Annotated in this window: 42 protein-coding genes (2 of these 42 cut by a window edge); 40 read left to right on the forward strand and 2 right to left on the reverse strand. The window is 46.2% G+C overall.

Annotated elements, in window-relative coordinates:
* From rnjB to SB847_RS04225, 31 genes are all read left to right on the forward strand, one after another.
* Positions 1 to 232: the 3' end of a ribonuclease J2 gene (gene rnjB, locus SB847_RS04075; RefSeq protein ID WP_012117573.1), read on the forward strand. It extends 1,436 nt beyond the left edge of the window; the window shows 232 of its 1,668 coding nt (coding positions 1,437–1,668); its start codon lies off the left edge, out of view; it ends in the stop codon at positions 230 to 232.
* 108 nt (positions 233 to 340) lie between these two features.
* Positions 341 to 1,078 (forward strand): ClpP family protease, encoded by a 738-nt coding sequence (locus SB847_RS04080; RefSeq protein ID WP_003154162.1) that lies wholly within the window; start codon positions 341 to 343, stop codon positions 1,076 to 1,078.
* Positions 1,075 to 1,284: a YlzJ-like family protein gene (locus SB847_RS04085; RefSeq protein ID WP_003154161.1), complete on the forward strand. Its 210-nt coding sequence runs from the start codon at positions 1,075 to 1,077 to the stop codon at positions 1,282 to 1,284. The genes SB847_RS04080 and SB847_RS04085 overlap by 4 nt, the downstream gene beginning before the upstream one ends.
* Before the next feature lie 134 nt (positions 1,285 to 1,418).
* A complete protein-coding gene (locus tag SB847_RS04090) occupies positions 1,419 to 3,779 on the forward strand; it encodes an FtsK/SpoIIIE family DNA translocase (RefSeq protein WP_142951217.1) in 2,361 nt (786 codons plus the stop codon).
* Between the two features lie 124 nt (positions 3,780 to 3,903).
* Entirely contained in the window at positions 3,904 to 4,629 is a 726-nt protein-coding gene (locus SB847_RS04095; RefSeq protein WP_007409813.1) for a GntR family transcriptional regulator, read from the forward strand.
* 111 nt (positions 4,630 to 4,740) lie between these two features.
* Positions 4,741 to 5,970, forward strand: coding sequence for a bacillibactin exporter BcbE (gene bcbE / locus SB847_RS04100; RefSeq protein ID WP_017417794.1), 1,230 nt, complete (start codon positions 4,741 to 4,743; stop codon positions 5,968 to 5,970).
* Between the two features lie 106 nt (positions 5,971 to 6,076).
* The gene (locus SB847_RS04105) at positions 6,077 to 6,532 is read left to right on the forward strand and encodes a MarR family winged helix-turn-helix transcriptional regulator (RefSeq protein WP_003154157.1); all 456 of its coding nucleotides are present in this window, start codon (positions 6,077 to 6,079) and stop codon (positions 6,530 to 6,532) included.
* Entirely contained in the window at positions 6,532 to 9,651 is a 3,120-nt protein-coding gene (locus tag SB847_RS04110; protein WP_410577347.1) for an MMPL family transporter, read from the forward strand. The genes SB847_RS04105 and SB847_RS04110 overlap by 1 nt, the downstream gene beginning before the upstream one ends.
* 151 nt (positions 9,652 to 9,802) lie before the next feature.
* Entirely contained in the window at positions 9,803 to 11,083 is a 1,281-nt protein-coding gene (gene yfmF / locus SB847_RS04115) for an EF-P 5-aminopentanol modification-associated protein YfmF (protein WP_410577349.1), read from the forward strand.
* Positions 11,080 to 12,366, forward strand: coding sequence for an EF-P 5-aminopentanol modification-associated protein YfmH (yfmH, locus tag SB847_RS04120; protein ID WP_029973455.1), 1,287 nt, complete (start codon positions 11,080 to 11,082; stop codon positions 12,364 to 12,366). Before yfmF ends, yfmH begins: the two co-directional genes overlap by 4 nt.
* Positions 12,367 to 12,425: 59 nt before the next feature.
* On the forward strand, positions 12,426 to 13,154 hold the full coding sequence (gene ymfI, locus SB847_RS04125) for an elongation factor P 5-aminopentanone reductase (RefSeq protein WP_044801439.1): 729 nt from the start codon (positions 12,426 to 12,428) through the stop codon (positions 13,152 to 13,154).
* 75 nt (positions 13,155 to 13,229) lie between these two features.
* Positions 13,230 to 13,487, forward strand: coding sequence for a DUF3243 domain-containing protein (locus SB847_RS04130; protein ID WP_003154150.1), 258 nt, complete (start codon positions 13,230 to 13,232; stop codon positions 13,485 to 13,487).
* 127 nt (positions 13,488 to 13,614) lie between these two features.
* Positions 13,615 to 14,406, forward strand: coding sequence for a DUF3388 domain-containing protein (locus tag SB847_RS04135; protein WP_003154149.1), 792 nt, complete (start codon positions 13,615 to 13,617; stop codon positions 14,404 to 14,406).
* Positions 14,407 to 14,424: 18 nt separating this feature from the next.
* Entirely contained in the window at positions 14,425 to 15,324 is a 900-nt protein-coding gene (locus SB847_RS04140) for a helix-turn-helix domain-containing protein (RefSeq protein WP_224224272.1), read from the forward strand.
* Positions 15,325 to 15,398: 74 nt separating this feature from the next.
* Positions 15,399 to 15,980 carry a CDP-diacylglycerol--glycerol-3-phosphate 3-phosphatidyltransferase gene (gene pgsA, locus SB847_RS04145; protein ID WP_007611521.1) on the forward strand — a complete coding sequence of 194 codons (582 nt, stop codon included), beginning with the start codon at positions 15,399 to 15,401 and terminating at the stop codon, positions 15,978 to 15,980.
* A 17-nt stretch (positions 15,981 to 15,997) separates the two neighbouring features.
* Positions 15,998 to 17,248 carry a competence/damage-inducible protein A gene (locus SB847_RS04150; protein WP_032874945.1) on the forward strand — a complete coding sequence of 417 codons (1,251 nt, stop codon included), beginning with the start codon at positions 15,998 to 16,000 and terminating at the stop codon, positions 17,246 to 17,248.
* Between the two features lie 170 nt (positions 17,249 to 17,418).
* Positions 17,419 to 18,462, forward strand: coding sequence for a recombinase RecA (gene recA, locus SB847_RS04155; RefSeq protein ID WP_003154145.1), 1,044 nt, complete (start codon positions 17,419 to 17,421; stop codon positions 18,460 to 18,462).
* Positions 18,463 to 18,629: 167 nt separating this feature from the next.
* Positions 18,630 to 19,811: a serine hydrolase domain-containing protein gene (locus SB847_RS04160; protein WP_007611526.1), complete on the forward strand. Its 1,182-nt coding sequence runs from the start codon at positions 18,630 to 18,632 to the stop codon at positions 19,809 to 19,811.
* A 292-nt stretch (positions 19,812 to 20,103) separates the two neighbouring features.
* On the forward strand, positions 20,104 to 21,663 hold the full coding sequence (rny, locus tag SB847_RS04165) for a ribonuclease Y (RefSeq protein WP_003154140.1): 1,560 nt from the start codon (positions 20,104 to 20,106) through the stop codon (positions 21,661 to 21,663).
* A 60-nt stretch (positions 21,664 to 21,723) separates the two neighbouring features.
* Complete coding sequence (locus tag SB847_RS04170; protein WP_003154137.1) at positions 21,724 to 22,518, forward strand: TIGR00282 family metallophosphoesterase; 795 nt, start codon at positions 21,724 to 21,726, stop codon at positions 22,516 to 22,518.
* A 199-nt stretch (positions 22,519 to 22,717) separates the two neighbouring features.
* Positions 22,718 to 22,978 carry a stage V sporulation protein SpoVS gene (spoVS, locus tag SB847_RS04175; RefSeq protein WP_003154135.1) on the forward strand — a complete coding sequence of 87 codons (261 nt, stop codon included), beginning with the start codon at positions 22,718 to 22,720 and terminating at the stop codon, positions 22,976 to 22,978.
* Positions 22,979 to 23,235: 257 nt separating this feature from the next.
* Complete coding sequence (tdh, locus tag SB847_RS04180) at positions 23,236 to 24,282, forward strand: L-threonine 3-dehydrogenase (protein ID WP_007611527.1); 1,047 nt, start codon at positions 23,236 to 23,238, stop codon at positions 24,280 to 24,282.
* A 12-nt stretch (positions 24,283 to 24,294) separates the two neighbouring features.
* Positions 24,295 to 25,473 (forward strand): glycine C-acetyltransferase, encoded by a 1,179-nt coding sequence (locus tag SB847_RS04185; protein ID WP_139790834.1) that lies wholly within the window; start codon positions 24,295 to 24,297, stop codon positions 25,471 to 25,473.
* A gap of 152 nt (positions 25,474 to 25,625) precedes the next feature.
* A complete protein-coding gene (gene miaB / locus SB847_RS04190; protein WP_003154116.1) occupies positions 25,626 to 27,155 on the forward strand; it encodes a tRNA (N6-isopentenyl adenosine(37)-C2)-methylthiotransferase MiaB in 1,530 nt (509 codons plus the stop codon).
* Between the two features lie 2 nt (positions 27,156 to 27,157).
* A complete protein-coding gene (gene ricA, locus SB847_RS04195; protein WP_003154113.1) occupies positions 27,158 to 27,589 on the forward strand; it encodes a regulatory iron-sulfur-containing complex subunit RicA in 432 nt (143 codons plus the stop codon).
* A gap of 252 nt (positions 27,590 to 27,841) precedes the next feature.
* Complete coding sequence (gene cotE / locus SB847_RS04200) at positions 27,842 to 28,387, forward strand: outer spore coat protein CotE (RefSeq protein WP_003154111.1); 546 nt, start codon at positions 27,842 to 27,844, stop codon at positions 28,385 to 28,387.
* Between the two features lie 118 nt (positions 28,388 to 28,505).
* The gene (gene mutS / locus SB847_RS04205; protein ID WP_410562186.1) at positions 28,506 to 31,091 is read left to right on the forward strand and encodes a DNA mismatch repair protein MutS; all 2,586 of its coding nucleotides are present in this window, start codon (positions 28,506 to 28,508) and stop codon (positions 31,089 to 31,091) included.
* Between the two features lie 15 nt (positions 31,092 to 31,106).
* Positions 31,107 to 32,981 carry a DNA mismatch repair endonuclease MutL gene (mutL, locus tag SB847_RS04210; protein ID WP_101669527.1) on the forward strand — a complete coding sequence of 625 codons (1,875 nt, stop codon included), beginning with the start codon at positions 31,107 to 31,109 and terminating at the stop codon, positions 32,979 to 32,981.
* Between the two features lie 569 nt (positions 32,982 to 33,550).
* Positions 33,551 to 34,195: a BA5345 family protein gene (locus SB847_RS04215; RefSeq protein ID WP_101669526.1), complete on the forward strand. Its 645-nt coding sequence runs from the start codon at positions 33,551 to 33,553 to the stop codon at positions 34,193 to 34,195.
* Between the two features lie 191 nt (positions 34,196 to 34,386).
* Positions 34,387 to 34,809 carry a hypothetical protein gene (locus tag SB847_RS04220; RefSeq protein WP_410562182.1) on the forward strand — a complete coding sequence of 141 codons (423 nt, stop codon included), beginning with the start codon at positions 34,387 to 34,389 and terminating at the stop codon, positions 34,807 to 34,809.
* 150 nt (positions 34,810 to 34,959) lie between these two features.
* Positions 34,960 to 35,301, forward strand: coding sequence for an HNH endonuclease (locus tag SB847_RS04225; RefSeq protein ID WP_101670442.1), 342 nt, complete (start codon positions 34,960 to 34,962; stop codon positions 35,299 to 35,301).
* A 216-nt stretch (positions 35,302 to 35,517) separates the two neighbouring features.
* Here SB847_RS04225 and SB847_RS04230 read toward each other — a convergent pair whose 3' ends face one another.
* Together SB847_RS04230 and SB847_RS04235 are read right to left on the reverse strand one after the other, a co-directional pair.
* Positions 35,518 to 36,333, reverse strand: coding sequence for a hypothetical protein (locus SB847_RS04230; RefSeq protein WP_410562179.1), 816 nt, complete (start codon positions 36,331 to 36,333; stop codon positions 35,518 to 35,520).
* A gap of 294 nt (positions 36,334 to 36,627) precedes the next feature.
* A complete protein-coding gene (locus tag SB847_RS04235; RefSeq protein ID WP_326150415.1) occupies positions 36,628 to 36,837 on the reverse strand; it encodes a hypothetical protein in 210 nt (69 codons plus the stop codon).
* 717 nt (positions 36,838 to 37,554) lie between these two features.
* Here SB847_RS04235 and SB847_RS04240 point away from each other — a divergent pair.
* The 9 genes from SB847_RS04240 to SB847_RS04280 form a co-directional block, all read left to right on the forward strand.
* Entirely contained in the window at positions 37,555 to 38,232 is a 678-nt protein-coding gene (locus SB847_RS04240) for an MBL fold metallo-hydrolase (RefSeq protein WP_003154103.1), read from the forward strand.
* Between the two features lie 314 nt (positions 38,233 to 38,546).
* Positions 38,547 to 39,416 (forward strand): ACP S-malonyltransferase, encoded by an 870-nt coding sequence (fabD, locus tag SB847_RS04245; protein ID WP_038458064.1) that lies wholly within the window; start codon positions 38,547 to 38,549, stop codon positions 39,414 to 39,416.
* 136 nt (positions 39,417 to 39,552) lie between these two features.
* Positions 39,553 to 40,527, forward strand: a complete 975-nt coding sequence (locus tag SB847_RS04250; protein ID WP_410562175.1) for an acyltransferase domain-containing protein — start codon at positions 39,553 to 39,555, stop codon at positions 40,525 to 40,527.
* Between the two features lies 1 nt (position 40,528).
* Positions 40,529 to 42,769 carry an ACP S-malonyltransferase gene (fabD, locus tag SB847_RS04255; protein WP_326150926.1) on the forward strand — a complete coding sequence of 747 codons (2,241 nt, stop codon included), beginning with the start codon at positions 40,529 to 40,531 and terminating at the stop codon, positions 42,767 to 42,769.
* A 65-nt stretch (positions 42,770 to 42,834) separates the two neighbouring features.
* On the forward strand, positions 42,835 to 43,083 hold the full coding sequence (locus SB847_RS04260; protein ID WP_007409841.1) for an acyl carrier protein: 249 nt from the start codon (positions 42,835 to 42,837) through the stop codon (positions 43,081 to 43,083).
* Between the two features lie 51 nt (positions 43,084 to 43,134).
* Positions 43,135 to 44,397 (forward strand): hydroxymethylglutaryl-CoA synthase family protein, encoded by a 1,263-nt coding sequence (locus tag SB847_RS04265; RefSeq protein WP_101670445.1) that lies wholly within the window; start codon positions 43,135 to 43,137, stop codon positions 44,395 to 44,397.
* A complete protein-coding gene (locus SB847_RS04270) occupies positions 44,394 to 45,167 on the forward strand; it encodes an enoyl-CoA hydratase/isomerase (RefSeq protein WP_060674185.1) in 774 nt (257 codons plus the stop codon). The genes SB847_RS04265 and SB847_RS04270 overlap by 4 nt, the downstream gene beginning before the upstream one ends.
* A gap of 9 nt (positions 45,168 to 45,176) precedes the next feature.
* Positions 45,177 to 45,926 carry a polyketide synthase gene (locus SB847_RS04275; protein WP_003154094.1) on the forward strand — a complete coding sequence of 250 codons (750 nt, stop codon included), beginning with the start codon at positions 45,177 to 45,179 and terminating at the stop codon, positions 45,924 to 45,926.
* Between the two features lie 39 nt (positions 45,927 to 45,965).
* On the forward strand, positions 45,966 to 57,671 hold the 5' portion of the coding sequence (locus SB847_RS04280) for an amino acid adenylation domain-containing protein (RefSeq protein WP_410577352.1). Its footprint extends 3,243 nt past the window's final position; only the first 11,706 of its 14,949 coding nucleotides appear in the window; it begins with the start codon at positions 45,966 to 45,968; its stop codon lies beyond the right edge, outside the window.

Genomic DNA, 57,671 nt, shown 5'->3' on the forward strand with positions numbered 1-57,671 from the left:
CCTTGTATCAGGTCCTGAGATCATTACGCGCGGTTTCGTATATGTCAGAGAATCAGAAGGTTTAATTGTACAAGCTACTGAGCTCGTTCGCTCTATCGTGACTGAAGCGACGGAAACATCTGCCGTAGAGTGGTCCACGCTGAAACAGGCAATGCGTGATGCGCTGAATCAATTCCTTTATGAAAAAACAAAACGCAAGCCGATGATCATTCCGATCATTATGGAAGTATAATGTATACACAGCCGGAGCGCATGATGCTCCGGCTGTGTTTTTGGCCGGATGGAAATCATCATCTTTGTTCATAATACAAAGAGACATTCGGAAAGGGTGAAAGATAAAATGGATCATCGTATGGAAAACACCGAAGAACAGCAGCCCGAAAAATCAGATGCGAAAGACAGCATTATGAGCAAAATTCAGCAGCTGGGAGAGACATCTCTGCCGCAAATGTCCCAAGATACCAACATTCACTGCCTGACGATCATCGGCCAAATTGAGGGGCACGTCCAGCTCCCGCCGCAAAATAAAACAACCAAATATGAACACGTCATTCCGCAAATCGTCGCGATTGAGCAAAATCCGAAAATCGAAGGACTTCTGATCATCTTAAACACCGTCGGAGGCGATGTGGAAGCGGGGCTTGCGATTGCGGAAATGCTCGCATCCTTATCAAAACCGACCGTTTCAATCGTACTCGGCGGGGGCCACTCGATAGGTGTGCCGATCGCCGTGTCATGTGATCATAGTTTTATCGCGGAAACAGCGACTATGACCATACACCCCGTTCGGCTTACAGGTCTGGTTATCGGGGTTCCGCAAACATTTGAATACCTGGATAAAATGCAGGAGCGGGTCGTCAACTTTGTGACCCATCATTCAAATATTTCTGAAGAAAAATTCAAAGAGCTGATGTTTTCAAAAGGAAACTTAACCAGGGACATCGGAACGAACGTAGTCGGCAAAGATGCGGCTGATTACGGTTTAATTGATGCCGTGGGCGGCGTCGGACAGGCGATAAAAAAGCTGAATCAGCTGATTGAGGAACGAAAGGGCGAGGAAGGAAGGATGATTCAATGATCCTTTATACCGTCATGCCCCAAGAAGTCGTTTACGGTCAGGATATAGAGCAAAGCGTGCATGAACAGGTAGATTACGCCGGCGTGCCGCTGCTAGTTGAGATGAAGGGAAATGAAGCTGAAGTCGTACAGATTTTAAGTACGAACCCGATGGATTTTCTGAATCCGGACATCGCTCCGGGACAAAAAATCAAGCTGAAAATCTAACCGGCATTCAGTCCGTTTCTCGGGGGCAAAATATGCTATAATAGGGGAATCCTACAGAAAAATGCAGCCGGCAAAAGGCTGCTTTTCTTCATGATGTATGATTTTACATTTTTTAACGCAGTAAGGTGATGAGTGTGGCAAAGAAAAAACGGAAATCTAAAAAGAAACAAGAGAGTAAGCTCAATCTAAAATACGAACTAAGCGGACTGCTCTGTGTTGCAATCTCAATTATTGCTGTTTTGCAGCTCGGCGTTGTGGGACAGACATTTGTGTACTTGTTCCGTTTTTTTGCCGGAGAGTGGTTTATTTTATGCTTAATTGCGCTCTTCCTTCTCGGAATTTCGCTGTTTTGGAAAAAGAAGAGTCCAAGCCTTTTAACGAGAAGAAAGGCAGGGTTGTACTGTATTATCGCCAGTATATTGCTGCTGTCTCACGTGCAGCTCTTTAAAAATCTGTCTCATCACGGGTCGATTCGGTCGGCAAGTGTCATCGGCAACACGTGGGAGCTGTTTATGATTGACATGAAACAGCAGGCTGCTTCCCCTGATTTGGGCGGCGGCATGATCGGCGCGGTACTGTTTGCAGCTTCCCACTTTTTATTTGCATCAACGGGTTCACAAATCATGGCGATCGTGCTGATCTTAATGGGGCTGATTCTTGTAACGGGCCGTTCACTGCAGGAAACGCTCAAAAAGTGGACGAGCCCCGTCGGCCGGTTTATCCGCGGCCAGTGGCAGGCATTTCTTAAGGACATGAAGACGGTCAGAACGAATATGTCTTCGCCGAAAACAAAAACAAAATCGGGCAAAAAACAAAAACGGGTTCAAAAGAAAAAAGAAGAGCCTGAACCGGAGGAAGAGGATGGGGAAATTATTTCGCCGATCATCCATTCAGAGCCGATTATTTCAAGCTTTTCAGACCGTCAGGAAGAGCCCGCCGAACCGCTGATTCCGGAAAAAACGCAGGAGACGGCACAAGCGGCAAAAGATGAGCCTTCCGGCGGCGCTCAAGACAGTGGCGAAACGGCTGCGGCTCCGCCGATGACGTTTACAGAGCTTGAAAATAAAGATTATCAAATGCCTTCATTGGACATACTGGCTGACCCGAAACATACCGGCCAGCAGACCGATAAGAAAAACATTTACGAGAATGCAAGAAAACTCGAAAGGACTTTTCAAAGCTTCGGCGTAAAGGCGAAAGTGACCCAGGTTCATCTCGGTCCGGCGGTCACAAAATATGAGGTGTATCCGGACGTCGGGGTCAAAGTCAGTAAAATCGTGAATCTGAGCGATGACCTCGCGCTCGCGCTTGCCGCGAAGGATATCCGGATCGAAGCGCCGATTCCGGGTAAATCAGCAATCGGCATCGAGGTGCCCAATGCTGAAGTTGCGATGGTTTCGTTAAAAGAAGTGCTTGAATCCAAGCTCAATGACAAGCCGGACGCGAAGCTTCTGATCGGCTTGGGACGAAATATTTCCGGGGAAGCCGTGCTTGCCGAACTGAACAAAATGCCCCACCTGCTCGTAGCGGGGGCAACGGGAAGCGGAAAAAGCGTCTGTGTCAACGGTATTATTACGAGCATTCTGATGAGGGCCAAACCGCATGAAGTGAAGATGATGATGATTGACCCGAAAATGGTTGAGCTGAATGTGTATAACGGCATTCCTCATCTGCTTGCGCCGGTCGTGACAGATCCGAAAAAGGCCTCGCAGGCTTTGAAAAAGGTCGTCAATGAGATGGAGCGCCGCTATGAGCTGTTCTCCCATACGGGTACGAGAAATATAGAAGGCTATAACGACCATATCAAGCGGTCAAATGCCGAAGAAGAAGTCAAGCAGCCTGAGCTGCCGTACATCGTCGTCATCGTTGACGAGCTTGCCGACCTGATGATGGTCGCTTCTTCCGACGTGGAAGATTCAATTACGAGACTTTCACAGATGGCGCGGGCGGCGGGAATTCATTTGATTATCGCGACACAGCGGCCTTCAGTTGACGTTATTACCGGTGTTATTAAAGCCAACATTCCATCAAGAATTGCCTTCAGTGTCTCATCTCAGACCGATTCACGGACGATTTTAGACATGGGCGGCGCTGAAAAGCTTCTGGGGCGCGGAGACATGCTGTTTCTGCCTGTAGGCGCAAATAAGCCGGTGCGTGTGCAAGGGGCATTCTTATCCGATGAAGAGGTTGAGCATGTCGTCGATCATGTCATTACGCAGCAAAAAGCGCAGTATCAAGAAGAGATGATTCCGGAAGAAGTTTCGGAAACACACAGTGAAGTAACGGATGATCTCTATGACGAAGCGGTCGATTTGATTATCGGCATGCAGACGGCATCAGTCTCCATGCTTCAAAGGCGGTTCAGAATCGGATATACGAGAGCTGCCCGTCTGATTGACGCAATGGAGGAACGGGGCGTCGTCGGGCCGTATGAAGGAAGCAAACCGAGGGAAGTACTATTATCTAAGGAACAATATGATGAGCTCTCTTCTTAAAAAGGAGAGAGTTTTCACTGAAAATGATATCACCAAAATCATTCCTATTTATTTTTTTATTAAAACATGATATAGTTGTCCCAATTGTTCAATAATTTATGAAAGTGGTTTACGGAGGGGAAACATGTCTACAAAAGCTGACAATCGTCACTTGTATCTAAAAGTGATTGAGCGAATCAAAGAGGATATACAAAACGGAATTTACACCGAAAAGGAAAAGCTTCCTTCTGAATTTGAGCTTTCAAAATCAATGGGTGTCAGCCGGGCAACTCTGCGTGAAGCTTTGCGTATCCTTGAAGAGGAGCATGTGATTATCAGAAGGCACGGTGTGGGCACTTTCGTCCATACAAAACCGCTGTTTCTTTCAGGTATTGAACAGCTCAACAGCGTGACGAAAACGATTCAGCAGGCGAACATGGTGCCGGGTACAATTTTTTTGTCGTCTCAGGTCATCACGCCGTCTGATGAAGATATCGCTAGATTCCGGCTTGAGCCTGAGCAGGAGCTTTTTTATTTGGAACGCGTGAGAACGGCAAGCGGCACTCCGGTCGTTTACTGTTTAGATACGATTCCGATGCACATTCTGCCGAATTCTTTCTGTCATGAACAGGAGTCTATTTTTGATCTTTTGGAAAAAAACTCCGGGTCTGTGATTAGCTATGCCGTTGCTGATATCGAACCGATCGGATATCACGATACGATTTCGCCGGTTTTGGAATGCGAGCCGGAGACGGCGCTTTTATTGCTGAAGCAAACCCACTATAATCAGAATGATGAACCTGTGCTGTATTCATTAAATTATTTCCGGGCTGATAAGTTCAGTTTTCATGTTGTAAGAAAACGTTTTTAAGACAGACGCGTCATGTGTCTGTTTTTTTATTTGCCGTTTCAGTACATACTTTGTTTTCTGCAAGGCACAATAAAACAGGAAACAACCAAGTATAGTGAATGGGTGAATAAGTTGAGTAAGAAGAAAAATGGAACGAAAAATATCATTGCTCTGGCTTCTGTACCGCTCGTGATGACACTCGGGAACTCCATGCTGATTCCTGTGCTTCCGATGATTGAAAAGAAGCTGTCCATATCGTCTTTTCAAGTATCGTTAATTATAACGGTCTATTCGATTGTGGCGATTATTTGTATTCCGATTGCCGGATATCTGTCCGATAAATTCGGAAGAAAAAAGGTTCTTCTGCCTTGTCTTCTCATAGCCGGTGCGGGCGGAGCGCTTGCCGCGATAGCTTCCACCGCGTTCAAGCATCCTTATCCCATTATCTTGGCGGGGCGGGTGCTGCAGGGAATCGGTTCGGCAGGGGCGGCTCCTGTAGTGATGCCGTTTATCGGTGATTTATTCAAAGGGGATGATGAGCGGATTACCGCGGGGCTCGGCGACATTGAGACGTCTAACACTGCCGGGAAAGTAATAAGCCCGATTCTCGGTTCGCTCTTGGCTGCATGGTTTTGGTTTATGCCGTTTTGGTTCATTCCGTTTTTTTCGCTCATCAGTTTTTTTCTCGTATTGTTTTTGGTGGCAAAGCCGGAGGAACAAAAAGAAGCGCCTTCTATTTCCGAATTTGTGAAAAATGTCGGCCGCATATTTAAGCGTGACGGACGCTGGCTCTTTACGGTTTTTATCATCGGCTGCGTGATTATGTTTTTGCTGTTCGGGGTTCTTTTTTATTTATCAGACTCACTCGAGAAGAAATACGGAATTGACGGTGTGGCTAAAGGAGCGCTTTTGGCAATCCCGCTTTTATTTCTATCCGTCAGTTCATATATATCAGGCAGAAAAATCGGAAAAGACCAAGGCAAAATGAAGTTTTGCATCGTTTTCGGAATGAGTGCCGTGACACTGTCGTTTATCGGCCTATGGTGGAATCACAGTTTTTATTTATTATTTATCTTTTTGTGTGTCAGCGGTATCGGTATCGGAATGGCATTGCCGGCTTTAGACGCTGTCATCACAGAAGGCGTAGACAACGAGGAATCGGGAACCATCACCTCATTTTATAACAGCATGCGGTTTATCGGAGTAGCGGCGGGACCGCCGATCTTTGCTGCCCTGATGTCAAATGCAGGCTGGCTGATTTTTATTTTATCCGCTTTTTGCGGCATTGTGTCTGTATTTTTAGCGCTGTTAAATATCTCATCACAAGCAAAAGAAAAAAAGGAATCATTAAAGACGGTGTAATCTGCACTGTCTTTTTTTATTTTATTTTGAAGATTGACATGATACCGTCAAGTCGTTATCCTTTTTAATAGTTAAACATTTTAACTATCGGAAGGAGGGAGAAAAGGTGCATGAAGAAAAAGTAAAGCAGCTGATTCAGCGTTACTCCGATGTATACCTGCACGTCTTAAAAAAAATTGACAGCATTATCGCTGAAAAAGTGAACAAAGAGCTGACATTGGATCAATATTACATCCTCCGCTATATTATGCTCAATCCGGATTGCAAATCAATTGAACTGGCCGCGGTGTGCCACGTCAATAAAAGCGCCATTACATCGATGACGAACCGCCTGTATGAAAAAGGCTACATCAATAGAGAACGCAGCCAAAGCGACCGCCGGAGCATACTTTTAAATGTCACGGAAAAGGGGACAGAAGTATTTCACCGTGTGGAGCGGCGGATTGAGGAACTCGTCCGTTCATATATTATGTATTTTGATGAAGACGAGGCGGAGATGTTCGTTAATACATATGAAAAATTATATCGATTGATGATGACAGAGGAGGATCAGCAGACATAATGAAAAACATTATCCGAGCTCGCTGGATCATCGCCGCGGTATGGGTCGCCGCAACGGTGATATTTATGCTTACAGCGCCTGATATGGCTGAATTGACACGGGAGAAAGGGCAGATTTCCGTACCGGACGGGTATTCCTCTTCTTACGCCCATGAATTGCTTGATGAAATGTCTGATTCAGATGCACCGTCTTCTTCTGCCGTCATCGTATTTCACGAAAAAGGCTTAATGACAGACAAAAAAGATCGTCTGGAAGAAGCCGTCAGCACTTTGTCTGAACAGAAAAAAGCGCTTCAAATTAAAACGGTGACTTCATACTTCGGGGAGAAAAATGACGACATCAAAAAACAGCTGCTGTCAAAAGACAGACAAACGATGCTCGTTCAGCTGCAGCTTGATACATCCAAAAACGATATCCTCGAAATAAAAAATAAAATTGATAAAGAGCTGAAACCGTACGGCGTATCATACGGCATTACAGGCCAGTCGCTGATCGACGAAGATGTGCTGAAAAGCTCGCAGGACGGCTTAAAAAAGACTGAATATATAACGGTTGCCTTTATCCTGATCGTGCTGATTCTTGTATTTCGGTCAGTGGTCGCTCCGTTTGTACCGCTTTTATCAGTATTGATATCTTATTTAGTCAGCCAGTCGATTGTCGCATTTTTAGTCGACCAGCTGAATTTTCCGCTCTCAACTTTTACGCAGATTTTTATGGTTGCGATTATGTTCGGGATCGGCACAGACTACTGCATCCTGCTTCTCAGCAGATTTAAAGAAGAACTGTCGCATGGCGCTGATATAAGAGAAGCGATCGTCGTCACCTACAAAACGGCCGGAAAGACGGTTTTGTACAGTGGCGGTGCGGTGCTGATCGGATTTGCCTGCATCGGATTTGCGACATTTAAGCTGTATCAGTCGGCTGCGGCCGTTGCGGTCGGTGTCGCGGTGCTGCTGCTTGCGCTCATGACGATCGTGCCGTTTTTTATGGCTGTTTTAGGAAAAAGATTGTTTTGGCCTGTGAAGGGCGATATTTCCCATCCTCAAAGCAAAGCATGGGAAACGTCAGGACGGTTTTCATTTAAAAGGCCGCTCATCAGTCTTGCAATCGTTGCGGTATTCACCGTCCCGCCTATCCTTCTTTACAAAGGGTCGCTATCTTACAACAGTCTTGACGAAATCGGGGATAAATATGAATCCGTCCGCGCGTTTAATACGATTTCAGACGCATTCGGCCCGGGAGAACTTCTTCCGGCCACAGTCGCCATCAAAAATGATGAGACATTAAATACCGAAAAACACCTGATTGATATCGAAAAAATCAGCAGAGAACTTGAAAAAACAGAGGGTGTAAAAACGGTCAGAAGCGCCACGCGCCCTGCTGGAAACGGATTGAATCAATTATTTGTCACAAATCAGGCAAAGCAACTTCAGGAAGGACTTGATAAAGGCAATACAGGACTTGAAAAAATCACGGACGGATTAGGGCATGCCGCAAAGTCGTTAGCTGATTCACAGCCGCAGATCGAAGAGTCGGGGAAAAGCGTCAATCAGCTTATTGACGGAACATTGTCTCTGAAATCCGGGCTTTCTGATATAGGAGAAAACCTGAATAAACTGCAGGCTGGCGTGAACGAGAATAAAGCCGGCGTCGCCCAGATGAGAAAGCAGATTGAAGAGCAAAAACAAATGCTGACTTCACAGCTCAAACAAAACAGCGGTCTCGCTTCAGAAACGCAAAACGCTTTAAAATTGGTAAAAACCGTCCTGCCGATGAAAGATAAAGCCAGCAGACAGCTTGCCGATTTGAACAAGCAGCTTGCCCGGCTGCCGTTTGCAAAATTGGAAGCGTCAATACCGTCAGTCAAAACCGATCCCTCTTATCAAGAAATCAAATCGGCCTTTACGGGTGTACAGTCAGCCTTTTCCAAGGCAAACGCGGATGCAGAAGCTTTTTCTAAACAGGTCGACAGTCAAAAGGCCCATCTGCAGCAAGCGGAAAAACAATTTGCCCGACTGGCAGCCGCTCAGAAGAAGATTGACACTCAAATTAACGCAATGATCAACGGTCTGACCAGTATTGAAAACGGTCTGCAGCAAGTGTCAGACGGACAGGGGGCTCTCGCAGGACAAATGCCGCGCCTTGAATCGGCGGCAGGACAGCTCGCGGAGGGCCAGAAAAAAATGAAGAGCGGTCTCGGTGATTTTTCTTCCCGGCTCAGCGATCTTTCTTCAGGCCTTAACGACAGTGTAAAAGGGCTTAAGAAAGTATCAAGCGGCATGATGGGGGCGAATGATTACCTGGGTGAGCTTCACAAGGCGTCAGACAAAGAAATGACAGGCTGGTTTGTGCCGAAAGACGCGTTGACAAACAGTGATTTCACAAGCGTGTTTAATACGTACATGTCAGATGACAGAAAAACGACAGAATTGACCGTCGTTCTTGATAACAATCCTTACTCAAATACGGCCGTTCAAGATATTCAAGCGATCAAAGCGAGCGTAAAAAGGGCCATTCCGAACACGGATCTGAAGAATGCTTCCTTCGGCGTTTCGGGAGTCTCCAGCATGAATGCCGATCTGAAGGAAGTATCGGATTCAGACTTCAAACGGACGGCAATGTTTATGCTGGCGGGAATTTTTCTGATTCTCATCGTGATGCTGCGCTCCCTCATTATGCCTGTTTATTTAGTGGCGTCGCTCGTACTGACGTATTTCGCATCCATCGGCGTGACGGAATACATTTTTACACACTTCTTCGGGTATCCGGGCGTAAACTGGGCCGTGCCGTTCTTCGGCTTTGTCATTTTGATGGCTCTAGGCGTGGATTATTCCATCTTTTTAATGGACCGTTTTAATGAGCTTAAAAAAGAAGGAACGGAACCCGCAATGATCAGCAGTATGAAAAATATGGGTTCCGTCATCATTTCTGCGGCGATTATTTTAGCGGGAACCTTTGCGGCCATGCTGCCGTCAGGCGTTCTTTCCTTATTACAGATTGCAACCGTGGTATTAACAGGCCTTCTCATGTACGCAATTGTCGTCCTTCCGTTTTTTGTACCGGTCATGGTGAAAATATTCGGAAGAGCCAACTGGTGGCCTTTCAATTTGAAAAAATAACGTTCAATACCTCTGCCTGTTTTCGGGCAGAGGTTTTTTGTTTCCTTATAAATCCTCCAGTTGATATAATTACATCTGCGTACTCTTTTTTGCGAATGCTGAAATTTGGTCATAATACATACTATGAAAGAATGAACGAAGGAGGTTTCACATGACTTACGTAAATGAAATGAAGTCAAAGCACGGCGGGATCACCGCCCACATCGTAAAGACCGAGAAATTTAAAACCGTTTCGCTGACGTTTAAAATGCTGGCTCCTTTAACGAAAGAGCTCGTAACAAAAAGAGCGCTGTTTCCGCATGTGCTTCTGCGCGGAACAGAAAGCCGCCCGAAAACCGCTGATCTGCGGTCTTATTTTGATGAGCTGTACGGCACATCCGTTTCAGCTGATCTGACAAAAAAGGGAGAACGTCATGTCATTACGTTCAGGCTTGAGATTCCTAATGAAAAGTATCTGAAGGACCGCACACCGTTATTGGAAAAAGGCCTTCAGCTTTTATCAGAGCTTGTCTTTTCGCCCGCTTTGGAAAACGGCGCCTTCCTGCCCCTTTATGTCACGCAGGAAAAACGGACGCTGAAACAGCGGATTCAAGCCGTATATGATGATAAGATGAGATATTCTAATCTGCGTCTCGTTCAGGAAATGTGCAAAAGCGAACCGTATGCCCTTCACGTCAACGGCGAGTTCGATGATGTTGAACACATTACACCGCAAGATTTGTATGAAGCTTATCAAAAAGCCATACGCGAAGATCAGCTGGACCTGTACGTCATCGGCGATGTTGATACAGATCAGGTGAAAACGGCCGTTGATACGTATTTTAAAACGGAAGAACGGGAGCTGAAGCCTTTTGAAAGAAGCGCGGCGAATGAACAGCCTGATCCGAAGGAAGTCATTGATGAAGAGGACGTCAAGCAGGGCAAGCTGAATATCGGATTCCGGACCAATACGACATATACAGATCCGGATTATCCTGCATTGCAGGTGTTTAACGGGCTGTTCGGAGGTTTCTCTCATTCAAAGCTGTTTATAAATGTCCGTGAAAAAGCGAGCCTCGCCTATTATGCAGCCTCAAGGGTGGAAAGCTTCAAAGGGCTTTTGATGGTCATGTCGGGCATTGAGGTGAAAAATTACAAGCAGGCCGTCACCATCATTGAAGAACAGTTTCAGGCTATGCAAAACGGTGACTTTTCAGAAGATGATATCGCCCAAACGAAAGCCGTTATTAAAAATCAGGTATTAGAAACCATTGATACGGCATACGGTTTAGCGGAATTTCTGTATCAGCAGGCCTCAGCCCAAGTAGAGATACCGATCGAAAGATTCCTTGACAATATCGAGAAAGTGACAAAAGAGGACATTATCAATGTCGGAAAGAACATTAAGATGGATACGACTTATTTCTTAAAAGGGACGGGGGGAGCATCTTGACTAAACCGATAAACTTCGAACAGCTTCAGGAAACGCTGTATCATGAAAAAATGGCAAACGGCCTTGATGTCTATGTGCTGCCGAAACAGGGCTTTAATAAAACATACGCCGTGTTTACGACAAAGTACGGTTCCATTGACAATCAATTCGTTCCTTTAAATAAGGAAGAAATGGTACACGTCCCTGACGGAATCGCGCATTTTCTGGAGCATAAACTGTTTGAAAAAGCGGACGGCGACGTGTTTCAGGACTTCAGTAAGCAGGGGGCGTCGGCAAATGCCTTTACATCATTTACACGAACCGCTTATCTGTTCTCCAGCACTTCTAATGTGGAGAAAAACTTGGAAACACTTGTGGATTTTGTTCAGGACCCGTATTTCACGGAAAAATCAGTTGAAAAAGAAAAAGGCATCATCGGCCAGGAAATCAATATGTATGATGATAATCCTGATTGGCGGCTGTTTTTCGGCCTTATCGAAAATATGTATAAAGACCACCCCGTGAAAATTGACATTGCCGGAACGGTGGAGAGCATCTCACATATTACGAAAGATCTGCTGTATGAGTGCTACGAAACGTTTTATCACCCGAGCAATATGCTGCTCTTTATCGTCGGTCCCGTAGATCCTGAAGCGGTCATCAGCCAGGTGCGGAAAAACCAGGAGAAAAAGCCGTTTACAGACCAGCCTGAAATCAAACGTGAAGAAGTTCAAGAGCAGGAAGCGGTCTTCCGCCGGGAGCAGGAGTTAAAAATGAACGTGCAAGGCTCAAAATGTCTTGTCGGCTTAAAGGCGAAAGACCCTTATAAAACGGGGCAGGAGCTGTTGAAGCACGAGCTCAGCATGAACCTCATGCTTGAATGTCTTTTCGGAAAAAGCTCACCGCATTACGGCGACTTGTACGACAAAGGCTACATTGATGAAACTTTCAGCTTTGATTACACGGCTGAATACGGATTCGGTTTTGCCTCTGTCGGAGGAGATACACCGGAGCCGGATAAGCTCGCTGACGAATTAAAACACATGCTGCTTGATGCGGAATCAGCCGTGACTGCGGAAAAACTTGACCTTGCGAGAAAAAAGAAGATCGGGTCATTCTTAAAAGCGCTCAATTCGCCTGAATATATCGCCAACCAATTCACACGCTACGCCTTTTTAGATATGAGTCTGTTTGATGTCGTAACCGTACTGGAGCAGATTACGCTGGAAGACGTAAAGCGGGTTATTAAAGAAGAAATATCAGAAGACAGGCTGACAGTCTGCAAAGTCGTGCCAAAATCATAACAAAAACATCCCTCACGCGCTGAGGGATGTTTTTCTGGGGAAAGAAGGAGTATTGATTGATGAAACAGACAGCGCTCGTAACCGGAGCAAGCGGCGGAATCGGACAAAGTATAAGTGAAGTCCTCGCAAAAAACGGATATGACGTCCTCTTGCATTATCATTCTAATAAGGAAGCCGCACACAGGCTTGCGGAAAGGCTGGGCGCATCATTCGGCGTAAAAGCCTCCGTTATTCAGGCGGATCTGTCCTCACCGGATGGCGCGGAGACACTCAGCCGTTCCGTTAAGCAGCCTGTGGACGCTCTGATATTAAACAGCGGCAAAAGTCATTTCGGCCTGATTACGGACGTTACGGATGACACGGCGCGGGAGATGGTGCAGCTGCATGTGACGAGTCCGTTTCTTTTGGCGCGTAATCTGGTGCCCGGCATGATCCGGAAAAAAAGCGGGGGCATCGTCGCGATCGGTTCCGTCTGGGGAGAAACAGGCGCATCGTGCGAGGTATTATACAGCATGGTCAAGGGAGCGCAGCATTCGTTCGTTAAAGCGCTTGCCAAAGAGCTTGCTCCGAGCGGCGTCCGGGTGAATGCAGTCTCGCCGGGTGCCGTTGATACAAATATGCTTGATCAGTTCACGTCTAATGAAAAAGAAGCGTTGGCAGAGGAAATTCCCGCGGGCCGGCTGGCAAAGCCGGAGGAAATCGCCGAAGCGGCGGCCTTTTTATTATCGGAAAAGGCTTCCTATATTACGGGGCATATATTATCCGTAAACGGCGGCTGGCACTGCTGAAAAAAATGTGTGTATAGTTTGCATCTGTACGGACAAAATAATTTTGTAACAACAGATGAAATGGAGGAACCCAACATGTCAGTATTAGAAAACTGGGATAATTGGAAGAATTTCCTTGGCGACAGATTGAACTATGCGCAGGAAAAAGGGATGAGTGATGAAACGATCACTGACCTCGCTACAGAAATCGGCGGTTACCTTGCGAACGAAGTCGACTCGAAAAACCATCAGGAAAAAGTGCTTGCTGATCTTTGGAGCGTTGCTTCTGAAGATGAACAGCGCGCCATCGCAAATATGATGGTGAAGCTTGTTGAAAATAACAGCACTCATTAAGAGGGGGGATTTCTCCTCTCTTTTTTTATGTTTTCCTCTATAGAGCAACATTCTTCTTTCTAATTAGAGAAAAATGTTTTATGATAAAGGAAGGTAAAAATTTGCCACAATGGAGGGGGTATATCATTTGGCAAAGCTCGAATGGTATTTTGAATATGAAATTCAAGTGAACCGCCCCGGCCTGCTCGGGGATATTTCATCTCTTCTCGGGATGCTGTCAATTAATATTGTCACAATTAACGGTGTCGACCTTTCCAGAAGGGGAATGCTGCTCAGATGCCGGCATATAGATCAAATTAAACGATTGGAATCAATTTTAAAAACAATGGAGACCATTAAAGTAACGAAGCTGAGAGAACCGAGGCTTCGCGACCGTCTCGCAGTCCGCCACGGGAGATACATTCAGCGTGATGCCGATGACAAAAAAACCTTCCGTTTTGAAAGGGACGAGCTCGGTCTTCTGGTTGACTTTATGGCCGAGCTGTTTAAAAAAGAAGGACACAAACTGATCGGAATCCGGGGAATGCCGAGGGTCGGGAAAACGGAGTCCATCGTCGCGTCAAGCGTTTGTGCCAGCAAAAGATGGCTTTTCGTATCATCAACGCTGCTAAAACAAACGATCCGGAGCCAGCTGGTTGCCGATGAATACAGCACGGAAAACGTGTTTATCCTCGACGGCATCGTTTCGACAAGACGGGGATCTGAGCGCCATCTTCAGCTCGTCAGTGAAATTATGCGGCTTCCGGCGACAAAGGTCGTGGAGCACCCCGATATTTTTGTTCAAAATTCGGAGTATACGCTCGATGATTTCGATTATATTATCGAACTCAGAAATGATCCTGACGAAGTCATTACATATGAACATGCAGAAGAACCGCAAATGTTTGATCAGACCGGTTTTTCAAGCTTTGATTTTTAATATTGGAAGGTGTTTGTTGTGACAGAATTAGCAATCCGGCTTAAAGAAGCCAGAGAGGAAAAAGGGATGTCGTTGGATGAACTTCAGGCGGCGACGAAAATTCAGAAAAGATACTTAACCGCTCTGGAAGAAGGCAATTATGACGTCATTCCCGGCAATTTTTATGTGCGGGCGTTTATCAAGCAATACGCTGAAGCTGTCGGGCTTGATTCAGATCAGTTATTTGAAGAATATAAAAAAGACATCCCTAACACGTACCATGACGATGTGTCGGAAAAAATCTCCGGTCTCGCCATGCAAAGGGAGCTTCCTAAGTCCGCTTCAAAGGCGGCGGAATGGCTTCCGACCGTCCTTGTCGTCATCGGTGTCATTATCGTCATCGCGATCATTTATGCGATTATTCAGCTCGGAATGAGCAAATCCGGGCAGACAGACGGAGATAAGGCCGTCACCCAAAGTGAGAGCAAGTATGAGATTCCTAAGGATTCTGCGCTGAAAAATGACGGCAATACAAATGACGAAGCGCAATCTGACAGCAAAAAAGACAAAAAGGACACAAAAGCGTCAGAGCAGAAAAAGAAAGAAAAAAGCAGTGAAAAGACGGAGATCAAAGCGGCCGGAACGGAAGGCTCAGCTTCTTCATACAACGTCTACGGGGCAGATAAGTATAAGCTCGAACTGATTGCTTCTGACAGCGCATGGATCCGCGTCCGTGATGACAGCGGCGGTTCTTTAAAAGAAGGAACGCTGCAAAAAGGCGAAACTTTTAAAAAAGACGTCACGGATCAAAAGCAGATTGAAATCCGCACGGGCTATGCCCCTAACCTGAAAATTAAAATCAACGGAGAGGTTCTGTCCTATGAACTCAATCCGCATGATGTGATGGCGCAGACCATCACAATCAAGATGAAAAAATAAAAGGGGAAAAAGTCATCTGAAAGATTAAGATGACTTTTTCTTCACGTCCGAGTACATATTATTGGAGGGGCTTTATGTTTAACTTACCGAATAAAATCACACTGGCAAGAATCGCTTTAATTCCTGTATTTATGATTATCATGCTTGTTCCTTTTCAGTGGGGCAGCGTTCATATAGGGGATGAATCGATTCCGGTCGCGCATCTTACGGGAGCTGTTTTATTCATTATCGCATCAACGACTGACTGGGTGGATGGCTACTACGCCAGAAAACTGAACCTCGTGACAAACTTCGGGAAATTTTTAGATCCGCTGGCTGACAAACTGCTGGTATCCGCGGCATTAATTACGCTTGTGCAGTTTGACCTTGCGCCGGCGTGGATGGTCATCATCATCATCAGCCGCGAATTTGCCGTAACGGGATTAAGACTTGTGCTGGCGGGAACGGGGGAAGTTGTAGCCGCCAATATGCTGGGGAAAATTAAAACATGGGCTCAGATCATCGCTGTTGCCGCGCTTTTGCTGCATAATCTTCCGTTTGAGCTCGTTTCTTTCCCGTTCGGCGATATCGCTTTATGGGTGGCCGTGCTCTTCACAGTCATTTCCGGCTGGGAGTATTTTGCGAAGAACTGGGATGCGTTAAAAACATCTAACTAAGAAAGAAGGACTTAAAGATGGAAATAGCAAAAAAAGCAGAAATCATTGCAGTCGGCTCGGAGCTTCTGCTAGGCCAGATCGCCAATACGAACGCGCAGTTTATCAGTAAAGAGCTGGCGGAAATCGGTGTAAACGTGTTTTATCATACCGCTGTCGGTGACAATCCGGAGCGGCTTAAGCAAGTCATCCGCATTGCCGAGGAGCGCTCAGACCTGATTATTTTTTCAGGCGGCCTCGGACCGACCAAGGACGATTTGACGAAAGAAACCATTGCAAACACACTGGGGCGCCCGCTCGTTCTGAATGACGAAGCGTTCCGGTCGATCGAAGAATATTTCGCGAAAACAAAACGGACCATGTCGCCGAATAACCGCAAACAGGCGCTCGTCATTGAGGGCTCAGACGTTTTGGCGAATCATTTCGGCATGGCGCCGGGAATGCTTGCAGAGCACGGCTCAAGGCTTTATATGCTGCTTCCCGGGCCGCCGAGCGAGCTGCGTCCGATGTTTGAAAATGAAGCGAAGCCGCTGCTTCTTAAAAAGCTCGGTTCTAATGAGAAAATCGTTTCAACCGTGCTGCGGTTTTTCGGAATCGGTGAATCCCAGCTTGAAGCTGATTTAGAAGATATCATTGATGCGCAGACGAACCCGACGATTGCGCCGCTCGCTGCTGACGGCGAGGTCACGCTGCGTTTAACGGCGAAACATGCTGACGAAAAAGAAACAGAACGGCTTTTAAAAGAAACGGAAGCCGCCATTTTAGAACGTGTCGGTGAATTTTTCTACGGATATGATGATACGTCTCTGGTGAAGGAGCTTTCAAAAGCATGCAGACAAAACAAAATCACGATTTCTTCTGCCGAAAGCTTTACAGGCGGCCTGTTTTCAGAGTGGGTGACTGATTTAAGCGGTGCGTCTCAACTATTTGCAGGGGGTGTTGTCTGTTATTCCGACAGCGTGAAACAGCATGTGCTCGGCGTGAAAGCTGAGACGCTCGCAGAAAGCGGAGCGGTCAGCAAAGAGTGTGCGAAAGAGCTTGCAGCCGGTGTGAGAAAGCTGACCGGAAGCGATATCGGCATCAGCTTTACCGGGGTTGCGGGTCCCGACCCGCAGGAAGGGCATGCGCCGGGCCGCGTCTTTATCGGCATTTCGGCGGAAGGAAAAGAAGAGGTGCACGAATTTAACTTTGCCGGCTCAAGAACCGGAATCAGAAAGCGCGCCGCTAAATACGGCTGCCATCTCATTTTGAAAATGCTGGATCAAAAATAAAGTTTTAAAGAGGCGATTTCTCTGATTTTTAAGTTTTACAAGGGAAATTATGCTCTTTTGCAGAAAAGCGAACGCGGAAAAAATCCGAATATGCGTTCGCTTTTTTCTTGGCAAATGCCAGTAAACAAGGTATAGTATATGTAGTGGCAAGATAAAGGAGGAAAAAATAAATGAGTGATCGTCAGGCAGCCTTAGATATGGCTCTTAAGCAAATAGAAAAACAATTCGGCAAAGGTTCCATCATGAAGCTCGGAGAAAAAACAGATACAAGAATTTCAACGGTGCCAAGCGGTTCCCTTGCACTTGATACCGCTCTCGGAATAGGCGGATACCCGCGCGGACGGATTATTGAAGTATACGGACCTGAAAGCTCAGGTAAAACGACTGTAGCGCTTCACGCAATCGCTGAGGTTCAGGAAAAAGGCGGACAGGCAGCATTTATTGATGCTGAGCATGCTCTTGATCCTGTTTACGCGCAAAAGCTCGGTGTCAATATCGAAGAGCTTCTGCTTTCTCAGCCGGATACGGGAGAGCAGGCGCTAGAGATTGCTGAAGCGCTGGTGCGAAGCGGAGCTGTTGATATTGTGGTCGTTGACTCTGTTGCGGCGCTTGTTCCAAAAGCTGAAATTGAAGGTGACATGGGTGATTCACACGTCGGTTTACAGGCGCGTCTCATGTCTCAGGCGCTCCGTAAGCTTTCCGGCGCCATCAATAAATCTAAAACAATCGCAATCTTTATTAACCAGATTCGTGAAAAAGTCGGCGTTATGTTCGGAAATCCGGAGACGACACCGGGGGGCCGCGCGCTGAAATTCTATTCTTCCGTGCGCCTTGAAGTGCGCCGTGCCGAGCAATTAAAGCAGGGCAACGACGTCATGGGGAATAAAACGAGAATTAAAGTCGTAAAAAACAAAGTCGCTCCTCCGTTCCGTACGGCTGAAGTGGACATTATGTACGGTGAAGGAATCTCCAAAGAAGGGGAAATCATCGACCTTGGAACTGAACTGGATATCGTGCAAAAAAGCGGTTCGTGGTATTCTTATGAAGAAGAACGCCTCGGTCAGGGTCGTGAAAACGCCAAGCAGTTCTTAAAAGAAAATAAAGACATCATGCTGATGATTCAGGAGCAAATCCGTGAATATTACGGTTTAGACAATAACGGTGTAACGGACAAAGCGGAAGAAGTTCAGGAAGAGATGGAATTAGAAGAATAAAAACACGATCAAAAGAGCGGAATAAGCAATTTCCGCTCTTTTTTTTGTGTGTTTCAAAAAACACTGGCTGTTTCGGAAAATTTTATCTGGAATGTTACAACTTTTTTCACCCTTCACTCGTCTAACATCATGGCGAAAGTTGAAATTATATCTGAGGAGGAAAAAAGATGACGAGCCCCCGCCGCACAAGAATAAATAAAAAAAGAAAGAAGAAGCTGATGAAAACGGGAGGGCTGTTTCTTTTTCTGCTGCTTGTTACTGTTTTTATTATGATCTGGACCGTCACGGCGCATCATCGGGAGAAGGAATCCGTTAAAAGCGCTCCCGCCGCTCAATCTGATACTTCAAAAGACCAGACTCAACAGAAAAAAGAAAAGACGCAAAAAGAGAAAACACCTAAATCAATCGATCACAATAAACAGATCAGCAATTACTTGCAACAGATCGGGTTCAGCGGCACTGCAATGATCGTAAAAGATGGAAAAGTTGTGCTGAAAAAAGGCTTTGGCTATGCGGACCGAAAACAAAAAATTAAAAACAATCCGGAGACATCATATTATATCGGTTCTTCACAAAAAGCGTTAATCGCGACGGCTGTCCTGCAGCTTGAAGAAAAAGGGCTGCTGCAGACGAGTGACCCCGTCAGTACATACTTGCCGAATTTTCCTAACGGTACGCGCATTACATTGAAAAATCTGCTCAATCATACGTCCGGCATAAACGGGCATATTGAGGGTCAGGGACCGATTGCTCCAATTGATTTAATCAAGGATATAGAATACCGCGGAATTAAACGGCAGCCCGGGGTTTGGGATTACAGGGATTCCAACTATTCAGTGCTTGCTTATATCGTATCTCAAGTCAGCGGGGAGTCTTATGAACAATATATAAAAGAGCACGTGTTCAAACCGGCCGGAATGAAGCATGCCGGATTTTACAAAACATTTGCCAAAGCCAAATATCCTGCCGTCGGCTACAAAGTCGATGAGAGCGGCAGTCTTGTAACGCCGCACCTTCTGGACTTATCGCAGCTGTACGGGGCGGGCGACATGTATATGAGCGCTGAAGATCTCTATAAATTTGATAAAGCGATCGTAAACGGCACGCTCCTTTCAAAAGAAAGCTTCACAAAAATGTTTACAGCAGGAAGCAGTGCCGCTTACGGCATGGGGTTTTACATTGATCCGGGAAGCTATTCCAATCACGGTGTTATGCCCGGTTACAACATTTTGAACAGCTTCAGCCATTCAGCAAGCAAATATGTCATATTACTGTCAAACATTCAGAATAATGCCAAATTAGGACAGGTAAACAATAGAATTTACCAATTGCTTAACCAGGCGGACTAACAGAGCCGTCATTCACGAAAAGCGGATGAAGGTATGGTATGATATATACATGGGCGAAGATCCGAGCTGAAGGCGAATCGTTAAGCTGGCAAGCTTGACAAGTATTTCCGACACAATTACAATGAAGTTGTAACATTTGTTTTTTTAACATGATTGTTAAACCATTTAAACTTGACAAGGGCATGAGAGACTCATTCCCTGTGAAGGTTCTGTATGTTGAGAAAATCAGACAATGTACATGCCGGCACTTATTTAAGCAAAAACCAAGTTCATAGCAAGAGGAGGTGAAAGTATGACCCCAATGACGGTTCTCATCTCCATTTTGCTGACTCTGCTCGGTTTAGTTGTTGGCTACTATGTTCGTAAAACCATTGCCGAAGCAAAGATTGCGGGCGCACGCGGTGCTGCCGAGCAAATCCTTGAAGATGCAAAGCGTGATGCTGAAGCACTGAAAAAAGAAGCTCTGCTTGAAGCAAAGGACGAAATCCATACACTTCGAATAGATGCTGAACAGGAAGTTCGTGAAAGACGAAATGAGCTTCAAAAACAAGAAAACCGTTTACTTCAAAAAGAAGAAAATCTTGACCGTAAACATGAAGGAATTGATAAACGGGAAGCGATGTTGGAGAAGAAAGATCATTCTCTGAATGAACGACAACAACATATTGAAGAGATGGAAAGCAAAGTGGATGAGATGATTCGTATGCAGCAGTCAGAACTCGAACGCATTTCGAGCCTGACACGGGATGAAGCGAAACAAATCATTCTTGACCGGGTTGAAAATGAGCTTTCACATGACATCGCCATCATGACAAAAGAAACCGAAAACCGTGCGAAAGAAGAGGCAGATAAAAAGGCGAAAAACATTCTGTCGCTTGCTTTGCAGCGCTGTGCAGCAGATCATGTTGCCGAAACGACGGTATCGGTCGTTAATCTTCCGAATGATGAGATGAAAGGACGTATCATCGGCCGTGAAGGGCGTAACATTCGTACGCTTGAAACGCTTACAGGTATTGACCTGATTATTGATGACACACCTGAAGCAGTCATTCTTTCCGGATTTGATCCGATCAGACGGGAGACGGCAAGAATCGCTCTTGATAAACTCGTTCAGGATGGCCGTATTCACCCGGCGCGCATTGAAGAAATGGTTGAAAAATCCCGCCGTGAGGTTGATGACTATATCCGGGAAATGGGTGAGCAGACGACGTTTGAAGTCGGCGTTCACGGACTCCACCCGGATCTGATCAAGATCCTCGGCCGGTTGAAATTCCGTACAAGCTACGGGCAGAACGTACTGAAACATTCTATGGAAGTTGCGTTTTTAGCCGGTTTAATGGCTTCCGAGCTTGGAGAAGATGCAAAGCTTGCCAAGCGGGCCGGTCTTCTGCATGACATCGGAAAAGCAATTGACCATGAAGTGGAAGGAAGCCACGTGGAAATCGGAGTGGAGCTTGCGACCAAATATAAAGAGCATCCAGTCGTCATTAACAGTATTGCGTCACACCACGGAGACGAAGAGCCGACTTCCATTATCGCCGTTCTGGTCGCTGCCGCTGATGCATTGTCAGCCGCAAGACCGGGCGCGAGAAGTGAAACGCTCGAAAACTATATCCGCAGACTTGAAAAGCTTGAAGAAATCTCCGAGTCTTACGAAGGTGTTGAAAAATCATTTGCGATTCAGGCCGGCCGTGAAGTTCGCATTATGGTCAAGCCGGACTCCATTAATGATTTAGAAGCCCATCGTTTGGCACGTGATATCCGTAAACGAATTGAGGACGAGCTTGATTATCCGGGCCACATTAAAGTGACCGTAATCAGAGAAACTCGAGCCGTAGAGTATGCAAAATAAAGTGATGCTTAGCGCATCACTTTATTTTTTTGAGTCCCTGAAAAGGAAGGAATGGAATGTATGAGAATTTTATTTATCGGAGATGTTGTCGGTTCCCCGGGCCGCGACATGGTAAAAGAATATGTCCCGAAACTGAAAGCGAAACATAAACCGCATTTTACAATTATTAACGGAGAAAATGCAGCACACGGAAAAGGACTGACAGAAAAGATCTACCACAGCCTGATGGAAGCGGGAGCAGATGCCATTACAATGGGAAACCATACGTGGGATAAAAGAGAGATCTTCGACTTTATTGATGATGTGCCGCATCTTGTCCGGCCGGCGAATTTCCCGGAAGGTACGCCGGGCAAAGGCATTACCTATATTAAATCGAACGGAAAAGAGCTTGCCGTCATTAATTTACAGGGACGGACGTTTCTTCCGCCGCTTGATGATCCGTTTGCTAAAGCGGATGAATTAATAGAAGAAGCAAAAAAGCGCACGCCGTACATTTTTATTGATTTTCACGCCGAAGCGACAAGCGAAAAAATTGCGATCGGCTGGTACACAGACGGAAGAGCCTCTGCCGTGGTAGGCACCCATACACACGTGCAAACGGCAGATAACCGCATTTTGCCGAAAGGAACGGCATATATTACTGATGTAGGCATGACGGGTCCGTACGACGGAATTCTCGGTATGGACAGAGAAACGGTCATCAAGCGGTTTAAAACCAATCTCCCTGTCCGGTTTACGGTGGCGGAAGGTAAAACTACGCTGAGCGGAGTGCTCATTGACATCGACGATCAAACGAAAAAGGCCGTAAATATCGAACGGATATTAATCAATGATGACCATATGTTCTTTGAATAGGTGATCATGTGTTTATTTTATAAAAATATTAAAAGGAAAAGCAGGAATATAGCAACTTCTTAGTGAATATAGTAAAAATGGAAGGTAGCCCGCTATTTTTGAAAAGCATTGTGGGGATGGCTTTTTGGATAGCAACATCTAATAATGATTGTTCTAATGAACACTCACTTATCCATTGTAAAACTAAGGGGGAGCAGAAATGGAAATCTTAAAAGTTTCAGCAAAATCAAGTCCAAATTCAGTAGCAGGCGCGCTTGCCGGTGTATTGAGGGAACGCGGAGCCGCCGAAATTCAAGCAATTGGGGCGGGTGCCTTAAATCAGGCTGTTAAAGCGGTTGCGATTGCCAGAGGCTTTGTCGCGCCAAGCGGCGTAGATTTGATTTGTATTCCGGCTTTTACAGATATACAGATTGACGGAGAAGAAAGAACGGCGATTAAGTTAATCGTCGAACCCCGTTAAAAACAAAAACATGACATTCTCAACCTGCTTGCGTAAGGCGAGCGGGTTGTTTTTATTGTTGTCATATTTTCTCACAATATTATATTGATAGTACGAAGAGATGATAAATGGCTTTATTCATATAATATTCAAAAAAAATCACGCCCATTTTTCCGGACGGAAGCAGTTGTTTTCTTGGAGTGGACACTGGTATTTACCTCCTTTTTATCTCATGTTACAATCCAGTTATTACAGTGTTTTTTCGAGGAGGAGTGTACATGTTGGGAGGAAAGATGAAAGCTATCGTCAAAAATGAAAACGCTTTCGGAGCAACTCTGAAAGAAATTCCCATACCTTCCATAAATGAGAATGAAGTTCTCATTAAAGTACAGGCCGCATCTATATGCGGTACAGATGTGCATATTTATAATTGGGATCAATGGGCGCAGAAACGAATCAAAACACCTCAAGTATTCGGACATGAATTCAGCGGTATCGTAGCGGAAACGGGCAAGCACGTCACAAATGTCAAAATAGGTGACTATGTTTCGGCTGAAACCCACTTCGTCTGCGGTACTTGTGTCCCTTGTTTAACAGGAAAACATCATGTGTGCACCCATACAAAGATCCTCGGCGTAGACACAGCCGGTTCCTTCGCTGAATATGTCAAAGTGCCGGCTCGAAATGTTTGGAAAAATCCCGCTGATATGGACCCCGCCGTCGCTTCTGTTCAAGAGCCGCTTGGCAACGCGGTGCATACGGTGCTGGAAAGCAGCCGGCTTGCGGGCGGTTCCGCTGCAATTATCGGCTGCGGACCGATCGGGCTGATGGCGGTGGCAGTGGCTAAAGCGGCCGGTGCATCCCGTATTGCGGCCATTGATAAAAATGATTACAGGCTGGCTCTTGCGAAGAAATTAGGAGCCACGATCACCATTTCAGCTGATAAGGAAGATCCGCTTGAGGTGATCGACACCTTAACAGGCGGAGAAGGGATCGACCTTGTCTGCGAAATGTCAGGCCACCCGGCAGCTATCGCACAAGGATTAAAGATGGCGGCCAACGGGGGAAGGTTCCATATGCTGAGTCTGCCGGAACGTCCGGTGACGGTTGACCTGACAAATGACGTGGTGTTTAAAGGACTTACCGTCCAAGGCATCACAGGCAGAAAAATGTTTGAAACATGGCGGCAGGTATCGCATCTGCTTGAATCCGGCCTTGTTGATCTGACGCCGGTGATCACGCATCAGTTTCCGCTTGAAGACTTTGAAAAAGGGTTTGACCTGATGAGAAAGGGCCAGTGCGGCAAAGTCATTTTGATTCCATAAGGGGAGGGTTCTATAATGAAAGAATTTGAATTTCTAAAAGCCGAGCTTGATAAAATGAAAGAAAATAAAACGTGGCAGCAAATGAAACAAATTGAAACGAAGCAGGGTCCGTCGGTGGAAGTCAAAGGGGAAAACGTGATACAGCTTTCATCGAACAATTATCTCGGTTTGACGTCGCATCCAAGGCTTGTCGAAGCGGCTAAACGCGCCGCGGAAGAATTCGGAGCGGGTACGGGTTCCGTCCGGACAATCGCCGGAACATTCACAATGCACAATGAGCTGGAGAAAAAATTGGCCAACTTTAAAAAAACAGAAGCGGCACTTGTTTTTCAATCGGGGTTCACAACGAATCAGGGCGTCTTATCAAGCATTCTTACAAAAGAAGATATCGTGATCTCTGACGAACTGAACCATGCTTCCATCATTGACGGGATCAGGCTGACGAAAGCAGATAAAAAGGTGTACCGCCATGTTGATATGGACGATTTGGAAAGGGTGCTGAAAAAATCAATGAATTACCGCATGCGCCTGATCGTCACCGACGGCGTATTCTCAATGGACGGCAACATCGCTCCTTTGCCTGACATCGTCAAACTTGCAGAGGCGTACGATGCCTTTGTAATGGTCGACGACGCGCATGCTTCCGGCGTACTCGGAAAAAACGGAAGGGGAACGGTTAATCACTTCGGGCTTGACGGAAGAGTCCACATACAGGTGGGCACATTAAGCAAAGCCATCGGAGTGCTTGGCGGTTACGCCGCAGGGTCGCAGGTTCTGATCGATTACCTGCGCCATAAAGGGCGTCCTTTCTTATTCAGCACTTCTCATCCGCCTGCGGTAACGGCCGCATGCATAGAAGCCATTGACGTCCTGCTGGAAGAGCCGGAGCATATGGAAAAGCTATGGGAGAACACGGCGTATTTCAAAGACAAACTGGTTCAAATGGGGCTGACCCTCACAAAAAGCGAAACACCGATCGTGCCGATATTAATAGGGGAGGAAGAAAAAGCCCAAGCATTATCAGACCTTTTATTGACCCGCGGCGTCTTTGCACAAAGCATCGTGTATCCGACGGTCGCCCAAGGAAAAGCGAGAATCCGCACCATTATTACGGCGGAGCATACAAAAGAGGAGCTTGACCGGGCGCTGGAAGTAATCCATTCAGCCGCAAAAGAGCTGCAGCTTGTGTAAGGGGGAAATGATTCCCTCTTTTTTATTTCTTATTGATTCTTATTGATTCTTATTCTCAATAAGGTGTACAATAATAGGCTGGCGGTTGTGCCAAACGCTTTTAACCAGTATACTTGAGGGTGGAAGTTTCGGTTGAAAGGAGACATTCGAACATGAATGAAAAGCAAAAGCAGGAAAGCGGACAAGTGAATCCGGCGGACAAAAAATCCGAAAAGGATTACAGCAAGTATTTTGAAGCCGTATATATTCCGCCTTCTTTAAAAGATGCGAAAAAACGGGGCAAAGAATCCGTTCAATATCATAACGATTTTAAAATCTCAGAAGAATTTAAAGGCCTCGGTGAAGGCAGGAAATTTTATATCCGCACGTACGGATGCCAAATGAACGAGCATGATACGGAAGTCATGGCGGGTATTTTTATGGCGCTCGGTTATGAAGCGACAAATTCGGTTGATGACGCTAACGTTATTTTATTAAACACTTGCGCTATCCGGGAAAATGCTGAAAACAAAGTGTTCGGAGAGCTCGGCCATTTAAAGGCGCTCAAAAAAAATAACCCGGACCTGATTCTCGGCGTCTGCGGCTGCATGTCACAGGAAGAATCAGTCGTAAACCGCATCCTTAAGAAGCACCCGTTTGTCGATATGATTTTCGGCACGCACAACATTCACCGTCTGCCGGAACTGTTATCAGAGGCATATTTATCAAAAGAGATGGTCATTGAAGTGTGGTCGAAGGAAGGGGATGTCATTGAAAACCTTCCGAAAGTCCGCAACGGAAAAATTAAAGGCTGGGTCAACATTATGTACGGCTGTGACAAGTTCTGCACATACTGCATCGTACCGTATACCCGCGGAAAAGAACGAAGCCGCCGTCCTGAGGAAATTATCCAGGAAGTCAGAAGACTTGCAAGTGAAGGCTATAAAGAAATCACGCTGCTCGGTCAAAACGTGAATGCGTATGGAAAAGATTTTGAGGATATGACGTACGGTCTCGGTGATTTAATGGACGAACTGCGTAAAATTGATATTCCGAGAATCCGATTCACGACGAGTCATCCGCGTGACTTTGATGATCATCTGATCGAAGTGCTCGCCAAAGGCGGCAACCTTCTTGACCATATCCATCTTCCGGTTCAATCAGGAAGCTCAGCGATGTTAAAAATGATGGCGCGCAAATATGACAGAGAACGCTATCTGGAGCTTGTCGGAAAAATTAAAGCGGCGATGCCGAACGCTTCACTGACGACCGATATTATTGTCGGTTTTCCGAATGAAACCGATGAACAATTTGAAGAAACGCTTTCGTTATATCGCGAAGTGGAATTTGACAGCGCATATACGTTTATTTACTCTCCTCGTGAAGGCACGCCGGCAGCGAAGATGAAAGACAATGTTCCGATGAGGGTCAAGAAAGAACGTCTTCAGCGCCTCAATGATTTGGTGAAAGAAATTTCAGCCAAAAAAATGAAGGAATATGAAGGCAGGACTGTCGAAGTATTAGTTGAGGGAGAAAGCAAAAATAACCCTGACATTCTTGCCGGCTATACGGAAAAAAGCAAGCTCGTCAACTTCAAAGGGCCGAAAGACGCCATCGGCAAGATTGTACGCGTCAAAATCGAACAGGCGAAAACATGGTCGCTTGACGGTGTGATGGCAGGAGAAGCAATCGAGGTGAAATAATAATGACGCTTTACTCTAAGAAAGACATTGTACAGCAGGCAAGGAACCTTGCGAAAATGATTTCTGAAACAGAAGAAGTCGATTTTTTCAAACGCGCCGAGGCGCAGATTAACGAAAATGAAAAAGTCTCTGCGATTATTAATCAGATTAAAACCCTGCAAAAGCAAGCCGTTAACCTGAAGCACTACGAAAAGCTTGAAGCGCTGAAACAAGTGGAAAGTAAAATTGACGCCCTGCAGGAAGAGCTTGAAGGGATTCCGATCATTCAGGAATTCAGAGATTCCCAGATTGAGGTCAATGACCTTCTTCAGCTTGTCGCACATACGATCTCAAATCAGGTGACAAACGAAATCATTACATCTACCGGAGGCAACCTGCTGACGGGAGAAACCGGTTCAAAAGTAAAACATTCGAATAACAGCTGTTCTATTTAAACACGTGGCCTTCATCGGCCCGTGTTTTTTTGCTGTTTGAGAACTAATTGTAATATGTACTAAATTTTCATTGGGTCACCGTTTTGTCCCGTTTTACTGGAAAGTTTTATCATACTTAAAAGTAAAGTTTCTGGGCAGGGCTGCATACAATGAAACAGAAACTTTGTATTTTTATATTTTTATTATAAAAATGCACATGAGACAAATGCCCAGCATAAGATAACACGAAGAAGAACAAGGAGGCCTGCCGGAATGTCTGAATACAGGGAAATTATTACGAAAGCGGTAGTTGCGAAAGGAAGAAAATTCACCCAATGCACCAACACGATCTCACCTGGAGAAAAACCGTCAAGTATATTGGGCGGCTGGATTATCAACCACAAGTACGATGCCGAAAAGATCGGGAAGACTGTAGAAATTGAAGGGTATTATGATATAAACGTCTGGTACTCTTACGCCGATAATACAAAAACGGAAGTTGTAACCGAGAGAGTAAAGTATGTCGATGTGATTAAACTCAGATACAGAGACACAAATTACTTAGATGACGAACACGAAGTCATTGCCAAAGTGCTGCAGCAGCCGAACTGTCTTGAAGTCACCATTTCTCCTAACGGAAATAAAATCGTGGTTCAGGCAGAGAGAGAATTTTTAGCAGAAGTGGTCGGTGAAACGAAAGTTGTCGTCGAAGTCAATCCTGACTGGGAAGAAGACGATGATGATGATTGGGAAGACGATCTTGATGAAGAATTAGAGGACATTAACCCTGAATTTTTAGTCGGAGATCCTGAAGAATAAGTTGAGGCTAGGGGAGTTTAACACCCCAAGTCTCTTTTTTATATATAAAGATATCACTCTTTTGTTTATGTTATAATGGGATTCGGATAAGAGAAGATACATAGTGAGGGATTAAATGATGGCTAGTTACACGCCTATGATACAGCAATACTTGAAGATAAAGGCAGAGCACCAAGATGCCTTTTTATTTTTTCGGCTTGGTGACTTTTATGAAATGTTTTTTGAAGATGCAAAAAAAGCGTCACAAGAGCTTGAAATTACACTGACAAGCAGAGACGGAGGTTCGGCTGATAAAATTCCGATGTGCGGCGTGCCGTATCATTCCGCCGCGGCTTATATTGAACAGCTGATTAAAAAGGGCTATAAAGTGGCGATCTGTGAGCAGACGGAAGATCCGAAGGCGGCTAAAGGCGTTGTGAAAAGAGAAGTCGTCCAGCTGATCACACCGGGAACAGTGATGGATGGAAAAGGCATTCATGAATCGGAAAACAACTTTATCGCTTCCGTTTCCGAATTCCGTGACGGATACGGTCTCGCTTTATCAGACTTAACGACCGGAGAAAACCTGGCCGTATTTATTGAGCGGATTGAAGATGTCATGTCAGAAATTTACTCAGTCGGCGCAAAGGAAATTGTCGTATCGAGCAAGTTTAACGAACATACAGCTGCTCAGCTGAAAGAACGGTGCGGCGCCACGATTTCTATCGAAGACAGGGAAATAACAGAACGCATTGAAATCGCAAAGCACTTGCCGGGCGAAGAGCTGACAGAGACGTTTATGCGTTTATATACGTATTTGCAGAAAACGCAAAAACGGAGCCTGGATCACCTGCAGCCGGTTCAAGTATATGAATTGGAAGAAGCGATGAAAATTGACCTGTATTCAAAACGGAATCTTGAGCTGACGGAAACGATCCGTTCGAAAAGCAAAAAAGGGTCATTGCTTTGGCTTTTAGACGAGACGAAAACAGCGATGGGCGGCCGGCTTCTCAAACAATGGATTGACCGCCCGCTGATCAGGGCATCCCAAATCGAAGAACGCCAGGAAATGGTCGAGACGCTGATCAATCATCTGTTTGAGCGTGAAGATCTGCGAGAGCGCCTGAAGGAAGTATACGATTTAGAACGTCTGGCGGGCCGGGTCGCATTCGGAAACGTCAACGCAAGGGATTTAATCCAGCTGAAAGAATCTTTAAAACAAGTGCCGAGCATCAAAGAGCTTGTAGGGTCTCTTAACCATAAAAAAGCAAAAGAACGCGCCGGCTTGATTGATCCGTGCGGAGATTTGCTTGACCTGTTAGAAGAAGCCCTTCATGAAAACCCGCCGTTATCGTTAAAAGAAGGCAATTTAATTAAAGACGGCTATCATCAGAAGCTCGATGAGTACCGTGACGCCAGCAAAAACGGTAAAGACTGGATTGCCAGACTGGAGCAGCAGGAACGCGCTTATACGGGCATCCGTTCATTAAAGGTCGGTTTCAATAAAGTGTTCGGCTATTATATTGAAGTCACAAAAGCAAACCTTCATCTGCTTGAAGACGGACGGTATGAGCGGAAGCAGACCCTCACAAACGCCGAACGGTACATTACGCCAGAATTGAAGGAAAAAGAAGCGCTTATTTTAGAAGCGGAAAACAACATCTGCGAGCTGGAATATGAGCTTTTTGCCGGACTGCGTGAAAAGGTGAAACAATTTATTCCGCGTCTGCAGCGTCTTGCCAAACAAATGAGTGAGCTGGACGCACTGCAATGCTTTGCTACGATCAGTGAAAACAGGCATTACACAAAGCCTGTCTTTTCTGATAATGAAGTAAAAGTCATTGAAGGGAGACACCCCGTCGTTGAAAAGGTGATGGACAGTCAAGAATACGTGCCGAACAACTGCCTGATGGGCGATTCGCGGGAAATGCTCCTGATTACGGGTCCGAATATGTCAGGTAAAAGCACGTACATGAGACAGATCGCACTTCTATCGATCATGGCCCAGATCGGCTGTTTTGTGCCCGCAAAAGAAGCGGTTCTGCCGATTTTTGATCAAATCTTCACGAGAATTGGGGCAGCGGATGATTTGATTTCCGGACAAAGCACCTTTATGGTGGAAATGCTGGAAGCGAAAAACGCGATTGTGAACGCCACAAAAGACAGCCTGATCCTGTTTGATGAAATCGGCCGCGGGACATCAACGTACGACGGAATGGCGCTGGCACAGGCGATTATTGAATATGTCCATGATCATATCGGCGCTAAAACACTGTTCAGCACGCATTATCATGAGCTGACGGTGCTTGAAGATAAGCTTCCTCAGCTGAAAAACGTTCATGTGCGCGCAGAGGAATATAACGGAACGGTCGTGTTTCTCCATCAAATCAAAGAAGGAGCCGCAGATAAAAGTTACGGCATTCATGTCGCCCAGCTTGCAGAGCTCCCGGACGATCTGATCAGCCGCGCGCAGGAGATTTTGAAACAGCTTGAGCAGACGGGAGATAAACCGGAGCTTCCGGCGGTATCTGAGAAAAAGTCCGCCGTCAGAGAAGAACCGGCACAGCTGTCCTTTTTTGCTGACGGTGAAAAAGAACAGAAGGCACCGGCTGTTTCTAATAAAGAAAAACAAGTGCTTGAAGCCTTTAAGTCAATCAATATTCTCGATATGACGCCGCTTGAAGCGATGAATGAAATGTACAAGCTGCAAAAAAAATTAAAATAGAAAGAGGTGACGGACTTGGCAAAAGTCATCCAGCTGTCAGATGAACTTTCAAATAAAATAGCGGCCGGCGAGGTGGTCGAACGGCCTGCCTCAGTCGTTAAAGAATTGGTGGAAAACGCCATCGACGCAAACAGCACAGTCATTGAAATCGACATAGAGGAAGCGGGGCTTTCGTCGATTCGGGTGCTCGATAACGGCGAAGGGATGGAAACCGATGATTGCAAGCGGGCTTTCCGCCGCCACGCGACCAGTAAAATCAAAGATGAAAACGACCTGTTCCGGGTGAGAACCCTCGGTTTCCGCGGAGAAGCTTTGCCAAGTATCGCGTCTGTTTCTCATCTGGAAATCAAAACGAGCATCGGCGAGGGAGCGGGAACCCATCTCATTCTTCAGGGCGGGAATATCATTTCTGAACAGAAATCCTCCAGCAGAAAAGGAACGGAGATTATCGTTACCAACCTGTTTTTCAATACACCCGCCAGATTGAAATATATGAAAACCGTGCATACGGAGCTCGGCAATATTACGGATGTTGTCAACCGGATCGCTCTTGCGCATCCGGAAGTATCGATCCGTCTCCGCCATCAGGGGAAAAATCTGCTGCAGACAAACGGTAACGGGGACGTGCGCCATGTGCTGGCCGCAATTTACGGGACGGCGGTTGCGAAAAAAATGATACCGCTCCATGTCAGCTCGCTTGATTTTGAAGTCAAGGGCTACATTGCGCTTCCGGAAATCACGCGTGCATCCAGAAACTACATGTCATCTGTCATTAACGGAAGATACATTAAGAATTTCCCGCTTGTAAAAGCGGTGCATGAGGGCTATCACACACTTCTGCCGATCGGCCGCCATCCGATTACGTTTATCGAAATTACGATGGACCCGATTTTGGTTGATGTCAATGTCCATCCGTCGAAGCTTGAAGTCCGCCTCAGCAAAGAGACGGAGCTGCATGAGCTAATCCGTGACGGGATAAAGGAAGTGTTTCAAAAGCAGCGGCTTATTCCGAGCGCCCAGCTCCCGAAAAAATCAGCGCCGGCACCGGCCAAAAACGAACAGCAATTTATGACATTTGAGGAAAGCGCGCCTGAGCGGAAACTTCCTGAAAAAACGCCGGAGCCGTCTTACTCACCAATGAAGCTGAGTTCGGTCGTAAAAGAGCCTGAGCCGGTAATAATAGAAGAAGAGATCCTCCCGAATGAAGCGGATCACGGAGTGCCGCCGGAGATCGGTATGCCCGAAACGGCAGCGCCTGTTTCCGATATTCCGGAGCCGGAAGCTGTCTCTGAAGAAATACGTGAAGAAAGAGTTCCGGTGATGTATCCGATCGGACAAATGCACGGGACATATATTTTGGCCCAAAACGAAAACGGCTTGTATATCATTGACCAGCATGCGGCCCAAGAACGGATTAAATACGAATATTTCCGGGAAAAAGTCGGGCAGGTCGAGCCTGAAGTGCAGGATATGATCGTGCCGCTCACTTTTCATTATGCGGCAAATGAAGCGCTGATCATTGACCAGCATCAGCATGAGCTTGAAAGCGTCGGAGTATTTTTAGAAGCATTCGGCACGAACAGCTACATCGTCCGCTGCCATCCGGCCTGGTTTCCAAAAGGGGAAGAAGCTGAACTGATTGAAGAAATCATTCAGCAGGTGCTTGACGCCAAACAGATCGATATTAAAAAACTGCGGGAGGAAGCGGCCATTATGATGAGCTGCAAAGGCTCAATCAAAGCGAACCGCCATTTGCGCAACGACGAAATCAAAGCGCTCTTGGACGACCTGCGCCGAACGACAGACCCGTTCACATGCCCGCACGGCCGGCCGATCATTATCCACCACAGTACGTATGAGATGGAGAAGATGTTTAAGCGTGTGATGTAGAAGGGTTCAGTGTGGGATGTACCCCTCGTGCCCACATTTTGCCCACGGATTTTAGCTGTTTAGGTATTTATCAAACCGATTAATGCTCTTTTGATTGTGGTTCTGCGTGATATGAATATAGACATCAGCGGTCATTTTCACATCGGTATGACCGAGTTGTTCACTTACAAAATTTGTTATCCGAACGAAAGCAAAAGCATTTTATCGGCTGGCCTTTGCTCTTCGCGTGGAAGTCTATAAGGACGGGGGCGCGCCGGAATGAATTTTGTTCAGCCGATAAGGGACCCGGAATGCATTTTCTATATCAAACGGCGGGAGGGACTGCTGCAGAGCAAAAAGGAATGTACTAAAACGATTTTGACAGAAACTTGGCATAATAACGGCATACCATTTTGTTTTACATAAGGTATTATAGTAGTATGCAATAAATTAAAAGAAGCGGGACCGCTGATAAGCGGAGTCGCTTCTTTTATATTCTCTGCAGACAATTTTGGTAAATCGTTCGACAAAATTTGCGAATGGTTCCATTGTTCCTTCTTTTTACCGATAATAGGGTGGGAGGAGATTTCATGAGTTTTGAAACAAAGTATTTAATAAGATGGGGTATACCCGGATGGATGTTGATTTTTTGGATAGGAGCCTATTTTGTACTCACTGAAACCGACTATATATCAGCTCATTTAAAGTTTTCTGGGCTAGAAAAATTAATAGGTGTTTTTATTTCTCTGAGTATATTTGGCGTGGTAGTAGGTTATATAATTCATCATTTATACTTTGTAGCAAATTGGATATTTAATAAAAACCGGATTTTTGATAAAGCAATTAAGCAGGTTGAGAATTTTCCCAAGCCTGACAATTGGGCAGATAACAATAAGAAAGATTATTTTTATTTTGAGGTTTTATGGCATGAAAATTTATTAAAGATTAAAGAAGAAGATAAAAGAAACTATATCGTTGGAAGGTATAGGTACTTGCTATCAACAATTCATGCCTTGGGTACTGTATTTGTAAGTCATTTTTTAGCTGTTTTGTTTACAGTGATAGCAACTCTGTATAAGTATGGCTCTTTTTCTTACCCGCCGATGGTAATAGCTATGTTAATTATACAACTTGTAATATTGTTTATTTCTGTATCAAGTTTCAGATACTACTCTGCAAACTTGAATTATTTTCAAGGAAGTTTTTTAGATAAAATGTTAAAAAATAAGATTTAGCATCCTGTGGGGTGCTTTTTTATATTCTTCGTAAACTGCATCCGTTAGGTGAAACAATTGGCGACTGACACTTTCTAAGCGTAGAATAAACAGATGTAAAAAAGGATATTATGGTGATATTTATAAATTGACTATGCACCTGTCTAGATTCTTGTCATAAAATAAAACGAATTAATTGAGGAGTGATTCTGATGCATTTAAATCAAAATTATAGTACAGGAGCAAATTATGTTCCTAATTATGGGTACCCGGTTTATCAACCACTCATACAGCATAAGCAGAACCGAGAACAAAGGCAAGTTGTAGATGGAGGAACATTATATACATCTGATTACACACGTCATGAAGATCTTGGAGATGGTTTTGACCTTTGGCTATGGCGAGAAAGAACGCAAGTTCCTGGAAATGCGTATCTTGCAATACGTTTAGATGGGTCAGGTAGCAGAGCTATAAGCGCAGGGTGGTCTATTTCAGACTATTTGCCTGCTTATGCGATGGAAAGTTTCAATGATATTATACACAACCGTAGTGATCAATGGATAATCACTATTCACAATCCTACACCTAATCCTAGAATACTATCCTTTTATTTAATAACTAAGAGAAATAGATAAAGATGAATAGATATTAAAACATTGTGCATTTAACAAAATGTATGTTGTTATTAAATAACATTGTAATAAAGGTGAAATTATTAACTATAACCGACAATCGATTATTTTGTTATTGGAAAACTATAAAAGAAGAAACAGAGGATAAGATTGATGCCCCTTAAGCCACTGAAAATATGCGCTGCCCGTGGGTACCCTAGCCTCACCAGTGACCGGTACTGTGATACACATAAGACACAACAACAAGAAGAAACAAAAAATTACAACAAACATTCCAAAACAATCATAAGTTTATATAAATCAACAGAATGGAAACGAACAAGACAACTTGCTTTGATACGAGACAATTATCTCTGTCAGCATTGTTTGAAAGATCATTGCTTCACCCCGGCTGACATGGTGCATCATATTGTGGAAGTAAAGAAAGATTGGTCGAAACGATTAGACATGTGTAACGCCTGTCACAACAAGGCTCACGGTAGCAAGGGCAAGTGACCCTCCCGCTAACAAATCTTTGAAAGGGAAACGGACGGAGAACGGCGATCCCCCTTCTGCAAACAAACACCGCTTTTCAAAGTTCCGAAAACAGCAGAAAGCCCCTCAGCAAATTTGCCGAGAGGGCTTGGTACGACTGGTTTTGTTGTTGATTTCATCGTAACACGAAGGAACGAAAGCCTCCCTTAATGAGAGGGCTTTTTTCATTTAAATTGATTAATAACTTAAAGATTGAGAATAGTTTCTCGCACTGACCTTCATCTTTTCACCGGATCTTTTGTAAGAGACTTTTGCTAGGGTTTCGTTTTCGTCTATGTATGGAGCTTTCCAAAATACAGAGATTTCACTAACGCTTTTGTCTTCTATTGCTGTGCGAGCAGCTAAATCATCACTATATAATTCAATCATTTTCTTAGTTCTTGCTAATGAATTTTTTAAATCAAAGGACAAGTGAACCAGTGCAATGTTTTGACCGTTTTCTTTAGTTCCAAGATCCTGATTGACTTCAATATCTTCGACAGAAACGTTATGTAGGTGTTCATTTACTAATTCTTTAATTTTATTTTCGGGGTTTTCCGTTACATCCACATACGGTGAGTCATCTAATTCTGATTGATCACTTTTAGTAATTAACCCATATTCACTTTTGACACTTAACTTATCATCAACAAAATGAAGAGATACCGTTGCATCATTTTCCAAGCTGTCCTCTCCATCAAAATCGTAATCTGGTGATGAATATTTATTAATTTTATATTCAGATTTCGCTTTTCCGCCAACAATTTTTTTGACTTCATCATAAGTCATATCTTCTCTTATTTTTTTATATTCGCCTGGCGTAATGGTCGCAATAGGTTCATCTTCATATTTAATAAAATGCTTATTAATGAACCCTATTGAAAGTAATATAACGATACATGTAAGAGACAGCCGAAGCCCAGTTCTTCTTGTTTTTCCCGGAACCAGCAATATTACCCCAATAAATGCCCCTATAACCATGAAACCACCAAACAATGCAATAAATAAAGCCATAATGATCTCCTCTCCTATCTTCGAACATAAACATCTTAAAACAAAAGAGGAAGGATTTCCATACTTGCAAGAGTTTGCTGTCACTGAAGATGAACCTGGAAGCACAATAAAAAAAGCAAGGGGTCTTTTTGGATGGTCCCGAATTTTTCATTGAATGTTACTTGTGAAAAATCTCTTAAAAGAGCAAGATGATTCTCATGGGAAGACATGGGGGAAGAATTTAAATAAAATTGGAATTTGGTGAGCTGACAATCTAAAAGAGTCAAAGGGGGCTAGTAATTAGCCCCCTTACATTTAGTTCTTCCTGTGGTTTTTTCTATTTTTGATCAAACTGAAAACCACTAAGAGAACCACACCGATAGCAACGATATAAAATGGAATTTCTGCTGCTGCGGTATTAATATTCTTAAGAACAAGGATAAGCCCTATTAAAACTATAGGAATAATATAAGTTAGAATTCTTATAGCTTTTGGGCTCGGTTCAGCGTTTCTTTTATTTTCCATAATTACCTCCCGTCTAAAGCTTAACACAGGTTAAATTTGATAATCACCAACAATAGTCCCGTTTAAAGGGAAAAAATAAGAGTTTAAGTAATCCATCAAGCGGCGTACGTGCCATTTGGTCCAGAAGATGCTTTATCTCTAGCATAAAAGATTACTCAGGGGAGAATGCTCCGGCTGTTCCAAGAAAGTGAAGAAACAACATCTTGTGTGTGAATTACGTCGTATTTTTCTAATTTTGAATTGTGTGTTAATGCCAACACATAAGCATAACATTGAAATTCGGTGTAAGGAGCTAAGGTATTCTGATATATTTTGAGGAAGCCGTATGGGTTTAGTTTAGCTTGAAGAAAAGGATTGAAATAAGAATCAAGATTGAATGTCATTTAAAGACTGAGTATCCTCTCAGGCTGCTTCGAGACAATTCTTTTCAAAACAAAAACTCGATTTGATTTTCTTTCTTTTTATCCGAAAATTATACCATTCTTCATTTTCTGAATAAAATCTCCTAAAGTATTCATGTAAATGAATATTTTTATTTCCTTATATACTACGATAACAAATTTTAAAAACTTCGGCTGGTTCTTTTGGTTGATTTGAACAGTTTTTTAACTTTACCGGAAAATCCATGGAAAAACGTGGTGTCATCTGGTAAAGTGGTTACAGTCGGCTGGGCGGCGGCAGCAGTCTGCCCGGATCTTTTAAATGGGAATGGTGACAATGGATCATACATATGAAGTGCATCAAATTAAAACTTATCACCAGATGTGGTCCAACTATTGTTATATTATCGCAGACCGCTCGAAAAAATCTGCGATAGCGGTGGACCCGTCCTGGGAAATCGATAAAATAACCGATAAACTGCATGAATTGGATGTTGATTTATCAGCTATTTTATTAACACATTCGCATTATGACCATGTAAACTTGGCGGAGCCGCTTCAGCAAATCTATCATTCTGATATATACATGTCGTCGGCGGAAATCGATTTCTATCAATTCCGGTGCAGAAACTTAATAGCGCTTGAAGACGGCCAAACCTTTGCGGCCGGAGGGTTTATCATCAGAAGTATATTGACCCCGGGACATACGGCCGGGGGAATGTGCTATTTGCTATCTGATCATCTTTTTACCGGTGACACCGTGTTTACAGAAGGGTGCGGTATATGTGAGGACAGGGGCAGCTCAGCTGAAGATATGTTTCACAGTATACAGAGGATCAAAGCCTCCATTCCGCCGCATGTGCGTGTGTATCCGGGGCACTCCTTCGGGGAGAAGCCGGGTCAAAAAATGGAGAGTCTTTTGAAAAATAATATTTACTTTCAGATTGAAAAAAAAGAACATTTTGTGAATTTCCGCAACAGAAAAAATCAAAAAGGGCTGTTTCATTTTAAGTAATGTGTAATTTAGTTCTATCTAACTAGCTTTTCTTTTGAGATAAGGAACTTCTGAAATGGAATGGAAGTTATTACTAGATTTCTGGTGATGAATGGCTGAGTAACGGGAGTTTGCGGAAGAAAACGCCGGGCAGGCCGGATGGGACATTCTGCTTATGCCTGTTCCGAAAGCCCTGAGTCTGCCTTTCGACAGGGAAAAATAGGTATTATTCAGGAGTTCGCATAGGATAAATTAACTTGACATGGTATTTTTGTGAAGTTACTATCAACTTGAACATGCTTCTTATCTGAATCCGAGAAAGGATGGCTGAGAAAATGATCACATACTTATTCCCCGGACAAGGTTCTCAAAAGCAGGGAATGGGGAGCTCATTGTTTGATGAATTTAAAGACTTAACGGAGCAGGCTGATGAAACACTCGGATATTCTATGAAACGGCTTTGTCTTGAGAATCCGTATTCCAACCTTCACAAGACGCAGTTCACCCAGCCTGCTTTATATGTTGTAAACGCGTTAAGCTATTTGAAAAAAATCCAAGACAATGACATAAAGCCGGATTATGTGGCCGGCCACAGTTTGGGAGAATATAATGCGCTGTTTGCAGCAGGTGCTTTTGATTTTATTACCGGTCTGCAGCTTGTCCGTAAAAGAGGCGAATTAATGAGTATGGCCACTGACGGAAAAATGGCCGCTGTTATGGGGTTAACTGCAGATCAAGTGTCAGACGCCCTTCAAACGCACGGATTACATACGATTGATATTGCCAATATGAATTCTCCTCACCAAGTTGTCATATCCGGACGCAAAGAAGACATTGAAAGAGCCAAAAGCGTATTCGAAGGATTAAAAGACGTTACGATGTTTCATCCGTTAAACGTAAGCGGCGCTTTTCACTCGAGATATATGAGTGAAGCAAAACAAGAGTTCGAAAAATTTTTACAGTCATTTCATTTTTCTGCTATATCAATTCCTGTCATTTCTAATGTGCATGCCAGACCTTATGAGCAAGACGGAATCCACTCCGTTCTGGCCGATCAGATCGACCATTCAGTGCGATGGAACGACAGCATCCGCTATCTGCTGGACAAAGGGCGGATGGAATTTGAAGAAGTCGGCCCGGGCCATGTGCTGACAGGACTTATTCACCGCATCAAAAAAGAAACTGAAGCTTCACCCGCCATGTAGCGGAACGCAAGTCAAAATTCTTATCTCACACAATAGTGCCAGCCATACAACATCACGACCACTTCACCTGCACACGACATCAAGAAACACTCACAAATCAATATTTTAAAAAAATAAGCAGCAAAAAGGAGAACAAATGAACCAGCCAATTGTTTTCATGTTTTCTGGACAGGGTTCCCAATACTATCAAATGGGGAAAGAGCTGTTTGCACATAACGCCGCTTTTCGGCAGAAAATGCTTGACTTGGACGATTTTGCAGTCAGCCGTTTCGGTTACTCTGTCCTAAAAGAGATGTATCATACAGGCAATCGTCTGTCTGATCCATTTGACCGCCTTCTTTTCAGCCATCCTGCCATTTTCATGGCTGAGTACGCACTTGCATATGCTTTGGAGCAAAGAGGCATACGTCCTGATTATGTGATCGGAGCAAGCCTCGGAGAGTATGCAGCGGCCGCTGTGTCGGGCGTGCTGAGCGCCGAGGATGCTTTAGATTGCGTGCTGGAACAGGCCCGAATCGTTACGGAAACTTGCCGTAACGGCAGCATGCTTGCGATACTGGGTGATCCGGCTTTATATCAAGATGATCCGCTGCTCGGCGAACATAGTGAATTGGCATCTGTAAACTATCATTCTCACTTTGTCATCTCGGGAGAGCGGGAGCATATCAAAAGGATCATGGACGATCTGAGAGAAAAGCAGATTCCTCATCAGCTATTGCCGGTATCTTACGGGTTTCACTCAGCGCTGGTTGATCAGGCGGAACAGCCGTACAAGCGCTTTTTAGCTCAGAAATCAATCCGGACTCCGTTTATACCGTACATCTCCAGTGCGACAGGAGAGGCTGAGACCGATATACAAGCGGACTTTTTCTGGGATATCGTAAGAAAACCGATGCGATTCCGCGAAGCGCTTCAATTCGCAGACAGCCGCCAAAAAGGATTGTATATCGATGCCGGGCCTTCCGGAACATTGGCCGCATTTGCCAAACAGATTCTTCCCGCGGGATCGGCTGAACGCATCCGTACCATTATGACGCCGTTTCATAAAGAACAAACACATTTGCAGCAAATAGAAGACAGCATTTTATCACCGCCCGGAAGGAGACTGTAAGATGATCAGCTTTGTTTTTCCCGGCCAAGGCTCGCAAAAAATAGGGATGGGAGAGGACCTGTTCGGCCGCTATCCTGAATTAACCGCAAAGGCCGATCACATTCTCGGATATTCCATTCAGGAGCTGTGCCGGGACGGAGAACGTCTCAATCAGACTCAATTCACTCAGCCGGCGCTCTATGTCGTCAATGCCCTCAGTTATTTGAAAAAAACAGAAGAGACCGGCTTGAAACCGGATTTTACCGCCGGACACAGTTTGGGCGAATATAACGCGTTATACGCTTCGGGCGCCTTTGATTTTGAAGAAGGCTTACAGCTGGTCAAAAAAAGGGGCGAACTGATGAGCCGCGCAAAAGGAGGCGGCATGGCAGCGGTGATCGGCCTGACCCATGAGCAGGTGACGGATGTTTTAAGAGAAAATCACTTGGATATGATTGATATCGCCAACATGAACACACCGCAGCAAATTGTCATTTCCGGATATAAAGAAGATATTGAAAAAGCCGCATCCGTTTTTGAAGCCGTAAACGGCGTAAAAATGGTTCACCGCTTAAATGTCAGCGGCGCCTTTCATTCCAGATACATGCTGGAAGCGAAGGAAGAGTTTTCACGCTTTATTGAATCTTTCCGTTTTAAGCCGCTGTCCATTCCGGTCATTTCAAATGTGACGGCAAGACCCTATGAGCAGAGAGAGCTGAAAGAGACACTCACCGGACAAATAACGGGATCTGTGAACTGGACAGACAGCATCCGTTTCTTAATGGGAAGAAAGAACATGAGCTTTGAGGAAATCGGTCCCGGAAAAGTGCTGACGGGGCTGATTCAAAGAATTACGGCTGAAGCGGAGCCGATAACAGATGAAATCAAAGTCCCGGCCGAGGCTGGAAAAAGCTCAATTACGGCGGCGTCTTTAGGGAATGAAGAGTTTAAGCGCGATTATCAATTGAAATACGCCTACTTGGCTGGCGGCATGTACCGCGGAATTTCTTCGAAGGAAATGGTCGTCAAACTGGCCGAAAAAGGAATGATGGGCTTTTTCGGAACGGGCGGTTTGAACATCGCGCACGTTGAGGACGCTATTTTGTCAATTCAGCATGAGCTTCGTGACGGCGGTTCCTTCGGCATAAATGTTGTACATAATATGAAGCATACAGATTCAGAAGAAAAAATGATTGATCTTTTATTGAAGCATGGGATTCAGAACTTGGAAGCATCAGCGTTTTTAACGGTTACTCCCGCTTTAGTAAGGTTTCGCGCTAAGGGGTTAAAACGCGGTGCCGGCGGACAAATAATAGCCCGTCAGCGGATTATCGCCAAGCTGTCCCGTCCGGAAGTAGCGGAAGCGTTTCTCAGCCCGGCGCCTGATCACATTCTGCAGAAACTTGCAGCCGAAAACAAAATTACCGCAGAAGAAGCAAGTCTGATGAGAGAAATACCTGTTGCGCATGACATCTGCGTAGAGGCTGATTCAGGCGGCCACACTGACGGCGGGGTTGCTTATAGTCTCATGCCGGCGATCATCCGTTTACGAGATGACATGATGAAAAAATACCGATACGGCAAAACCGTCCGCATCGGAGCCGCAGGGGGAATCGGAACGCCCGAGGCTGCCATGGCCGCATTTATGCTCGGCGCTGATTTTATTGTGACCGGATCTATTAACCAATGCACCGTTGAGGCAGCGACGAGCGGCCTCGTAAAGGACCTCCTGCAGCAGATGAATGTACAGGACACGGCCTACGCGCCGGCCGGCGATATGTTTGAATCAGGCAGCAAGGTGCAGGTATTAAAGAAAGGGCTGTTCTTTCCGACCCGCGCCTCTAAGCTGCATGAATTGTATCAGCGTCACCGCTCAATTGAAGAAATTGATGAAAAGACACTCAGACAAATAGAAGAGAAGTATTTTAAGGCAAGTGTAAGCAGTATTTATGACAAAGTGAAGGCTCATTATTCGAATGAAGACATTTCAAAAGCCGAACGGAATCCGAAACAGAAAATGGCGCTCATATTCAAATGGTATTTCAGGCAAAGTTCTGCTTCGGCGATTAAAGGAGACCCGGATGCCAAGGTAGACTTCCAGATTCATTGCGGCCCGGCATTAGGCGCCTTTAATCAATGGGTGAAAGGTACGGAGCTGGAGTCCTGGAAAAACCGCCATGCCGATGGTATCGGCATGCGGCTTATGGAAGAGACGGCCTCGCTTTTGAATCAGAAGTTAGGTTCATTTTTGCAAACGTGTTGACAAGACGAAATGATAGATTGAAAACATGGAATATTCATAAAAAATGAAACAGGGAGGAACTGACAATGAGTAAAGAAAGAATCTTTGAATTGCTGCAGAACACAATCTACGAGGTATTGCCTGATTTAGAAGGCGAACAGCTTTCACAGGAAGACCGGTTAGTTGATCTGGGGGCGGATTCAGTGGACCGCGCCGAAATTATCACGATGATGCTTGAAGAATTATCACTGCAGATCCCGCGTGTTGAGCTGACGGGAGTGTCAAACATCGGCGAATTGGCGGCAAAGCTTTATGAAAAGGTACAGGCTGTCTGATAAAGCGGTGAAACAATCGGAAACTCAAAATTCATATTGGAGGCGAAGTTCATGGCGGCTGCCGGAATAGAAGCGATAAATGTGTTTGGCGGGACAGCATACCTAGATGTCATGCAGCTGGCGGAGTACAGAAACTTAGACCCTGCCAGATTTGAGAATTTACTGATGAAAGAAAAAGCGGTGGCGCTTCCGTACGAAGACCCCGTTACATTCGGCGTTAACGCGGCAAAGCCGATTATCGACCGATTGACAGAGGCTGAAAAAGACAGAATCGAGCTGCTGATTACCTGCTCGGAGTCCGGCATAGACTTCGGAAAATCACTCAGTACATATATTCATGATTACTTAGGCCTCAACCGGAACTGCCGTTTATTTGAACTGAAGCAAGCCTGTTATTCAGGAACGGCGGGCTTGCAGATGGCGCTTAATTTTATTTTGTCGCAGACATCCCCCGGAGCGAAGGCGCTTGTCGTCGCGACGGATATTTCCCGGTTTTTAATTGCCGAAGGCGGAGATGCGTTAAGCGAGGATTGGTCTTACGCAGAACCGAGCGCCGGAGCGGGTGCCGTCGCCTTATTGATCGGTGAAAATCCGATTGTATTTCAGGCGGATGCGGGCGCCAACGGCTATTACGGCTATGAGGTGATGGATACATGCCGTCCGATCCCGGACAGTGAAGCCGGTGATGCCGATTTGTCATTGATGTCTTACCTCGATTGCTGTGAACAGACATTTCGCGAGTACAAAAACCGTGTGCCGGGCGCTGACTATAAAGAGACGTTTCACTATCTAGCCTTCCATACACCGTTTGGCGGCATGGTAAAAGGAGCCCACCGGACGATGATGCGCAAGCTTGCAAAAGCGAAAAACGCTGAAATCGAACAGGATTTTCAAGCCAGAGTAGAGCCGGGGCTCCGCTACTGCCAAAGAGTCGGAAACATTATGGGGGCAGCCTCTTTACTGGCTCTTGCAAGCACGATTGACCAAGGGGCATTCGACACTTCTAAGCGGATCGGCTGTTTTTCGTACGGCTCCGGGTGCTGTTCAGAATTTTACAGCGGCGTTGTGACGCCTGAAGGACAAACGCGGCAGCATTCTTTCAAAATAGAAGAGCACTTGAACAACAGATACAGGCTGTCCATGGAAGAATATGAAGAACTGTTTAAAGGCAGCGGTTTGGTGAAGTTTGGAACCCGGAATGTCAAATTGGATGTGAATATGATTCCGAACATTTTAGACCATCATACCGGAAGCCCTCGTTTGTATTTGGAAGAAATCACGGAATTTCATCGGAAATACAGGTGGATCCCGTGACCTATGAAACGATAAACGTCCGTTTTCAGCAAAATGTCTGCTTCATCACCTTTGATCGGCCTGAAGCCAACAATACGATTAATGAGCGTTTAGTGGAGGAATGCCTGCACGTTCTTTCTGAATGTGAAGACTCCGTGACCTCCGTAGTGCTTGAAGGGCAGCCGGAGGTATTTTGTTTCGGGGCGGATTTTGATGAGATGTACCGGAAAATGAGGCAGGGAATGCAGCATGCGGAATCGCAGGAGCCGCTTTACCGTTTGTGGCTGGCATTAAAATCCGGGCCGTACATCACAATCGCCCGCGTCCGCGGAAAAGTAAATGCGGGAGGTGTCGGTTTTGCCGCCGCCTGCGATATCGTCATTGCAGAGGAGAGTGCTTCGTTCAGTTTATCTGAACTGTTATTCGGACTTTATCCAGCCTGCGTTCTGCCGTTTTTAATTCAAAGAATCGGATTTCAAAAGGCGCATTATATGACGATCATGACAAAGCCCGTGCCGGCACGCCAGGCGCTTGAATGGGGACTTTGTGACGTATGCGTCCCGGACTCAGCAACAGAGCTGAGAAAGCATTTGCTGCGCCTCCGCCCGCTGTCGAAAAAAGCAGTCATCCGCTATAAAAAATACATGGATTCCTTAAACGACCTTGTTCATCGTTCGAAATCCATTGCTTTAGCCGAAAATCAAGCGATGTTTTCAGATCCGGATAACCAATCAGCCATCTTCCGTTATGCAGAAACGGGGCGGCTTCCTTGGGAAACGGAGAACAGTTAGGAGGATATCATGCCGAACGCCGCAGTTGAACTGCTCGAAATTGAACCGGATATTATCCAAGTGACAATGCAGGATAAAGCCCATAAAAACGCCTTCTCCAAAGAACTGACGGATGGATTGATGGAAGCATTCACCCGTATAAAAAAATCGTCAGTCTATAAAGCTGTGATTTTAACAGGATATGGCCATTACTTTGCTTCCGGAGGCACACAGGAAGGCCTGCTCAGGATTCAGCAGGGCATCACGAAGTTTACGGAAGACCGCATGTACTCTTTGGCGCTGGAATGTGATATCCCCGTCATTTCCGCCATGCAGGGCCACGGAATCGGAGGCGGGTTTGTCATGGGGCTTTTCAGTGATTTTGTCATTTTAAGCAAAGAAAGCGTGTATACCGCCAACTTTATGAAATACGGTTTCACCCCCGGAATGGGCGCTACCTTTATCGTTCCGGAGAAGCTTGGGGCAAGCCTCGGCCATGAAATGCTGTTAAACGGCGGCCACTACCGCGGCGGTGACCTGGAGAAAAGAGGGGTGCCTTTTCCGGTGCTTCCGCGGCAGGAAGTACTAGACTATGCGCAGGAATTGGCCCGTGAGCTTGCGGAAAAACCGAGAAACTCTTTAATTACATTGAAAAGGCACTTGGTGACGCCGTTTCGCGAGCAGCTTCCGGCCGTCATTGAGAAGGAGTTAATCATGCACGATGAGACGTTTCATGATGATGAAGTGAAAAAACGAATCACGACGATGTACGGAGTATAAGACATACATCTTACATACAGATGAAATGGAGGCAGCTCTATGAAAAGTGATATGAAGACAAGCGGGTTACTCAAGCCATCTGTCAGCTATGGAAAATCATTGCGGCTTTCAGCGGATCAGCCGATGACGATTCCTGAAGTCCTGCACAAAACCGCCGCGGCAGCGGGAGATCAAAAGGGCATCACATATATTCAGCCTGACGGCACCAAAGTGTACCAGACTTACAGCGGCCTGAAAAAGATCGCTCTTTCGATTGTGAAAGGGCTCCGCCAATCAGGAGTGAAGGCTCAGGATGAAGTCATATTACAGCTCAGTGACAATTCCCAGCTGATTCCTGCTTTTTGGGGCTGTGTTTTTTTAGGAGCGATCCCGGTTCCGCTTGCGGCCGCTCCGGCTTATACAGAAATGAACAGCGGGACGCAAAAACTGAAAGATGCCTGGATGCTGTTGAATCAGCCGTATGTCATCACAAGCCGTGACGTGCTGCCGGAGATGACTGAATGGGCGGAGGAGCAGGAGCTTTCCGGGTTTTGCGCTTTGGCGGCAGAAGATCTCAGTGCGCATGAAATGGACACGGACTGTCATCATCCCCGTCCGGAAGATTTGGCGATGCTGCTTTTGACCTCGGGAAGCACGGGCACGCCGAAAGCCGTGATGCTCAGCCATGAAAACATCGTCTGCATGGTCAAAGGAAATATTCAGATGCAGGGCTATACAAGTGAGGATGTCACGTTTAACTGGATGCCTTTTGACCATGTCGGCGGCATCGGAATGCTTCATCTGCGTGATGTTTATCTCGGATGTGAGGAAATCAACATACCGAGCGAATCCATTTTGATGGACCCTTTAAAATGGCTCGACCTGATTGATCATTACCGCGCTTCGGTCACGTGGGCCCCCAATTTTGCCTTTGGGCTGCTTGCCGATTTTGCAGAAGAGATTCAAACGCGGAAATGGGACTTATCTTCCATGCGTTACATGCTGAACGGCGGGGAGGCCGCAGTTGCGAAAGTCGGACGCAGAATTATGGAGCTTTTAGAGCCGCACGGTCTGCCGGCTAATGCCATCCGTCCCGCATGGGGAATGTCCGAAACGTCTTCGGGCGTTATTTTCTCAGATGAGTTTACACTGGAAAACACGAGTGACGACGATCGTTTCGTCGAGATCGGTCTGCCGATCCCGGGATTTAATATGAGAATTACGGATGACCGCAATCAAGTGGTGGAAGAAGGAGAAATCGGCCGCTTCCAAGTGTCGGGTCTGACTGTAACGAGCGGATATTATGAGCGCCCGGACTTAAATGAGAGTGTCTTTACAGAAGACGGCTGGTTTGAAACGGGAGATCTCGGATTTCTGCGTGAAGGCCGCCTGACGATAACGGGGCGCACGAAAGATGCCATCATTATTAACGGTGTGAATTATTACAGCCATGCCATTGAATCAGCCGTTGAGGAATTGCCGGAAATTGAAACGTCTTATACAGCGGCATGCGCCGTCCGGCCGAATCAAAGCACGACAGATGAGCTGGCGATTTTCTTTGTGACATCCATTCCGTTGGATGAGAATCGCATGACGAAGCTTCTTCATCACATTCACCAGCACGTGACACAGAGAATCGGCGTTACCCCTGATTATCTGCTTCCGGTCGCAAAGGAAGACATTCCTAAGACGGCGATCGGGAAAATCCAGCGCACTCAGCTGAAACATTCATTTGAACAAGGGCAATTTGATTCTTTACATAATAACAGACAAGAAGGCGGCAATTCAGACACGGCTTCTGCAGAGAAAGAAATTGAACGGGATTTTATCCGTTTTCTGAAAGAGGAACTTTCCATCGCGGATGAGCTCGTTGATCCAAATACGCCGTTTCAAAGTCTTGGCGTCAATTCCATCAAGATGATGAAACTCGCCAGATCAATTGAAAAAACGTATCACATCCGGCTGACGGCAAGAGAGCTGCACAAAAACCCGACGATTGGCGCTTTAGCGGCTTATACTGCTGAAAAAGCGGCAAACATGTCAGCTGAGCATCATCCCCAAAAAGCCGAACCGCCGGCAGAACGGGAGAGACGGCAAACGGCGCCAGCGCTTTCAGAAGTCCAAAAAGGGCTGTGGACATTGCAGAAAATGTCGCCTGAAACGACTGCATACCATGTCCCGCTCTGTTTCCGATTCACATCCGGAATCGACAAAGAGAAACTGAAACAGGCGTTTCAGCTCGTATTAAAGCAGCATCCGATGCTCAAAAGCGCCGTGAATGAAACAGACGGCGGGTTTTATTTCATAGAAGCGGCAGATCCTTTTGTATTCTCGGAAGAAGATATTTCTGACGTCAATGAATCACAAATATCCGCTCTGATACGGAAAAAAGTGAAAGAGCCGTTTGTCAAAGAAGGCGGGCCTTTGCTGCGCGTGCAGCTGCTTTCAAAATCCGCCGAGGAACATTATCTTTTGACGGTCATTCACCACATCGTGTTTGACGGCATTTCATCTATTACATTTATTCACAGTCTGCTGGATCATTATCAGGCGCTGCTGGAGGGAAAAGAAGAGTTTACGGCCGCTGTTCCCGGCATTCATCCCGATTTCGCGGCTTGGGAAAAGCAGTATTTGGCGGGTGAAGAAAGCAAAGCTGCCCGCGCTTACTGGATGAAACAGCTCGGGGGCGATCTGCCTGACCTTCAGCTTCCGCCGACGCGCACGGACAGCAGTGTTCCGGAGTTTACAGAAGATACGCTGACACGCCGTCTTCCCGAACGGCTGCTGAATAATATAACGGCGTTTGCCGCATCCCGTTCGATTCATTTGTCTACCGTCATGCTGAGCTGTTACATGGTGCTTTTAAGCAAATATACGGATAAGGAAGATATTGTGACAGGCATGCCTGCAATGGTCAGACCCGAAGAACGCTTTGACGGAGTGGTCGGGCATTTCCTCAACATGCTTCCCATACGGAGCAGAGCCGGACGAAAAGAAACATTTGCTGACTTTGTTCAAAAGGTGCAGGATGCCGTTCTGGACGGACTGGATCACTCATTTTATCCGTTTCCGAAAATGGTGCGTGATGTGCATGCGAACCCCCGGCAGAACGGTTCGCCTGTTTTCAGCAATGCCTTTTTCTATCAGAACTTTCTGCAGCATTCAAGCTATCAATCGATGCTTGATGAATACAAGGAATTCTCCTGTGAGTTTGTAAAAGACATTCATCAGGAGGGGGAATATGATCTTGTATTTGAAATGTGGGAAGAAGCATCAGGCATGGATCTTACGATTAAATACAGCACCGAATTATTCGACGAAGCGGGGGCGGCCAGACTTTTCAGCCAATTTGTACAGGCTGCTGAAGCTTTGACGGCGAATCCGGATACGCCGCTTGAGAACGTTTCTCTCATGACAAAAAGAGAGGAGCACATGATTCTTAAGACTTGGAATGAAACAAGCCGTGAATATCCGGATGCCTGCTTCCATGAATTATTCGAACGTCAGGCGGCAGAAACGCCGGACGCTTGTGCGGTCGTGTATGAACAGCAACAGCTGACATACCGTGAGCTTGATGAAAAAAGCACGAAGCTGGCGCTCTATTTGCAGGCGCACGGTGCAGGCCCTGATGATCTCATCGGCATTTATACAGACCGATCATTGCATATGGCTGTCGGACTTCTCGGCATTTTAAAAGCCGGGGGAGCGTATGTGCCGCTTGATCCTTCTTATCCCGCTGACAGATTGGAATATATGATCGCCGACAGCAGGATTTCAATGTGCCTGACGACAGCTGATTTAGAGCACTCTTTGAACTGGGGAGGCGTGCAGACAACTGCCATTGACCGCGATTGGTCTCATATTGAAAGTACAGCCGCGGAAAGAACGTCGCTGAAGCGGTTAGTGACACCTGACGATCTGGCGTATGTCATTTACACGTCGGGCAGCACGGGCAAACCGAAAGGCGTGATGATTCCGCACCGGGCGCTGACCAATTTCTTAATTTCGATGGCGAATGAACCGGGGCTTTCGTCCGAAGATAAACTGCTTGCCGTCACGACATATTGCTTTGACATCGCGGCCCTGGAGCTTTACCTTCCTTTAATCAAAGGAGCGGAGTGCAACATCTGTAAGACAGAAGTCACAAAAGACGCACGGAAGCTGAAAGAGCTGATTCAAGAGTACAAACCGACGATCATGCAGGCGACGCCGTTTACGTGGAAAATGCTCTTTCATTCCGGATGGTCAAATGAAGAAAAAGTGAAAATCCTTTGCGGCGGAGAGGCGCTTAGCGAACAATTGAAGCAGCAGTTTCTCGATACGAAAAGCGAGGCTTGGAATATGTTCGGGCCGACAGAGACGACAATCTGGTCCGCGGTGCAGCGTATAACGGAAAATGAGAGCGCGCTTACGATCGGACGCCCGATCGCCAATACCCGCGTGTATATTATGGATTCCGGTCTCAACCCTGTTTTAGAAGGGGTGCCGGGAGAACTTTGTATTGCGGGAGACGGATTGGCAAGAGGGTATTTCAACAAGCCTGAGCTGACAGATAAAGCTTTCGTCAGCCACCGCCTCGAACTGGGATCAAAGCTTTATAAAACAGGCGATATGGCGCGTTTTCTTCCCGGCGGCCGCATTGAATACATGGGACGGATAGATACCCAAGTCAAAATCCGCGGATACCGCATTGAACCCGGAGATATTGAGAGCAGGCTGAATGCCCATCCGGCCGTACAGGAAAGTGTAGTTGTTGTGAACAATCACTCCGGAAATGAAAAGCTTTGCGCGTTTTATATCCGGAAAAACGGAGAGCCGCTTCCGTCTGCAAAGGAATTGCGCATTCATTTGAAACAAGCGCTGCCGGCCTATATGACGCCAGCTTCGTTTATCTGTCTTGAAGAGCTGCCGCTCACACCGAACGGAAAAGTGGACCGCAAGCTTCTTGCTGCCCGCGATCTGACGGAAAAGCAGCCGGACACACAAACATTTTCATCATCTCATATCCAGCAGGCGGTACTGGCGATTTGGCAGGATGTATTGAAAAGCAAAGATATAGAGCTTGATGACCGCTTTTTTGATGCGGGGGGAGATTCGCTTCTTGCCGTGACTGTCACTGACCGGATGACGCAGGAACTGGATTGTGAATTCAGTGTAACGGAGCTGTTTGAATACGCGACGGTAAAAGACATCAGCCGGTATATCGCTGAACAAAAACCGAAAGAAGCCGTTTGGGCTCCTGTACCGCAAAAGAAAGTGAATGCAGAAGACCGGGAACATCCGGCGGGAGAATTTCCCGATTATTACGAGGACAGCCTTGCGGTTATCGGTATATCCTGTGAGTTTCCGGGAGCGAAAGATCATTATGAATTTTGGAATAACATCAAAGAAGGCAAAGAAAGCATCACCTTCTTTTCAAAAGAGGAGCTCCGCCGATTCGGTATTTCTGAAGAACTGGCTGATCATCCCGGCTTCGTTCCGGCTAAATCAGTTTTAGAAGGGAAAGAAATGTTTGATCCCGGTTTCTTCGGCTTTTCACCGAAAGATGCGGAATATATGGATCCTCAGCTGAGAATGCTTTTGCTCCATTCATGGAAGGCAATCGAGGATGCGGGATATATCTCCAAAGAAATTCCGGAAACAAGCGTGTATATGTCTGCCAGCACGAACTCTTACCGCAGCCTGCTGCCGGAGGAGACGACAGCACAGCTGGAAACGCCGGATGGCTACGTGTCATGGGTGCTTGCCCAAAGCGGTACGATTCCGACGATGATTTCTCATAAACTCGGGTTGAAAGGGCCGAGCTATTTTGTCCATGCCAACTGCTCATCTTCGCTAATCGGCCTGCATTCGGCTTTTCAAAGCCTGCAGTCCGGCGAAGCCAAGTACGCCCTCATCGGCGGTGCGACCCTTCATACGGAATCAAGCGCCGGATATGTTCATCAGCCGGGGCTGAATTTTTCGAGCGACGGGCATATTAAAGCGTTTGACGCGGATGCTGACGGAATGATCGGCGGTGAGGGAGCCGGCGCCGTGCTCTTGAAAAAAGCGTCTGATGCCGTTAAGGACGGCGACCATATTTATGCGCTGCTGCGGGGAATCGGCGTCAATAACGACGGAGCGGATAAGGTCGGATTTTATGCGCCGAGCGTCAAAGGACAGGCTGAGGTCATTCAGAAGGTCATTGATCAGACGGGCATCCATCCTGAAACGATCGCGTACGTCGAAGCTCACGGCACAGGAACAAAACTCGGCGATCCGATCGAACTGTCCGCACTTCAATCGGTGTACGGCCGATATACAGATAAAAAACAATACTGCGGCATCGGTTCAGTCAAAACAAATCTCGGGCATTTGGATACAGCGGCCGGAATGGCGGGCTGCATCAAGGTTGTCATGAGCTTATATCATCAGGAGATCGCGCCGAGCATCAATTACAAAGAGCCGAACCCGAATCTTCATTTAGAAGACTCTCCGTTTTACGTAGCGGAAGAAAAGAAAGAGTTAACCCGTGAGAACAGAGCGCACCGCATGGCTTTAAGCTCTTTCGGTCTTGGCGGAACAAACACACACGCGATTTTTGAACAATACCCGGATGCATCCGAAGCAGCAGACGCTGCGGGTCCGTTCATCATTCCGTTGTCTGCCAGAAAAAAAGATCGTCTGAAGGAGTACGCAAAACAGCTGCTGGCTTTTCTGGAAAGAAAAACGGACGCCGACCTCGCTGATCTTGCCTACACGTTCCAAGTCGGAAGGGAAGCGATGGAAGAGCGCGCTGCCTTTATCACAAGCGGCACTGCGGAGCTGAAGCGGCAGCTTGCCGATTTTATCAATGATAAGCCGGCTGTAACAGGCTGCTTCAGAGGAGAAAAACAGCAGGCGAAAGATATTGCCTGGCTTTCTGATGATGATGACAGCGCTGAACTCATTGAGAAATGGCTTGCGAAAGGAAAAGGATCGAAGCTCTGTGAAATGTGGAGTAAAGGTGTCGCCATCAATTGGCACAAGCTTTACAAAGACAAGCATCCGAAACGAATCAGCGTGCCGGTCTACCCGTTTGCAAAGGAGCCGTACTGGCCGAAAAAAGCAGAAAAGAACACATCTGCCGCACACAACGGAGTCTCAGTTTTACACCCGCTCGTGCAGCAAAATACGTCAGATTTAACCATTCAGAAGTTCAGCTCACTGTTTACAGGATCAGAATTTTTCCTGAAGGATCATGTGGTCAGGGAAAAAGCGGTGCTGCCGGGAGCGGCATATTTGGAAATGTCTTATGAAGCGGTAAAACGGGCGCTTGGCGGCTTATTAAGAGACCAAGACAGAATAACGCTCCATCATACCATCTGGATGAAACCGATCGTCGTTCACGAACAAGAACGCCGTGTTCATATTGCACTGTTCCCTGAAGAGGACGGCATCATCTCATATGACATTTACAGCGTAAACGCTGACGATGAAGAAGTGCTGCACAGCCAAGGGCGCGCCGAAATCATAAAGGCTGAACCAGAGCCTGAGACAGACCTTTCTGCCATACAAAACAGATGCACAGCGGACATTCTTGATCCGGCGGCCTTTTATCGGGAAGGCCGGAGCAGGGGGATGTTCCACGGAAAAGCCTTCCAAGGCATTAAGTCCGCCTTTATCGGCGAGAAAGAAGTGCTTTCGGACATACAGCTTCCGGATTCTGTTTCTCACACGAACGGACAATTTACGCTTCATCCGAGCATCATTGATTCAGCTATTCAGACGGCGACGATCTGCATTATGCAAGAGTTTTCCGGACAAAAGCTGATTCTGCCGTTTGCACTGGAATATCTTGAAGTCGTCAAAGCATGCACGCCGACTATGCGGGCGCATGCACGCTTCAGTGACGGATATCAAACCGGTGATTCCGTGCAGAAAGCCGACATTGACCTGTTCGACGAAACAGGAGCGCTTTGCGTGAAGGTAAGAGGATTCTCTACGAGAGTGCTAGAAGGCGATGCAGAATCGGCTCAGCGGCTATCAGGCTCGGAAAAGGTCTTGTTTGCACCGGTCTGGAAAGAAGCCGCCGCATCCGAGAAAGCCTCTGTCCATGCTGATGAGCATTTGATCATACTTTGTGAAGATGCCAGCCGTATAAAAGATGAAGCGGCATCCGGCCTGAAAGACGCCGAACTGCTGATTGCAGAAGGTGAGGGTGAAACAGCCGCTGAACGCTTCCAAAGCTTTGCGCAGACAATCGCTGAACACATCCGGCGGATCATCAGCGAAAAAAGGCAGGGCCGCATTCTGATTCAGACTGTTATTTCAGCAGACGGCAGCCAGCAATTGTTTGCGGGGTTAACAGGTTTGTTAAAAACAGCCGAGCTGGAATACGGAAAACTTGACTGTCAGCTCATCGAAATGGAATCAATCGGCGAAATGCCGGCTGTCGCTCAAAAACTGAAAAACGACAGTCATCGGCCGCATGATAAACATATCCGTTATAAAGGAGAAAAACGGTATGTGAAGGCTTGGGAAGAAATGCATCCCGCAGGGGGCGGCATCGTCTGGAAGGACGAAGGCGTATATCTGATTACCGGAGGGGCAGGAAGCCTGGGGTTGATGTTCGCAAAAGAAATCGCAGGTCGCGTAAAACACCCGAAAATCATTCTGACCGGCCGCTCAAATCTGGCAGAAGCCAAACAGCGTGAGCTTGCTATGCTTCAGCACTCAGGCGCAAATGTCGTCTACAAAAAGCTGAATGCGGCAGACCGGCGGGAAAATGAAGCGCTGATAAAAGAGATTACGGCGGATTTCGGAAAGCTTAACGGAATTATTCACGCTGCGGGAGTGATACAAGACCGCTTCCTGCTGCAAAAAACGAAGGAAGAGTTCAGAGAAGTGCTTGATCCGAAAGTCATCGGAACCGCTTATTTAGATGAAGCCAGCAAAGACTGCAATCTTGACTTTTTCGTATTGTTCTCCAGTGTTTCCGGCGTTCTCGGCAATGTCGGGCAGGCTGATTATGCTGCCGGCAACGCGTTTATGGATGCATACGCCGCTTACAGGCAATCCCTTACGGAGAATGGCCTTCGGCACGGAAAAACGGTCGCCTTTAACTGGACGCTGTGGAAAGATGGCGGGATGCAGGCGGGAGACGAGACGGAGAGAATGATGAAAAAAGCTTTCGGCATGGTTCCGCTTCAAAAGGCGTCAGGCCTGGCTGCATTTTATGAAGGAATGGCTCAGGAAAAGCCGCAGCTTTTAGCAACCGAAGGACACGCAGCAAAATTAAAACAGTCGTTCCTATCCGTTTCTGAAACTGAAAAGCCGCAGGTGGAGAAAATAGAGCCTGTATCCGCCGTTTCGGGAGACAAATGGCACGGTGCGCTTATCCGATTGGTCAGTTCAATTTTAAAAGTCGGCCAAGACGAGATTGATATTGATACGGAATTGAGTGAATACGGTTTTGATTCCGTATCGTTTACCGTCTTTACGAATCAATTAAATGAAGCGTATCAGCTGGAGCTGGCGCCGACGATCTTCTTTGAGTACGGGACGATCCGCAGTTTAGCAGAGTATTTGACGGATGAGGCAGAAGCCGGCCTTCCTTCTCAGCCGGAAGAAAAACACGATGCAGAAGAATCTCTTCAAACGCTTCAGACCGCTTTGACAGCCATGGTAAGCGGCATTTTAAAAGTAGACCGTGAGGACATTGAGGCAGATACGGAATTGAGTGAATACGGTTTTGATTCCGTATCGTTTACCGTCTTTACGAATCAATTAAATGAAGCGTATCAGCTGGAGCTGGCGCCGACGATTTTCTTTGAGTACGGAACGATCAGCGGTCTCGCCGGATATTTGGCAAAAGAGCATCCGGGCCGTTTCGGCGAAAAGAAGAAAGAGTCTCCGGAAAAAGCGCAGCCAAAAGCCCAAAAACCGAAAATGCAGCGGAAAAAGCGCTTCGCAACGGTAATGAAAGCTGCGGCAGCGACACAAGAGCCGCGCGGCAATGACCCGGTTGCCATTGTCGGAATCAGCGGCCGATTCCCGGGTGCAAAGGATATAGAGGAATTTTGGCGCAATTTGAAAGAAGGAAAGGATTCGATCACAACCATTCCGAAAGAACGCTGGGATTGGCAAGCGTTTGATGGCGACCCGAATCTTGAAGGGAATAAAACGCATATCAAGTGGGGCGGCTTTATCGACGGAATAGCTGAATTTGATCCGCTGTTCTTTGGGATTTCACCGCGGGAAGCCCAATATTTAGATCCGCAGCAGCGGCTGTTATTGACTTATGCATGGCGGGCGATAGAAGATGCGGGCTGTAAGCCGGAAAGCCTTTCCGGCACAAATACGGGCGTCTTTATCGGCACCGGAAATACCGGTTATAAAGATTTGTTCACAAGGGCAGGTCTAGCGCCGGAAGGACATGCGGCGACAGGCAGCATGATTCCTTCCATAGGTCCGAACCGTTTGAGCTATTTGTTAAATCTTCACGGGCCGAGCGAGCCGATTGAAACGGCATGTTCAAGCTCGCTTGTGGCGATTCACCGGGCGGTATCCGCTATAGAAAACGGAGAATGCGACATGGCGATTGCCGGGGGAATCAATACGATTCTGACGGAAGAAGCGCATATCAGCTACAGCAAAGCAGGCATGCTCAGCAAAGACGGAAAATGCAAAACCTTCTCCAAAGATGCCAACGGGTATGTCAGAGGAGAAGGCGCGGGAATTCTGATGCTGAAGAAACTGACAGATGCAGAACGTGACGGCAATCCGATTTACGGCGTGATCCGCGGTACGGCTGAAAACCACGGCGGCCGGGCGAATACGTTAACCTCGCCGAATCCGAAACTGCAGGCTGATTTATTGGTGAAAGCATACCGGAAAGCGGGAGTGGACCCGAGCACCGTCACGTATATTGAAGCGCACGGTACAGGAACGGAATTGGGCGACCCGATTGAAATAAACGGTTTGAAAGCGGCGTTTCACGAGCTGGCGAAAACAAATCAAGAGCCTGAAGTCTCCGGTCACCGCTGCGGCATCGGTTCGGTCAAAAGCAATATCGGCCATTTAGAGCTTGCCGCGGGAGTATCAGGCGTGATGAAAGTGCTTTTGCAAATGAAACATAAAACGCTGGTGAAAAGCCTGCATTGCGAGACGATCAATCCGTACATTCAGCTCGATGACAGTCCTTTCTACATCGTGCGGGAAAATCAGGAATGGACGGCAGGAAAAGATAGCAACGGAAATGCCATTCCGCGCCGGGCCGGGGTCAGCTCATTTGGCATCGGCGGGGTCAACGCCCATATCGTCATTGAAGAGTATGTCCCGAAAGAAGCCGCTCAGCCTGAGCACAGCCCGGAAAATCCGGCAATCATCCTTTTGTCCGCCAAATCAAAAGAAAAACTGTTTGAACAGGCGCAGCAGCTGCAAAAAGCGATCCGTCAAACGCCGTATACAGATCAAGACTTGGCGGGCGTCGCTTATACGCTGCAAACCGGAAGGGACGAAATGGAAGAGCGCTTGGCCATTCTTGCAGCGACGATGGCGGAATTGGAAACAAAGCTCGAAGCATTTACGAAAAATGTGAAAAACATCGCTGGGCTCTATACCGGCCAGTCTCACCGCAATAAAGATACGTTTGCCTTGTTCACGGCAGATGAAGATATGGACATCGTCATTGACGCCTGGATTAAAAAAGGCAAATTCGCCAAGCTGGCAGAGGTATGGGTGAAAGGCGGCGTATTGAATTGGAACCGGCTGTATGAAAAGGGTACGCCGCGTTTACTCAGTCTA

Origin of the sequence: Bacillus sp. SIMBA_026 (assembly GCF_046535335.1) — a bacterium.
Lineage (GTDB): Bacteria > Bacillota > Bacilli > Bacillales > Bacillaceae > Bacillus > Bacillus velezensis.

Excerpts from the sequence above, each read along its gene's own strand:
- SB847_RS04080 (WP_003154162.1), top strand. The coding sequence starts at position 341 with ATGGATCATCGTATGGAAAACACCGAAGAACAGCAGCCCGAAAAATCA.
- SB847_RS04085 (WP_003154161.1), top strand. The coding sequence starts at position 1,075 with ATGATCCTTTATACCGTCATGCCCCAAGAAGTCGTTTACGGTCAGGAT.
- SB847_RS04095 (WP_007409813.1), top strand. The coding sequence starts at position 3,904 with ATGTCTACAAAAGCTGACAATCGTCACTTGTATCTAAAAGTGATTGAG.
- SB847_RS04110 (WP_410577347.1), top strand. The coding sequence starts at position 6,532 with ATGAAAAACATTATCCGAGCTCGCTGGATCATCGCCGCGGTATGGGTC.
- yfmF (WP_410577349.1), top strand. The coding sequence starts at position 9,803 with ATGACTTACGTAAATGAAATGAAGTCAAAGCACGGCGGGATCACCGCC.
- ymfI (WP_044801439.1), top strand. The coding sequence starts at position 12,426 with ATGAAACAGACAGCGCTCGTAACCGGAGCAAGCGGCGGAATCGGACAA.
- SB847_RS04130 (WP_003154150.1), top strand. The coding sequence starts at position 13,230 with ATGTCAGTATTAGAAAACTGGGATAATTGGAAGAATTTCCTTGGCGAC.
- pgsA (WP_007611521.1), top strand. The coding sequence starts at position 15,399 with ATGTTTAACTTACCGAATAAAATCACACTGGCAAGAATCGCTTTAATT.
- SB847_RS04150 (WP_032874945.1), top strand. The coding sequence starts at position 15,998 with ATGGAAATAGCAAAAAAAGCAGAAATCATTGCAGTCGGCTCGGAGCTT.
- recA (WP_003154145.1), top strand. The coding sequence starts at position 17,419 with ATGAGTGATCGTCAGGCAGCCTTAGATATGGCTCTTAAGCAAATAGAA.
- SB847_RS04160 (WP_007611526.1), top strand. The coding sequence starts at position 18,630 with ATGACGAGCCCCCGCCGCACAAGAATAAATAAAAAAAGAAAGAAGAAG.
- rny (WP_003154140.1), top strand. The coding sequence starts at position 20,104 with ATGACCCCAATGACGGTTCTCATCTCCATTTTGCTGACTCTGCTCGGT.
- SB847_RS04170 (WP_003154137.1), top strand. The coding sequence starts at position 21,724 with ATGAGAATTTTATTTATCGGAGATGTTGTCGGTTCCCCGGGCCGCGAC.
- spoVS (WP_003154135.1), top strand. The coding sequence starts at position 22,718 with ATGGAAATCTTAAAAGTTTCAGCAAAATCAAGTCCAAATTCAGTAGCA.
- tdh (WP_007611527.1), top strand. The coding sequence starts at position 23,236 with ATGTTGGGAGGAAAGATGAAAGCTATCGTCAAAAATGAAAACGCTTTC.
- miaB (WP_003154116.1), top strand. The coding sequence starts at position 25,626 with ATGAATGAAAAGCAAAAGCAGGAAAGCGGACAAGTGAATCCGGCGGAC.
- ricA (WP_003154113.1), top strand. The coding sequence starts at position 27,158 with ATGACGCTTTACTCTAAGAAAGACATTGTACAGCAGGCAAGGAACCTT.
- cotE (WP_003154111.1), top strand. The coding sequence starts at position 27,842 with ATGTCTGAATACAGGGAAATTATTACGAAAGCGGTAGTTGCGAAAGGA.
- mutS (WP_410562186.1), top strand. The coding sequence starts at position 28,506 with ATGGCTAGTTACACGCCTATGATACAGCAATACTTGAAGATAAAGGCA.
- SB847_RS04215 (WP_101669526.1), top strand. The coding sequence starts at position 33,551 with ATGAGTTTTGAAACAAAGTATTTAATAAGATGGGGTATACCCGGATGG.
- SB847_RS04220 (WP_410562182.1), top strand. The coding sequence starts at position 34,387 with ATGCATTTAAATCAAAATTATAGTACAGGAGCAAATTATGTTCCTAAT.
- SB847_RS04225 (WP_101670442.1), top strand. The coding sequence starts at position 34,960 with ATGCCCCTTAAGCCACTGAAAATATGCGCTGCCCGTGGGTACCCTAGC.
- SB847_RS04230 (WP_410562179.1), bottom strand. The coding sequence starts at position 36,333 with ATGGCTTTATTTATTGCATTGTTTGGTGGTTTCATGGTTATAGGGGCA.
- SB847_RS04235 (WP_326150415.1), bottom strand. The coding sequence starts at position 36,837 with ATGGAAAATAAAAGAAACGCTGAACCGAGCCCAAAAGCTATAAGAATT.
- SB847_RS04240 (WP_003154103.1), top strand. The coding sequence starts at position 37,555 with ATGGATCATACATATGAAGTGCATCAAATTAAAACTTATCACCAGATG.
- fabD (WP_038458064.1), top strand. The coding sequence starts at position 38,547 with ATGATCACATACTTATTCCCCGGACAAGGTTCTCAAAAGCAGGGAATG.
- SB847_RS04250 (WP_410562175.1), top strand. The coding sequence starts at position 39,553 with ATGAACCAGCCAATTGTTTTCATGTTTTCTGGACAGGGTTCCCAATAC.
- fabD (WP_326150926.1), top strand. The coding sequence starts at position 40,529 with ATGATCAGCTTTGTTTTTCCCGGCCAAGGCTCGCAAAAAATAGGGATG.
- SB847_RS04260 (WP_007409841.1), top strand. The coding sequence starts at position 42,835 with ATGAGTAAAGAAAGAATCTTTGAATTGCTGCAGAACACAATCTACGAG.
- SB847_RS04265 (WP_101670445.1), top strand. The coding sequence starts at position 43,135 with ATGGCGGCTGCCGGAATAGAAGCGATAAATGTGTTTGGCGGGACAGCA.
- SB847_RS04275 (WP_003154094.1), top strand. The coding sequence starts at position 45,177 with ATGCCGAACGCCGCAGTTGAACTGCTCGAAATTGAACCGGATATTATC.